The 50,972-nt window shown below is 52.5% G+C and carries 38 protein-coding genes and 3 tRNA genes (1 of these 41 only partly in view); 17 read left to right on the top strand and 24 right to left on the bottom strand.

Going from position 1 to position 50,972, the window contains the following annotated elements; translation table 11 throughout:
• Nucleotides 1-446 precede the first annotated feature (446 nt).
• Genes dptF through G5168_RS12215 form a run of 6 tightly spaced genes read left to right on the top strand, consistent with a single transcriptional unit; the run spans nt 447 to nt 12,010 of the window.
• Nucleotides 447-2,066, top strand: coding sequence for a DNA phosphorothioation-dependent restriction protein DptF (gene dptF, locus G5168_RS12240; protein ID WP_421231551.1), 1,620 nt, complete (start codon nt 447-449; stop codon nt 2,064-2,066).
• A gap of 2 nt (nt 2,067-2,068) precedes the next feature.
• On the top strand, nt 2,069-3,397 hold the full coding sequence (gene dptG, locus G5168_RS12235; protein WP_421252271.1) for a DNA phosphorothioation-dependent restriction protein DptG: 1,329 nt from the start codon (nt 2,069-2,071) through the stop codon (nt 3,395-3,397).
• Nucleotides 3,378-8,480 carry a DNA phosphorothioation-dependent restriction protein DptH gene (gene dptH / locus G5168_RS12230; RefSeq protein ID WP_421231550.1) on the top strand — a complete coding sequence of 1,701 codons (5,103 nt, stop codon included), beginning with the start codon at nt 3,378-3,380 and terminating at the stop codon, nt 8,478-8,480. The genes dptG and dptH overlap by 20 nt, the downstream gene beginning before the upstream one ends.
• Nucleotides 8,480-9,115 (top strand): hypothetical protein, encoded by a 636-nt coding sequence (locus tag G5168_RS12225; RefSeq protein ID WP_421231549.1) that lies wholly within the window; start codon nt 8,480-8,482, stop codon nt 9,113-9,115. The genes dptH and G5168_RS12225 overlap by 1 nt, the downstream gene beginning before the upstream one ends.
• Entirely contained in the window at nt 9,112-9,813 is a 702-nt protein-coding gene (locus G5168_RS12220; protein ID WP_421252270.1) for a hypothetical protein, read from the top strand. Before G5168_RS12225 ends, G5168_RS12220 begins: the two co-directional genes overlap by 4 nt.
• Nucleotide 9,814: 1 nt before the next feature.
• The gene (locus tag G5168_RS12215) at nt 9,815-12,010 is read left to right on the top strand and encodes a hypothetical protein (RefSeq protein WP_421231547.1); all 2,196 of its coding nucleotides are present in this window, start codon (nt 9,815-9,817) and stop codon (nt 12,008-12,010) included.
• Between the two features lie 23 nt (nt 12,011-12,033).
• Here G5168_RS12215 and dndE read toward each other — a convergent pair whose 3' ends face one another.
• The 4 genes from dndE to dndB are packed head-to-tail and all read right to left on the bottom strand — an operon-like array spanning nt 12,034 to nt 17,120.
• On the bottom strand, nt 12,034-12,399 hold the full coding sequence (gene dndE / locus G5168_RS12210; RefSeq protein WP_421231546.1) for a DNA sulfur modification protein DndE: 366 nt from the start codon (nt 12,397-12,399) through the stop codon (nt 12,034-12,036).
• Nucleotides 12,392-14,371: a DNA sulfur modification protein DndD gene (dndD, locus tag G5168_RS12205; protein ID WP_421231545.1), complete on the bottom strand. Its 1,980-nt coding sequence runs from the start codon at nt 14,369-14,371 to the stop codon at nt 12,392-12,394. Before dndD ends, dndE begins: the two co-directional genes overlap by 8 nt.
• Nucleotides 14,368-16,032 (bottom strand): DNA phosphorothioation system sulfurtransferase DndC, encoded by a 1,665-nt coding sequence (gene dndC, locus G5168_RS12200; RefSeq protein ID WP_421231544.1) that lies wholly within the window; start codon nt 16,030-16,032, stop codon nt 14,368-14,370. Before dndC ends, dndD begins: the two co-directional genes overlap by 4 nt.
• A complete protein-coding gene (gene dndB / locus G5168_RS12195) occupies nt 16,029-17,120 on the bottom strand; it encodes a DNA sulfur modification protein DndB (protein WP_421231543.1) in 1,092 nt (363 codons plus the stop codon). Before dndB ends, dndC begins: the two co-directional genes overlap by 4 nt.
• A 35-nt stretch (nt 17,121-17,155) precedes the next feature.
• Between dndB and dndA the strand changes: the two genes are divergently transcribed.
• Both dndA and G5168_RS12185 read left to right on the top strand, forming a co-directional pair.
• On the top strand, nt 17,156-18,343 hold the full coding sequence (gene dndA / locus G5168_RS12190; RefSeq protein WP_421231542.1) for a cysteine desulfurase DndA: 1,188 nt from the start codon (nt 17,156-17,158) through the stop codon (nt 18,341-18,343).
• Nucleotides 18,340-19,161 (top strand): restriction endonuclease, encoded by an 822-nt coding sequence (locus G5168_RS12185; protein WP_211162445.1) that lies wholly within the window; start codon nt 18,340-18,342, stop codon nt 19,159-19,161. Before dndA ends, G5168_RS12185 begins: the two co-directional genes overlap by 4 nt.
• On the opposite strand, the gene G5168_RS12180 is transcribed toward G5168_RS12185, so the two are convergent.
• Entirely contained in the window at nt 19,158-21,185 is a 2,028-nt protein-coding gene (locus G5168_RS12180) for a DNA phosphorothioation-associated putative methyltransferase (RefSeq protein WP_421231541.1), read from the bottom strand. The two genes, G5168_RS12185 and G5168_RS12180, sit on opposite strands and share 4 nt — an antisense overlap.
• 53 nt (nt 21,186-21,238) lie before the next feature.
• On the opposite strand from G5168_RS12180, the gene G5168_RS12175 reads away from it, so the two are divergent.
• The 3 genes from G5168_RS12175 (at nt 21,239) to umuC (ending at nt 23,678) form a co-directional block, all read left to right on the top strand.
• Complete coding sequence (locus G5168_RS12175) at nt 21,239-21,775, top strand: hypothetical protein (protein ID WP_421231540.1); 537 nt, start codon at nt 21,239-21,241, stop codon at nt 21,773-21,775.
• A 219-nt stretch (nt 21,776-21,994) separates the two neighbouring features.
• Nucleotides 21,995-22,438, top strand: coding sequence for a translesion error-prone DNA polymerase V autoproteolytic subunit (gene umuD / locus G5168_RS12170; RefSeq protein ID WP_421231539.1), 444 nt, complete (start codon nt 21,995-21,997; stop codon nt 22,436-22,438).
• On the top strand, nt 22,419-23,678 hold the full coding sequence (gene umuC, locus G5168_RS12165; RefSeq protein WP_421252269.1) for a translesion error-prone DNA polymerase V subunit UmuC: 1,260 nt from the start codon (nt 22,419-22,421) through the stop codon (nt 23,676-23,678). The genes umuD and umuC overlap by 20 nt, the downstream gene beginning before the upstream one ends.
• Nucleotides 23,679-23,884: 206 nt before the next feature.
• Here the strand turns inward: umuC and G5168_RS12160 are convergent.
• Together G5168_RS12160 and G5168_RS12155 are read right to left on the bottom strand one after the other, a co-directional pair.
• A tRNA-Asn gene (locus G5168_RS12160) sits at nt 23,885-23,960 on the bottom strand.
• 2 nt (nt 23,961-23,962) lie between these two features.
• Nucleotides 23,963-24,038: transfer RNA gene (locus tag G5168_RS12155), tRNA-Asn, on the bottom strand.
• Nucleotides 24,039-24,526: 488 nt separating this feature from the next.
• On the opposite strand from G5168_RS12155, the gene dauA reads away from it, so the two are divergent.
• Both dauA and G5168_RS12145 read left to right on the top strand, forming a co-directional pair.
• Nucleotides 24,527-26,263, top strand: a complete 1,737-nt coding sequence (dauA, locus tag G5168_RS12150; protein WP_216953420.1) for a C4-dicarboxylic acid transporter DauA — start codon at nt 24,527-24,529, stop codon at nt 26,261-26,263.
• 183 nt (nt 26,264-26,446) lie between these two features.
• Nucleotides 26,447-26,534 (top strand) — tRNA-Ser (locus tag G5168_RS12145).
• Nucleotides 26,535-26,894: 360 nt separating this feature from the next.
• Here the strand turns inward: G5168_RS12145 and G5168_RS12140 are convergent.
• The 9 genes from G5168_RS12140 to G5168_RS12100 form a co-directional block, all read right to left on the bottom strand.
• The gene (locus G5168_RS12140) at nt 26,895-27,662 is read right to left on the bottom strand and encodes an SDR family NAD(P)-dependent oxidoreductase (RefSeq protein ID WP_216953421.1); all 768 of its coding nucleotides are present in this window, start codon (nt 27,660-27,662) and stop codon (nt 26,895-26,897) included.
• A 42-nt stretch (nt 27,663-27,704) separates the two neighbouring features.
• Entirely contained in the window at nt 27,705-28,394 is a 690-nt protein-coding gene (gene ompL, locus G5168_RS12135; RefSeq protein WP_216953422.1) for a porin OmpL, read from the bottom strand.
• A gap of 95 nt (nt 28,395-28,489) precedes the next feature.
• Nucleotides 28,490-29,356, bottom strand: coding sequence for an NAD(P)-dependent oxidoreductase (locus G5168_RS12130; RefSeq protein WP_216953423.1), 867 nt, complete (start codon nt 29,354-29,356; stop codon nt 28,490-28,492).
• Nucleotides 29,353-30,240, bottom strand: a complete 888-nt coding sequence (locus G5168_RS12125; RefSeq protein WP_421236283.1) for an SMP-30/gluconolactonase/LRE family protein — start codon at nt 30,238-30,240, stop codon at nt 29,353-29,355. Before G5168_RS12125 ends, G5168_RS12130 begins: the two co-directional genes overlap by 4 nt.
• Nucleotides 30,233-31,126 (bottom strand): aldose 1-epimerase, encoded by an 894-nt coding sequence (locus G5168_RS12120; RefSeq protein WP_227342638.1) that lies wholly within the window; start codon nt 31,124-31,126, stop codon nt 30,233-30,235. The genes G5168_RS12125 and G5168_RS12120 overlap by 8 nt, the downstream gene beginning before the upstream one ends.
• A complete protein-coding gene (locus tag G5168_RS12115; protein WP_216978945.1) occupies nt 31,126-31,914 on the bottom strand; it encodes an HpcH/HpaI aldolase family protein in 789 nt (262 codons plus the stop codon). Before G5168_RS12115 ends, G5168_RS12120 begins: the two co-directional genes overlap by 1 nt.
• Before the next feature lie 11 nt (nt 31,915-31,925).
• The gene (araD, locus tag G5168_RS12110; RefSeq protein WP_216978944.1) at nt 31,926-33,680 is read right to left on the bottom strand and encodes an L-arabinonate dehydratase; all 1,755 of its coding nucleotides are present in this window, start codon (nt 33,678-33,680) and stop codon (nt 31,926-31,928) included.
• A gap of 64 nt (nt 33,681-33,744) precedes the next feature.
• On the bottom strand, nt 33,745-35,202 hold the full coding sequence (locus G5168_RS12105) for a glycoside-pentoside-hexuronide (GPH):cation symporter (protein ID WP_421236284.1): 1,458 nt from the start codon (nt 35,200-35,202) through the stop codon (nt 33,745-33,747).
• Nucleotides 35,203-35,264: 62 nt separating this feature from the next.
• Nucleotides 35,265-36,665 carry a glycoside-pentoside-hexuronide (GPH):cation symporter gene (locus tag G5168_RS12100; RefSeq protein WP_421252268.1) on the bottom strand — a complete coding sequence of 467 codons (1,401 nt, stop codon included), beginning with the start codon at nt 36,663-36,665 and terminating at the stop codon, nt 35,265-35,267.
• A gap of 277 nt (nt 36,666-36,942) precedes the next feature.
• On the opposite strand from G5168_RS12100, the gene G5168_RS12095 reads away from it, so the two are divergent.
• Entirely contained in the window at nt 36,943-38,964 is a 2,022-nt protein-coding gene (locus tag G5168_RS12095; protein ID WP_266134805.1) for an alpha-glucosidase, read from the top strand.
• A gap of 96 nt (nt 38,965-39,060) precedes the next feature.
• A complete protein-coding gene (locus tag G5168_RS12090) occupies nt 39,061-39,480 on the top strand; it encodes a GNAT family N-acetyltransferase (RefSeq protein WP_421252267.1) in 420 nt (139 codons plus the stop codon).
• 145 nt (nt 39,481-39,625) lie between these two features.
• On the opposite strand, the gene G5168_RS12085 is transcribed toward G5168_RS12090, so the two are convergent.
• Both G5168_RS12085 and G5168_RS12080 read right to left on the bottom strand, forming a co-directional pair.
• Nucleotides 39,626-40,657: a LacI family DNA-binding transcriptional regulator gene (locus G5168_RS12085; RefSeq protein WP_227342649.1), complete on the bottom strand. Its 1,032-nt coding sequence runs from the start codon at nt 40,655-40,657 to the stop codon at nt 39,626-39,628.
• A gap of 468 nt (nt 40,658-41,125) precedes the next feature.
• Complete coding sequence (locus G5168_RS12080) at nt 41,126-41,848, bottom strand: DUF2982 domain-containing protein (protein ID WP_227342650.1); 723 nt, start codon at nt 41,846-41,848, stop codon at nt 41,126-41,128.
• 214 nt (nt 41,849-42,062) lie between these two features.
• Between G5168_RS12080 and recR the strand changes: the two genes are divergently transcribed.
• Nucleotides 42,063-42,665, top strand: a complete 603-nt coding sequence (gene recR / locus G5168_RS12075; protein ID WP_019444931.1) for a recombination mediator RecR — start codon at nt 42,063-42,065, stop codon at nt 42,663-42,665.
• Between the two features lie 165 nt (nt 42,666-42,830).
• Nucleotides 42,831-44,744, top strand: coding sequence for a molecular chaperone HtpG (gene htpG, locus G5168_RS12070; RefSeq protein ID WP_421252266.1), 1,914 nt, complete (start codon nt 42,831-42,833; stop codon nt 44,742-44,744).
• A 104-nt stretch (nt 44,745-44,848) separates the two neighbouring features.
• Here the strand turns inward: htpG and G5168_RS12065 are convergent, their stop codons facing one another.
• The 6 genes from G5168_RS12065 to pspF all read right to left on the bottom strand — a co-directional run.
• Complete coding sequence (locus G5168_RS12065; RefSeq protein ID WP_005333681.1) at nt 44,849-45,634, bottom strand: ATP-binding cassette domain-containing protein; 786 nt, start codon at nt 45,632-45,634, stop codon at nt 44,849-44,851.
• 34 nt (nt 45,635-45,668) lie between these two features.
• A complete protein-coding gene (locus G5168_RS12060) occupies nt 45,669-46,667 on the bottom strand; it encodes an oligopeptide/dipeptide ABC transporter ATP-binding protein (protein WP_227342654.1) in 999 nt (332 codons plus the stop codon).
• Nucleotides 46,667-47,560 carry an ABC transporter permease subunit gene (locus G5168_RS12055; RefSeq protein ID WP_216953434.1) on the bottom strand — a complete coding sequence of 298 codons (894 nt, stop codon included), beginning with the start codon at nt 47,558-47,560 and terminating at the stop codon, nt 46,667-46,669. Before G5168_RS12055 ends, G5168_RS12060 begins: the two co-directional genes overlap by 1 nt.
• Before the next feature lie 35 nt (nt 47,561-47,595).
• A complete protein-coding gene (locus tag G5168_RS12050; protein WP_421252265.1) occupies nt 47,596-48,555 on the bottom strand; it encodes an ABC transporter permease in 960 nt (319 codons plus the stop codon).
• 2 nt (nt 48,556-48,557) lie between these two features.
• Nucleotides 48,558-50,153: an ABC transporter substrate-binding protein SapA gene (gene sapA, locus G5168_RS12045; protein WP_216980316.1), complete on the bottom strand. Its 1,596-nt coding sequence runs from the start codon at nt 50,151-50,153 to the stop codon at nt 48,558-48,560.
• Nucleotides 50,154-50,261: 108 nt separating this feature from the next.
• Nucleotides 50,262-50,972: the 3' portion of a phage shock protein operon transcriptional activator gene (gene pspF, locus G5168_RS12040; protein WP_005333674.1), read on the bottom strand. Its footprint extends 318 nt past the window's final position; the window shows 711 of its 1,029 coding nt (coding positions 319-1,029); the start codon falls outside the window, past its right edge; its stop codon occupies nt 50,262-50,264.

Below are 50,972 nucleotides of genomic sequence, written 5' to 3'. Positions count from 1 at the left end.
TCGACCAGTGCCAGTTTAAAAGTCAGTGAGTAATCGCGCTGTGTCCGTTTCACACCTTGTCCCATCGGGTTCTCCATTTATTGGGGGGGAAAGGTGTAAACCATATTCAGGACGGGACACTAACCAAGTGTCCGGATTTAGTTGACCACTACAGCCTGCTAGAAAGCACCAAGTGTAGCGTTCATCTGGGGTAGAGAGGAGGTAATGACATACAGGTTGATTTGGGAAAAAACGGCAAGAAAATCTCAAGAGTAATGCTATTTGTGCTGAGGGAAATTTAGACTAATAGCTGAATAAGTGGACTATGTGCCTGTATAAGATAAAAACAAATGTGAGTTCAGATTTGACGAACGTCAAGGATTCATACAAAGACTCATCCTTTCTTGTAGTCTCCCAATGATTCAATCAGTTAGTATCTGTCAGATATGAAATGATAGGGTTATACCGTGAGCACAATCTCCCTTCGCAAGGCCCTCGGGGTTTTGGCTAAATCTTCTTCCTTCTCGGTCAAGACGACAACACAACGTCAGAGAGATCTGTTTGATGACCTCAAGGATTATCTCTACGTTACACCCGAAATCGAGCATGACTTTGAGAAGTGTCTCCGTGCATTGCTGCCTGGTGAATGTGTGTTTTTATGCGGCAGTAGTGGTGATGGCAAATCTGAAATATTGTCACGTAGCTATGACCAATATAAAAACAGATATACCTTCCATCTGGATGCAACCCATAGCTTTTCGCCTCATCAATCAGCAATCGATGCGCTAAACGAACTCTTTGATCGTGCAGGAGACGGGGCTCAACCCCTGGTGGTTGGTATCAATATCGGTATGCTGGCCAACTTTGCCAAAGAAGGGGCTGAGCGGCACAGTGAGTTGCGTGGCGTGATCGAGCGTTTTTTGGATAGTGGCGAGAGAACGCAAGGGGCATATCACTTTCTGGATTTCGAGTCCTATCCAAAATTTCGTTTTAATGATGACGCTGGCAGCTATTCAAGCTTTATGCGTCAACTGCTCAAGCGGTTAACTCAGCCAACCGATGACAATCTGTTTCATGCTATTGCCCTTGCAGATGAGCAACGCCAACGCGACATGCGCCTCATCGCCAATTTCAGGCTGTTGGCCAATGAGCACGTGCAAGAGATTATCATTACCACGCTGTTCAAAACCCGTTTGATCAAGGATCAATTCATTACGACTCGCGCCTTGCTGGATCTGCTCCATCAGCTTCTGGCCGGGGAGCATTACCTCTTTGACAACCTGTTTCTGGCTAAAGACAGCGAGCTAAGCCTGCGTCTTGCTGACTTTGATCCTGCCTTGATTCATACCCAAGCGGTAGACCAGTTTGTGCTGCGTTATGAGCTGAATCTACCGGATGAGGCGCTGGATGCCTTTATGAACGAGCTGGCAAAACTGGGGCTCATATTCAACGAGCCTCGTGATAAAGCGGGTCAAGCCGCATCCCTTCTGCGCCTTTTTTATCTGCTTAAGGACTGTGACCTTGGCAATAACTACCATCACCAATTCAAAGTCGATTTTGAAGAGCAGGTACTTGAACACTATGCCACTGTCTGGCTGCAGCATAGTCAGTATCTTGGGGAGGGTGGAAGCCAGCTGGCCTTGCGCAATTTCTATGTGAAAGCGCTGATCCCGGCCATTTTTGTGTATGCCAACCGCAATGCCCCTGAGTTGTCAAAGCGAGAGCTTTCTCTTGGTCAATTTGGCCAGTGTCATGTCGCGGCACCTGTCGAGCTGAAAGCTGATTACAGCGCAATTCAGCGTCAGCATGTCGAGAAACACGATCATTTCAGCGCCTATCTGAAGGTTGATGATCAGCCCTTGGCACCAATGGCAATCAACCTCAATCTGTTTGAGCTGATCTGCAAGCTCAACAATGGCTATCGACCAAACAAGTACGACAAGAATGCCATCGTGTTGCTTGATGAGATGGTTGAGCAAATCCGCGCTGTCGCTAAAAAGAGCCCTGTTCTTCACTATTACGAAGGTGATCAGCATTACCGTCTTGGTTTGGATGACGGCATGATCACTGTAGAAGGAACCAGATAGCCATGTCTCTGTATCCAATTCCTGTCGGATTAGCTCCGGTTGATAAAAACAAGCTCACCAACTACTGGCCCATTCGCAACAAAAGCAATGAGTTTGACTGGGATACCGTGACAGGTGTCGTGCTCGGGCTTTCCTTGCGCAAGCAGGTGACGGCCTATGAATTCGAGCAGTTTAAGGAGGAGTGCAAAGCCCGGTTTGCAGGCAAGCTCGACGATCCTGATTTTTGGCAGGTGCTTGAGCGAGCCTATTTTTCAAATGATGCACTCTTTCATATTTCACCGCTGTTCCTGTTGTTCAAGGCCAAAGGGAAGAAGAGTGGGCAAGCCGATCTCAGCGCACCAGATACGCGGTTGTGCAAATTGTTTGCAGGTCTGTTGGGGGATTTCTTCCTGGAAGATGCGCTCGATGACAAGCTCAACTTTGTCGAGCAAGAACTGTTGTCCGTTTTGCAAGGCAGGCTGCAAAGCGGCAGCTTGGTAAAAAATGAGGATGAGCAACCTTATCTACCTTTTTTGAATGCCGTATTTCGTGAAGATATTCGCTTTTTGGCTGCGCATCCCCAGTATCTGCTGCAAGCCTTGCCTGGCACGCTCAAGCTGTATGCCTTTGCTTACTGTGCTCAGCTGGCACTGAATGTGACCGATTGGCAACATGAGCCCCAAAGCAAGCCTCTCTACTTTATTCTCGATTCGGAAAAGGCCAGCTCTGAACGTACTTCGGTAAAACGTTCTGGCTACAAGCTGCTGGCTGCTGCCAGCGAGCGGGTTTTCCCGCTGCTTTCCGCCCTTGACGTGCTCCAGTTGCCAGGGGATGCCAAGAAAAGACCGCTTTGGCAGGTTTATCACGATGCCACGCAATATGCTGACCAGACTCAGTTGCTGGAAGATTTGAACAACTATCTGCAGGCCTTTAGAGAGAAGCGTGGGTTACGGCCTGAGCGCCCTCTCACAAACAGCGTGGCAGAAGCCTTTGAGCAGCTCAAAGAGTTGGCTCTGGAGCAATTCCGTGATGCCAATACCTCCCGTGGCGGCGTGAACAAGAAATATGTCAAAGAGCTGGAGGAGAAGCTGCTCAGTGATTTTATTCAGGCACGGGGGGCCGCTGGCCGGACTCTGGTGCTGAATCAGGATCAGCTGTTGCTGTTGACCAATCTCACCATCGGCAAGGCCGACAAGCTGCGCCTGCACGATCTGCGCAAAGGCTTCGAGCAGCGCGGTTTTTATCTTGATAACCAGTCATTGCAGCAACTGGTCAGCTTCTATGAGCGCATGGGCAATGTAGAACGAATGAGTGACAGTGGAGACGCCGTATATGTCCGCAAGACCCTTTGAGCATTTTCTGGCCGAACGTTTCATCGAGTGGGTCAGTGCCGACATTGAACCCGGCTCTCGTTACCAGTTCAAATCCCCCAGTGCAGAAAACGGTCTGGTGCTCTATCAGTCACTGGTGACCTTTGCTGCCACAAATACTCTTGCTACGGCCGATGGCATTGACCTGCCATACGTAGAGTGCAATGGCGTGCGGGTTTTACCTGTGTTGCATGGTGAGGCTCCGGGATTTACCGAAAACTACATTTCCCGTTTGCGTGATCTGGTCGCAGGGCGCAGTGCAGAATTTGAAAAAGCTGCCCTGCTCATTATCCACAACAGCATGCTGGATACTCTGATCAACAGTGCGCTTGATTTGGGGGCGCCCGGTGCTGTCTGGCATCCGGATAGTCTCTCGCAGCAGCTTGGCGCGCTGATTGATGTTGGCAGCAGTAACAAGGAGCTGTCAGCCTGCCTGCTTGAAGAGCAACTGGCCCTCATCACCGAAGAGGGGGCGACTGTATTTGGTTTTGCTCCTCTGTTTAGTGCACTTGATCAAGATGGTGTTCTGGAGTTTGATGAGCTTCAGCTATTCAATGACCCGGTCATTTTGAGCTGGAGTGGCAAGAAGGCCCAGATCAGCAAGCGGCTCCAAGCAAACCGTAAGCTGCGACGCGAGATTGAAGATGCGGTTGAGCATTATGATCTCGATCAGCTCGAGAGTGTCCTGAAAGAGTTCAGCGCCAAGTTTATCCGCCAGCATTTTCAGGATGAGAGCTGGCGTGATCTGGAATTCGAGGCCTACCTCAAAGAGATTGACGCCAACAAAGCGCAAAAGTTGCTATTGGAAGAGGTGGCCGTTGACAGTGGTTCACTGCAACAAAGAGCCAAAAGCCAGAGCAAGGCGGGACAACGTGACCTGAGTCTGCTGATCCAGCTCCCGCCGGGAGAGAAAACCCTCAACCTCTCTTTGACCTTCATCGGTAATGATCTGGACGAGAGCCAGTTCAAACTGATGCACAATGGGCCGCTCAAAAATGCGGTCACTTATTCTGTCAGCCGTGTCGGTGGTAAACGTTGCTGGGCGACGGTGACCTTGCCCGTCACAGGAGAACCCACCTTTTTTAGCCTTGAGCTTAAACGCGATAACCGCTCCGAAGAGTACAAGTTCCGCTGTCTAGTGGTAGAGCAGGGGGATTTCTATTTCGATGAGTTGCTGCACTGCTTCCGAGTTGATGCGGGCAAGAAGTGGCTGACCCTGCTGCTGGAAGAGAACAAGTTCAAGGTCAACCCAGAGCAAGACGCCATCATGCATCTGGTTGACGATGAGGGCGAAGTGGACTGCAGCGCCTGTGGCTGGGTGAACTTTGATGCGCTGGCCGAGCAGAGCGAACAAATCCAGTTTGAGCTGGTCAATGGCGAGCGTCGCTTGCCCATCAATATTGAAGGCCCGGCCGCCGATGAGAGTATTTGCGTTCCGCTGCTGTTTGACCGGGACCGTTTCGCCAAGCTGCTCAGAGATGACCGTAATGCCGAGTATCTGCGGGCCAAAGGCAAGATCATTTTCGATAACAGCGAAAGTGGTGTGGCCGGGATCCGCCAGCAGCTGCTGAACCTCGAAGCTAGGATTGTTGATGAACGGGCCTTGTATATCGGTCTGACTGCCGATCCAATGCCACTTGCGGCGATTAGTGCAAGGTTCCCTGATTTGCATGGCGCTTATGCCGCCCTGTTTGACTATCTGCAACACCATAAAACCTTGCCGAGCCTGGTGGCCTGGGGTGACAGCTATTGCGCCCTGGTGCAGCGGGTGCTGGATGCCTACGAAGCGGCATTAAGCGAGATACCGACCAATGCGGTGTTGGCGCTCGAGCACAAACAGTTGATGCGCATCGGTCTGTGCCGCCAGGATGAGTGGCACCGCCTTAGCCCGCTGCACCCCTTGGTACTTGCCTATCACCTGCAACTGGTGGCCGAGATAAAAGCCGATCGCGATGAAGATGGCGTCAGCTCTTTTGCCGAATTGCCAGAGGTGACCCGCGAGCGCCTGGTGGCATCTGGCTTGCTGCCTTTCGTCTATGACAATGACTCTGGTTACGCCCATTTGCTGCCGGTGCGGGAGAACAGCTTCTGGCTCGATGTAGTGCCACAAAAGCAGGAGAGCTACAGCTACATCAAGCGTTTGGTGCGCGACAAATTGGCCGAGTTTACCCAGGCCTATTCCCGGCTGTTCAGTGCCGGGGCCAAGAGCACCCTGATCGTCAATGCCATCAATCAGGCGAGTGCGGCAGAGCTCTTCCTCGGTTTGATCGAGCACTTCAAGCTGCACAAAGAGCAGGCGATCGCCATTCATGTGAACTTCTACGATGAGCGGTTGCAATTCAATGACTTCGACCGCTTTGCCGAAACGGCCGCTTATGACGAGCTGAAAGCTTGGCTTGGCTTGAACACCACTGCGCTGCGTGCTGAGGCCGATATGCTGATCGACCTTATCCGCAGCCGTCTGACCTACAGCAAGTTCACCCTGCCCAACGAGCGTGAGCAGTTTGCCTATGCCCATCTGGCGTTCTTCCGCAACCAGGAGCCGGTAGAGTGCCATCCCATCAATACCGATGAAGCTCTGAGTGGTGTGCTGTGTGATGGCTTGATCGCCGGGGAAGCGGCCGAAACGAAAGGGGCGGCCTATTTCACCGCCTTTGGTCTGCGTGGCGTGCCCTATCAAGGGATACAGTCGCTGCGGGTGGCCCGCCTGCTGGGCAACCTGTGGCAACCGGCCAGCCAGAGCAATGCCCAGTATCTAGCAACCAGCCTGGGGCTGGCGGTCAGTGCCGATTTCAAGGCACTGCTGACCCGCTCTTATGACAGCGCACTGTGGACCACCATCATCGATCCCAAGGTAACCCTCGATTTCTTCACCAGTCAGCAGGATGTGGTGCTGATCCACTACTCGGATCAATACACCAGTGCGGCCGGTTATGACGCCATCACGGTAACCAAGCAGGTAGACCTCTTTAAACGCTTGCTGCAAAAAGAGGGTCACGGACAAGGTGAGACGTTGCTCTCCGAATTTAATGCCTTCAACGGCGAGTGGCTGCTCAAGCTGCTCACGGCCAACGACAAGGAGCGCAAAGAGAAGAACGGCATCATCGGTGCCTACAAGTTTGTCTCGGCCTTGTTGCGGCAATCCGATATCTGCTGGGTCCCCCTCTCTGTGGCCGAGATGATCCGCGTCTCCGGCAATGTTGGCCTCAAGATGAGCGACAGCGAGTTCTCCCGTCAGGTGCATGGGTATCGCAAAGGGGCCATTTCCGATGACGTGCTCTTTGTCGGCTTCAAGGGCAAGCAACTCTATCTGCTGCCTCTGGAGGTCAAGACCGGTGCCAGACCTGACTTTGCCTATGCCGGGCAACAGGCTCTGGAGCTTAAACGTTACCTGATGGAAGAAGTACTTGGCCCCAATACCCTGGCTGCGCGGCTCTACCGTGGTCTCTTTATTCGCCAGGTGCTGATGCAGGTCGACAAGCTTTGCCTCTATGAAGTGATGCAGCCGGCGCAGCTTGCACCGCTGTTGACCGAGCGGGAGTGGTGGCTCAAAGGGGAATATACCCTGTCCAGCGTGCCCGACTATCCCGAAGGCTTTGTGGTCGCCCATATCGAAAACGACAGCTTCTTTGTGCCTCACTACCAGATGACCGAGCGGGGGGTATTGCAGGTTGAACTGCCCTACGCCTTGCTGGGTAGCCTTATTCAGGCCTGTAGCGCTCCTGCGCTTGATGAGTTGGTGACCCTGTGCCATGTAGACCAACAATATCTGCTGGGGCCCAGAGAAGAGGCGGCTAAGCCTGAATCCGGCTCTCAACCGCAGCCAACAGAAGGGGGCAATCAGGCGGTGGATATGGCGCCAGTGGAAGCAGCCACTGATACCCAAAACACCGACCCGGTTACCCCAGTACCGGTGGAAACGGGACTGACCGGCGAGCCGACAAAACCCATGCGTATCCTGTTTGGCCACGAGGCGCTGCGGCAAACGCCGCTCTATTGGGAGCCGACCAATACCGCCCGCTTTATGAATACCAATACCGGCATCATCGGCACCATGGGCACCGGCAAAACCCAGTTTACCAAATCGCTGATCACCCAGCTGATGCGCCAGCAAGACAACAACGTCGAAGGCGCACGGATCGGTCTGCTGATCTTCGATTACAAATCTGACTATGTGGATGATGCTTTTAGCGAGGCCAACCAGAGCAAGCGGCTGCGGTTGTATCGCCTGCCGTACAATCCGCTCTCGCTCTATGGCGATATGCCGATGTTGCCGGTGCATACCGCGACCGGGTTTGCCGAGACCCTGGCCAAAGCTTTTGGCCTCGGGCCCAAGCAGCAGCTGCGACTGCGCAAGTTGATCCTCGATGCCTATGAGCTGGCGGGGATCAGCAAGTCTGACGCCAGCACCTGGTCAAGGCCTGCGCCTACCTTGGCCCAAGTGTGGGATCTCTATCTTGAGCAGGAGAAGGTGGAGGAGGACTCCCTCTATGCCGCGCTCGACTCACTGGTCACTTACGAGATCTTCGAAACCATGCCGGATAAGGTGAGCTCCCTCTATGAGCTGCTCGATGGTGTGACTGTGATCGAGCTGGCGGGCTACTCACCCCAGATCCAGAACCTGGTGGTAGCTCTGACGCTGGATCTCTTCTATTCGCAGATGCAAAAGCGCGGCAAACCGCAAGTCAACGGCGATTATCGCCAGATCACCAAGATGATCCTGGTCGATGAGGCCGACAACTTCATGTCGCAGGACTTCCCCAGCCTGCGCAAGATCCTGAAAGAGGGACGCGAGTACGGGGTTGGGGTGATCCTCTCAACCCAGGACTTAAGTCACTTTAAAACCGGGGAAAACAACTACGGCTCTTATATTTTGACCTGGGTGGTGCATCGCGTCGCCGAAATCAAGAATGCCGATATCAAGGCCATCTTTAATAAAGATGATAAGACCGAGCAAGAACAATTAATGGAAACCATCCGTAAGCTGGATAAGCACTTTAGTCTCTATATTGATGGAGATAAAAAGGTATCTATGATGCGGGATAGAGCGTTTTGGGAGTTATAATGCGTGAGTTTTTAAGTAGGCTGTTATGCCTGATTGTTTTTGCTCTAATGTCTATAATGCTTCCAGTTATATTTTATTTTATGTCGTTCGGTTACCCGTCCTCAGTTGATGAGATTGAGAAGTTTAGTGGTATTATTTCTGATATATCTGGACCATTGCTTTCATTTGTCGGTGTAATTGGTGTTGTAATGGCTATATGGGTGCAGCTTAATGAATTGAATGAGACCAGAAAGGAAATGCGGTTATCTACAGAGGCGTTGCAAAAACAACAAGAAGAGAAAACACGTGAGGTAGAAATCTCCTTGCGAAACTCTAAAAAAGAAGATTTGTTTAGGATTATTGATTTCTTGAATGCTGACATAAATTTAATTTTAGATAAGGTCATTGGTCACCCTATACATAGTGGTGTCAGCCTGTCGTTAGGAGAGCTAGTTATTTCATCTAAAAATAATATTTCATTGTTACAGAGTATAGATAAATCGACATATAGTGAGTTACAAAGATTAAAAAGACAACTGGATATGGTTGTTGAATATTCAAGTCAATATGATGTTATTAGTAGTGCAAAAATATCTGATATTGAAATGGATAAATTTGGTGAAGTATTAAATGTTTTAAATGAGCTTATTAAATGAAGATAAGTACCCAAGTATTAGAGTATACTGAGCTGCACAAGGCCAAAAATAAACCAGGAATTTACGCATGGTATGCCAAACCAAGTATTGGTGAGATGGATATATCTCATGATGATAACTTTCAGTCATTAATTAATATAATGAGTGGCTATATGACTGCTCATCATCCACCTATTCTTGACGTGAAGATAGAGGCATCATTTTATCACCGGTGGGAACATCAAATTGACGAAAACAGCCACAAAGAATGGCGTTCAAATCTAACAAATAAGATTAGGAAGCTTGATGAATTAGGCTTTTTTAAACATGAAGATGCAAAAAAAATAATAGTCGAAATGTTTAAGGCTACAGTACCATATATAGCATCACCTTTATATATAGGTTCAACTGGAAATTTATATAGGCGTCTAGATGAACATAAAAGAGAGTTAGATGAAGTATTCATGCTTACCAAAGGGGGGGCCAATGATATTGAAACTCACGAATTGGATTCGTTTGCTAAACGAGCTATTCATAGGAAGTTTCGACCAGCAAACCTAATGGTCTGGGTTATTTTTATTGAGTCAGAGTCAGAGTCAGAGTCAGAGTCAGAGTTAGAGTTAGAGTCAGAGTCAGAGGATCCTGGCTTGCGTTTATTATGTTATTTTGTCGAGTGGGTTTTGAACGGTTGTCACGCACCAAAATTAGGAGAGCGATAACATGAGCGATCTATTTAATTATGATAGTGTAAAAAAGAGTGAGTTTGATTGTGTTGCAACCGGTCGACTTGGTACGTTTAATAGTATTGCTGGTACTGTTGAATATATAATGACAACAGCTACACTAAAGGTAAATGCAGATGATGAGTCGTCAAAACTGACTAAGCATTTACTTCCAATCAGGGAAATAGTGGATGCAACTCAATTAGATTTTAATGAAATTCTTCAACGTGATTTAGATGATCATCGTGTTGCAACAAAACTAATTCCTTACTTATTGCAAGAGTCTAAAAATGGTCCATCATATTTTCCTCCGATTGTAGCAGTATTGTTACCATACAAGGATGGACGATTAGATGGAGAATTCCCTCATGGTATAAAATTTACCGATAGTGACTTTGCGTCATGGAGTGGAGAAATCTATGGCGATTATATGTCCCGAGAGGCTCTCGTAAATCCAAATACTCAAAAAAATCTTCCTCTAAACATAGGTCGTTATAAATGGAATTCCGATTTAACAAAATTGGTAGTTATAGATGGGCAACATAGGGCTATGGCATTAATTGCTTTATATAGAACGATTACATCTAAAGGATGGGAAAAGGCACAGCATGGGGGGGCTAAATTCCAATTCTATTATAAACAACGAATTGAGCGGTTATTTGAAACTTTAGGTGATAGAGATAGCTCAATTGAAAAACTAAAAGAAATGGAGTTTCCTGTAACAATTTTAAGATTTCCTGAAACTGAAACAAAACCGTTCAAGATTGCTAGAAAATTGTTTGTTGATGTTAATAAAAATGCAAGGCAGCCTAGTGAGTCTAGGATTAAACTTTTATCAGATAGCTCTCTGGTTGACATATTCACTAGGGAAGTTTTGAATAGATCAAAAGGTGGAGATAATAGCCTTCCTATCTATGCTATTGAATATGATTACCCTGGTGAAGGCAGTAGTTATACTCGTCCAGGGAAATGGAGTGCATTGATTAACTTGAATATGCTCTCATTGGCTGTATTACGGATGACTTTTGGCCCATCTAAGTACCTTGATAATATGAATATATCCTTTGGCGGTAAGGCTAATTGGACGGAAAAAAATGCATTTTTTAGAAAGAAGCTTGATATAGAAAATAACATCCCATATATGATTTCAGATGAAAAAGGAGAATATAATAGGGATGATATAAAAAATGATAGTTTTTCATCTTCAGTTCTACCAAGATTAAAAGACCTTTTCTGGGAGAAAGTTGGAAAACAACTTTCATATATAACTGCCAATATTCATCCATATAAAGTTCATATTGATGCATTAAATAAGCTAAAGCATGATTGGTTGGATGACGATACTGTCGGAGCTTTAGCAAAAGAAGCAATCTATAGTGGTGTTGGTGTGTATTGGACGCTACGAGATACATATCAACACTGGTCTGAGTTTGAGAGTGATACTACGGGTGCATCAGAACTTTCACTAGAAAAACCTGATGTAATAAAAGCTTGGCAATCAGTCTCTCACAGGGAGACGAGTTTCAATGAAACAAGAAACAAGATGTACTATGCAACAAGAGGTAATGAAATTCCTACTAATTCTAAAGCAAGTGTAGAGGTATATAATAAAACCAATACAAATGCATTTTACCTTGGCTTGATGTTAACTTATATGACGTTACGCCAATTTGCTTCGGTAAAACAAGAAGATCTAGAATTCGAAAAATTATTTGTTCAGGTTTTTAATACGGGATTGTTGGAAAAAAATAAAAAAGGGAAAGATCGTCTGGACATTTTTTCAACCAATATAGAAAATCCTATTAATTTAATATCAAAAATGGACACAAAGCATTTTGTATTTTTTAGATATTTCATTCTGGAAATATTGAATGCTTCCCCATTGTTTGAGGTTTTTGAAAAATTCAGTATAACTAAAGTTACGCTTTTAAAACTTGTTTCTGATGCTAGAAAAGCATATTTTTCATATCTAAAAAATGAAGAAATTAAGCGACTGGATAAAGACATTGCTATGCTTGGTAAATCAAAGAGCAATATTGAAAACCTGGCTATAATAAATGTGGCTCATAAGCTCAATGCATCACTATTATATTGGTTTGATTATGAACAGCTAGTGATTACACCTAGTGATTGTAACGAGACATCCACTGAAATTGAAAATATAAATTCATTTGATAATGATGAATCTGAATAATATCGTAATAATTAAAGAGCCGCTTATGCGGCTCTGTTATTAACTATACTATCTATAGATATAGCTTTAGATGAAAGATATGATATGCCTCTATGAATATGTAATTTGAAGAAAACACCAAATGGTATACGGATTATAGAGTTATAGCTATGATAACGCTGTAACAAGATAGATTGTAAAATTTCACTCTGCTCTCCTGTGAAAATCTTCCATGACATTTCAACCGAGCTATCGGTTTGAATATCTTCAAAAGGAGGGATAGATTCTTCTGCTAATGATAAACATAACGCCCAACGACAAAGCACATTCCAGTTCTCTATACCTGTCTTGCGCTTGATAACAATTAGCTGCTGTTTCGCTTTTTCTGACAAACGAATATTATCAATCATGTTTTCTCTCCGGGAAATATCCAGGATTTATCGTAGAGGTAAAATTTTGTTCCTCGAAACAAATATGATACTCCTTGGCTATATAAGGCTTGAGTTCCTTATAGTATTTGCCTTGGATCTCTTCATCGGTCGATAAAAGAATCACTTGAGGTGCAGCCTGTGGGAAATAGTGCTTGATTAAATGGCTTCTATGTTGTCCATCAAGGCGTCCCATGGGGGTATCAATAATCGTTGGTAACTCTTTACCTGACTCGTCGGCGAGCCCCCATAAGACGGCTATGGCCAGCAGTTGTCTTTCACCAGCGGAGAGCCGAGCAGGGGAGATAGGTTTATTATCTTGTGCATATAGAGTTAACACAAATGCATCAGCATCGATTTCAATCTTGGTGATTAGACTGTCTTTACGTTTGACCTGATTAAACTTGGAGATGATCTTGGTTTGTAGCTTATCGATATTATCTTTGATGAGATCTGCTTTAAAGGAATCCACAATATCTTGTAGTCTTCCCATATGAGCAAAGAGTTGCTGCTGCCGCTGCTGCTCAAAATCGATAGCATTACCTTGTACCCGAATTGAGGTAACCTGTATTTCTGCCTGTTCGATATCAGTTACCAATTTTTGTGCAGCTACAAGTAAATCATCTTTTTCTTTTTTAGCCTTGTCAAGTTCACTATCTGCGCTCACTGAGCGTGTAATGATATGTTCTACAGATGCAAATTCAGGAATGGCAGCTAGTTGCTGTTCTACGAATTGCAGCTCTTCGTACAATTGTTCTTTTTTCTGAATCAGATATGACGCTTCCTGCTCTTCGGCAGCTATCCTTTCAGCAAGACCATCGAAAATTGCAGGGCTACTGTTTAAATAGCAGGGTTCAGAGTAGAGCTGATCAGAAGCCTCTCTCTCTTTAGATAACTCGGTTTGCAGAGACTGGATGATACTATGATCCGTTCCTCGTTCATTTAATAATCCAAATATTTTATTCTCTTGGTTAATAAGTAAAGAGCGAGCGGTATGATAGCGTTTTATCTCATCTTCTTTATAAAGCTGAGACTTGGTCTGTTCTATTAATGAAGAGACAAGCTTCAAAGGTAAGACCCCAGCAGCAAGTTTGATCAACTCGCTATTGATGCCATCTATCTTTGTTGTAATTTCAACTTGTTGACGAGAGATCTCATCTTTTTTATGTAAAAGATGAGCTCCATTATCTTTCAGTTGTTGTCGCCAATAGGCGACTTCTGCTTCTTTATCTAGAATCTGTTCATCTATATCAATTAGGTTATTCTGTAATATCTTTTGAGCTTCCCGAAAGGCTTCAAGCCGAGCTTCAGCTTCTTCCAGTTTCACCTTTTGCTTGGGATCCAGCAGCTGGTTTTGACCGCGTTTTTTAAGCACGTCAAGGTCAATATTGAGCTGTGACAGCAATTCAAGACCGAGAAGGCTTTCGATACCCGTCTTTACCAGACTAGCGGAACGAGCGGGATCTGCAAGATGTTCAATTTTTTCACCGTCAAAAAAGAACAGTTCAGATAGTGATTGCGGGATAAATTCATTGATAAATTCTCCCCAATGCTCACTCAATAGTGCATCTGGATGACCGTTATGGCTAACAACAACAACTTCTTTGCACTCTTTGTCAGCCTCTTTCTCCCAAGCTCGATTTATTTCATAAGTATGATCTTTCCCGAGAATGGTATGTCTGAAGCGCAGTGAGAGAGAGGCTTTTTTTTCCGTTGCATAACGATTTATCGCCTGCTCCAGATATGCTGGATAGCTAAGGCGACCACGATTGGAGCATTTGGCATGCTTGCCATAGAGAGCCAACTGCAAGGCATCTAAAAAGGTTGTTTTACCACCACCATTGAGTGCACCAAAGAGGATTATCGGTCTTTTATGATCGGGGCTATCAAGGTCAACCTCATGGCGTCCTTTATAAATACCAAAATTTTCTAACACGAGTTGTTCAAAAATCATGCTGATAGCTCTTCAATATCAATTTGTTCATCTTCCAAGAAATGACTATTGTTCGTCAAAGCAAGTTGCAGCTTCTCATTTTCCCACAATAGTTGTTCTTTATCCTGCTCAGGTAAATTGGGCTGTAATAGCTTTATCTTGTTTTCATTGAGTTTTCTTTTCAGTGCAAAGTCTCTGGCCTCTTGAATATTGTTGAAGGCCATGGTCTGCAAGCTTGTATCCAGCTCTTTATATAGATTTGCACGACGCAGCATATTGCTATGCTTATCTTCAATTGAGATCAGTGTTCTAATTTGTTCGTATAGTAACCCATCCGGATCATTGTACGTGGAGCATTTATACCTCAGTTTGCTCATCACATTGCTATTCAATAAGCTATGGTGTGAGCGTTTGGTACCGGGATACTTTTTTCCCAGCGCACGTTCATAAATATGAGGGACGCTATCTTCGACTTCGTGTTTATCTTCCACCCATATATGACGAATTGCTTCCAAATCTTCCAAAGAGAGTAGTTCTAGGTTGCGAACTTCATCTGGACCTATCTCTTGTACGAGTTTTTGTGCTTCAAGCACTTTTTTGAGCATATGCTCTCTAAATGGCTGCCGATAAGGACCACGCACCAGATCTGCTCCATATTCATTGATATGAACGGTTAAGGAACCATTCATTCGACGAAAATCACGACGCTCCTTGTCAGCCTCTATTTTTTTACCTTTACGCTCTTTATTTGAATCATTAATGTCGATTTCGTTGCGGAGCTGCAGTAGAGGCAACATCCACTCTTTTTCAGTGTCATTTTGAATCATGGCTGCCATAGATTTATCTTCACCTACCATGGTACAGACATAACAGCCAAAACGACTATCTCCACAACTAGGTGTTGACTTATCAACGACCAGAGGACATTCACCATCCGCAGTTGCACCTTGATACATACCAAGTAGCTCTTGATTTTTAAAACCCCATGGATTTTTAACTTGCATCAGGTATTGCCAGACATCGTCATTACTCCAGTCGGCGATAGGAGTATATATCCAGACACGATCAAGCTGTTTGTTAACAGTTAATCCAACAGCGCTACGAGTATTATCTTCTCTGTTCTCGTAACTTTCCATTGTTGCTGCTCTTGTCGCGCTCTCCGCTTTTCGCGTACCAAGAACAAGAATCGCCTCACCGTTATTTTTAACGACTTTCTTAATAAAGTTATTAGATGGACTGATTTTTAGTCGATCGGTACACCAGCGAAACTTATAGCGAGGAGCAGGGTAACCACGACCAATCAAATTGACCCAGAAGCGATCTTTTACTTCTGGTGTCAGGCGATGTGGAATAATATTTAAGTGTTGCTCAGCTACCGCTTGTCGCATCTGTTCCAATGAGCGTCCTACCCACATGGCAACAATCGGATTTTCAACAAGCGTATCAGTACTGATCACATGGACAGGCTTATTGGCTTTACCTTCGGCATGCAGTTCTTGCATGGCATACCACACTAGTTGGAGTATAGCGGTGGAGTCTTTACCACCACTGTAACCAATTACCCAGGGGATCTGATCACTAAGATAAAGTGATTTGGTGCGGTCAACCAAGAACCGAATTGTCTCTGTAAACCCGGCCGCATCAAATGCGGAGCGGGAAGGGGTATGTATTTCGGTACTCATGCCTTACCTTTTCTAAATAGATATTCAGCTTGTTCCTCTCCTTCAGAGAGGGGGAGGCCAAGGTGTTGTTTGATCAGTGTTGCAGTTAATAACGTCGTATTTGATGTCTTTTGAATACGGCCAGCGATTAGAGCCCGACCTTCCCATATTTCTGCATTTTGACGTAGCCAATCTAGTGTCAATAGCCCAGATAGGGATTGCTTCAGGTCATAATTCTTTTCAAGAAGAGCCTTACCAACCAAACCTAATGCGTGCAGTGTTACGGCATGGCTATGGATAAAGTCTTCACGAACTTCCCCAGCAGTCAGTTTGGATAGCCTGACGAGTTTCCATTCTGGTATGACATTATCTACTTCATTCCAAAAACGGCATGCCTCACGGGTCGCTTTAGTTATGTCAATACTTTCCCAATTGCTAAACAAGGCATGAGTTGCCTGATGAATAGCGCTAAGAGTAAAGAGTTTGCGGGAGCGTTTACCAAGTTTGTTTTGCTCCATATCGACAATCCCTTTAAAGGCTTTGGATTTGGATGCAACAGCCCGAGCGACAGCAGCACTCTTATCTCGTTGGTCGTATGCGATGGCCAGAGATTTGCTGGCTTTGACCTGATTCTGATTGAGGTCTGTAAACATCTGCTGTGAACGCGCTAATCCCTGATCGAGGAAAAAAACCACAGAGATGCTTTCATCTGCCAAGGATGGATCTTCTTTTAGGGCTGCTTCAATCGCAGCTCTGCGATGTTGTCCATCATTGATGATAAATTGTGCGTCCAACCCAATTCTGAGGGCCCCGATACGGCTCGCTTCACCACTGGTTCCCATTGGTTCAAATCTCACATCTCCGTCAATCGAGGCGGTGATGGCAGAAAACACGTAGGAATCTCTATTGCGAACTATATAGTCAGCCATCACCGGGATCCGCCCTACGTTGAGGGTTCTCTGTGCGCGCAGTTCAGGCGAGAGATCCTCATCATCAAACCTGAAGATGCGTGGCAATAGCTTGAGAGGACACATTGACACGTAGTACTCAGAGCCCGCCTGGATACCACGAATTGCTGGAAAAACGAACTCAAAGGAGGGTTCAAACATGGTAACCTCTTGCGCTCCACACTGTATGTGACACCATGTCGATGGGTTCGAACAAAAGTCGTGTGTACGTACGAACATTGAAAGAGGTGGCAAGGATAATGGCAGTTTACTTGGATTGCAATGCGACAACCCCGGTTTCTTCAGGGGTCGCAGAGGTTGTCATGCGCTATATGACTGAGGAATATGGTAATTCTGGGAGCCGTACTCATGAGTTCGGGGTTGTAGCAAAGCAAGCTGTTGAGAGGGCGAGAGGGCAGGTTGCAGCTGTTGTTGGTGCTGACAAGTCTGATGTCTATTTCACCAGCGGTGCAACCGAAAGCAACAATTTAGCTATTTTGGGACTGGCTCAATATGCGGAACAGCAGGGACGCAAACATATCATCACAACGCCTATTGAGCATAAGGCTGTATTGGAGCCAATTGCTCAACTTGAGGCTAAAGGATTTGAGGTCACGTATTTGCCGATGGATTCTTCAGGCATGGTGGATCCTGCGCATCTTCGTGATGCATTGCGCCCCGACACCGCGCTGGTTTCGATCATGCACATTAATAACGAAACTGGGTCTATTCAGCCAATCAGCGAGTTGTGCGAAGTGCTTACTTCCCATGATGCTTTTTTCCATGTAGATGCGGCTCAGAGCTATGGAAAATATTCTGAGGTTCTTGAAGATCCACGTATCGACATGATCAGTGTCAGTGGTCATAAAATGTATGCTCCAAAAGGTGTGGGTGCTTTGTTACTGAAGCGGCGCAATTTTAAAAGGGCACCTCTTACCCCGCTGATGTTTGGTGGTGGGCAGGAGAGGGGCTTGCGCCCAGGCACTCTTCCTGTTGCCTTGATTGCAGGTTTAGGTCAAGCCTGTGAAGAAGCCAAACGCGATAGCGAGCAGCGTCGTCGTTATTGCGAGCAGATCAAGGAGCAATTACGTTCTGCCCTTCGCCCGCTCGGGTGTATTGAAAATGGCCAGAACACGGCTAGTCATGTTTTGAATGTCTCAATTCCTGGGATCAACTCTGAAGCGGCACTCGTTGTGCTTAAAGGTATCGTTGCGTTATCGAATGGTTCTGCATGCACCTCTCAAAGCTATGTGCCCAGCCATGTCTTGGTGGCTATGGGTCTAGATGAAGAAAGAATTGAAGGTGCGATACGGATCTCTTGGTGCCACATGACAAAAGACATACCATTGGCAGAACTTGTTGATCGGATTAAGAAATTACAGTGACTAATCGAACCATCGTTGAAGCAGCTAAGCAGGCTTTGTTATTGATTGGGCATTCTGCCTCGGTAGATGAGGTGTATGACGTAATCGTGACACATCAGCTATATGAGTTTGGGGCCAAATCACCTCACTCGGTGATTCGTGTCACCATGGATCGTCACTGTGCCAACAAGTCACTAGGCTCCATGCATAAGCAGCGTTTTTTCCAAAAGAACGATGATGGGTCATATGAGCTGCTGTCAGATGTGAAAGAAGTCCTACAGCCTGAACAGAATACCTCTTCTTCGGAACAGCAACGCTCTGCTCAGGAAGTTGAGAACTATATAGAGCAGATTCTTGATTTGGCTGCTGTCCAGCGTGAGAAAGTAAAAGCTGAAATTTTAAGCAGCCTGCGGAGCTTTTCTCCTGAGCAGTTTGAATCGTTTTGTCGCTTATTTTTATCAAAATATGGATTTACTCGTATGGAGTTAACATCTCGTGGTCGAGATGGCGGCATTGATGTAAGAGGATTGTTGAAAATGGGGCTTGCTGAAATGCGCGTAGCAGTGCAGTGCAAGCGATATGCAGAAGATAATAAGGTCGGGCGTCCATCAGTATCTGCATTTCGGGGTGATATTACCGGCGATTTTGAGCAGGGAATATTCATGACGACCAGCGGATTTACCAAAGAAGCTGAGGAAATTTCATTCAAGCCTGGCTGTGTTCCTATTATTCTGATTGATGGTGAGCAACTGGCAGATATTATGATAGATAAAGGAATTGGTGTTCAGCGCCAGCTCATTGATGTATTTGATTTTGATGCCTCATTGTTTATCAATTAACGTTTTTTGCCTCGATGTATTCGGTAACCAATGATTTTCATATCAGCATGATCTAGTGCACTGCTAAATTGAGAGCGGCTCAGGTTGAGGTCCTGAGCCAAGTCTATTGCTAGTAACTTGCTCAATCTTTGCTCCAGCGCTCGTTGTGCCTTGAAGCTCGGATCATCCGGTGCCATCAGATAGCTTTTGTTGAGCAGTGGTGGCCGGGTCTGCTCATTGATGTAGTCAAAGAAGTCGACCTCCTGCTCGGCCATCTTGATCTTGACCCGCTCCACCAGATGGGGGATGGGCTTGCTGAAGTCGTCATACCCCATCAGGCTCACCTTGCCGGAGCGGATGTGCAGCTTGATCACGTCGATATCGGTCAAGTCACCGTAGAGCTGGCAGGCCGCCCCGAGGTAGACACGCAGCAGCGGCGGTAATTGCGGAATAAAGCATTTGTGCAGCAGCAGTGAATGGCTGGGATAGAGCAGGCTGTTGGGGAGCTGTTGATGGGCCAGCTCGCAGGCCTGGTTGATGAGGGCGATATCCGCAATCTGGTAGAGCAGTGCTCTGGCTGCCTGCTGTGCCTGCGGGTTGCTACCGAAAAAGGCTTTGATATCCCGCTGCAGCTCGCTGGGGTACTGGGTATAGGCTTGGCGTTTGCCAAACAGGTTGAGTGCCAGGTAGACCAGCAAATCTTGCTGCCGCTCCAGCTCGGCCTGCTTTAACTGGGCAAGGTCAAAATGCTGGCCAAGCAGGGTCATGGCTTTGCGATGACTGCCTGCTATATCTCTTAACTCGTCGCTTTGTTCAAATTCGTCATTGGCCGGGATTCGGCCAAGGGTCAGCGCCCGCTGCCAGAAGGCTTCAAACAGCGTTTGATGACGAGTGATCAGTAGTGCTGCTGCGGCCTGATTGTTGGGGGTGGGCGAGGTCAGCTGCTGCCAGCTGTGGCTTCGGCGTTGACGCTGTGCCAAAAAGCGTTGCTCTTCGAGCTTGTCTTTGAACACGTAAAAGATGCCGGGCCCAACGGCGATGGCATTTTCATCCAGTGTTTTGTCTATGTAGTGCTTGAGCTCGCTTTGGTTGTAGTAGCGCTGAAAGGTGTTGCGCGAGGTGATAACGCCATCTTTATAAGGGGTGAACTGGGCAATAAAGCTGTCGTTGGCCAGCATGGCCGAGACGACCAGCAGGGTTTGGGTCAGCTCCCAGGCGCCGAGCAGCGCCTCCATTCGCTCATCTTGATCCTCAATCACGTTGATCACAAAACCGAGATTGACCAGATGGGAGATCACCTTCTCGCCATCCGGGCGAAAGTTCGGGTCCCAGCCCAGCGCGTCAATACCGTGTGCTTCGAATTCCCGCAGGTCATCCCCTCGGCCGCAACCGTAATCAAACAGCGCATAGTCGCCGTTGAGATAACCATGGCGTGCCAGCATCTTCATGGGGGCCGAGAGTTCATGACGAACCAGCGCGGTTTTATGGCGATCAATTTGTGGGCCACCCTCTTTGGGCGGCAGGGCGGAGATGCGAAACAGGCGCCCATCAACCAGTTGGTAGCCGTGTCTTGCGATAAGCCGTTCCCACGAGGCTTTGAAGCCAATCATGCGGGGATGATCGTAAAGTCCCGCCAACTCCCCCTCTTCGGTGATCTGGCGACAGCTCTCTGCCTGTGGGTGATCGGGGGTCAGCATGCACTCTTTGCGATGCAGAATGGGGGGATTGTCCTGGCTGTCGTAGCGGGTAACGGTATGGCTTAGTTTGGCCAGGTCAACGGTCACGCTCTGCTTGAGGCTGGGGTAGGCCTCTTCGAAGAAGGTGGGGTAGCTGAGCAGGGACAGCCTAAAGTCCTGCTTTGCCAACTTCACCAGATCCCATTCACACTCCGGCAGTTTGAGCGCTTGTGCCACCGCACAGACAAAGCGGTAGAGCTGTGGGCTGGTTGTGGCCAGGGTCTCTTTGTGCAGATAGACCGCGTCGGGCAGCACTTTTTTGTATGGCAGGGCAGCGACCAGTTGCGTGAAGCGCTCGGGGGTCAGCATCAGCACATTCCTTTGAGTTGGGTGAGTGTCAGCCGCTTGGGCATTCGTCTTCCATGGTGAGTGGTGAGTTTGACCAAGGCGCGGTTTTGTTCGGGCCCATAGCTGATATGCAGTGGCCGGTCTGGGCCATAGAGATAGAGACGATCAAACGGGGTGTGCTGCGCCAACCAAAGGGCTACCTGATAGCTGTTCTTCCCTGGGTATATCAGATCAACCGCGGCCCCTTGCCGAGGACAGACAACTCTTCCTCGCTGATTGAGTTCACAGGCCGCATGTTGATCCAGTGTGGGGGCTATACCGGGCGAGGCGTTGGAAAGAATAGCTTTGCGCAGTGTTACCCCGCAAAACCCATAGGTCAGCAATGGGTGACCAAATTCTTCTACCAGAGGGTCGAGAATATACGTTGCCAGTTCACGGTAGGCCAGCCAGCTCTCGGCTTGTTCAGGCAAGTTTGGGCATTGGATGCGTTGCCAGGTTTCACCACAGTGAAACAGCATCTCGAAGGTGAAATGTTGGCTGCAGGATTCCTTTATATCTATGGAGATGCCCCCAAACAGCTATCACAAATGGAAATGAACATGCCACGTTAGGCTGGGAAACCACATTCTGCCTTTACGGTATTATCTGCGGGGTTCCTAGCCAGAAAGCAAAAATTAGCACGCGGTGAGCTTTTCCTGCCATGCCCTTTTGTTGGTGGAAGCATTGGAACTGTGAGTGTGCGTGTGATTCATGCATCTGTGGATGAGGACTTGCGCTGGTTCAAAGGTGGTGCGCTATAATGTCTGTATATAAATACAGGTGTTGTTGCCATGAAGCTGTTAACCCCAGACCCATCACCCGCCGATGTGACCATCCCGCTGTTCTTGCACCGCGCCTCTTGCGGCTTTCCCAGCCCAGCCAGCGACTATCTGGAAGGGAAGTTGGACCTCAACACCCACTGCGTGCCGCACCCTGCAGCCACCTTCTATCTGCGTGCCGAGGGGGAGAGCATGACCGGGGTCGGTATCTTTCCCGGTGACTTGCTGGTGGTCGATAAGAGCCTCACCCCGCGCCATGGTGATGTGGTGATTGCACTACTCGATGGCGGCTTCACGGTAAAGACCTTGCAGCTCAAGCCGAGGTTGCGGCTGTTGCCAGCCAATCCGGCGTTCGCGCCTATCGACCCTTGTATGAGCCTCTCCCTGGAGTTGTTCGGAGTGGTCACCCATGTGATTGGCAATCTGAGGCAGCGTGATGGCTATAGCGCTCGTTGATGTAAATAACTTCTACGCCAGCTGTGAGCGGCTGTTTCGCCCTGAGCTGCGTGGCCGCCCGATCGTGGTGCTCTCCAACAACGATGGATGCGTGGTGTCGCACAGCCCCGAAGCCAAGGCGATGGGTATCAAGATGGCCGGTCCCTACTTCAAGATCCGCGAGCAGTTCGAAGCGCATGGTGGTGTGGTGTTCAGCTCCAACTACGCGCTCTATGGCGATATGTCTGGCCGAGTGATGAGCACGTTGGAGACCATGGCCCCCGAGCTGGAGGTCTACTCCATTGATGAAGCATTCCTGTCACTGTCGGAGTCGTTTGCCGGGGACCTGACAGCCTATGGGCAACAGATCCGGCAGCGAGTGTGGCAGTGGACCGGCCTCACGGTAGGGGTCGGGATTGGCCCCACCAAGACCCTCGCCAAGCTGGCCAACTATGCAGCCAAGAAGTGGCCTGCCACTGGCGGCGTCGTGGACTTGCGTGACGAGCTGCGCCGTGCCCGGCTGATGGCTATCACCCCGGTGGACGAGGTGTGGGGCATAGGACGGCGCTTGGGAACCAAGTTGGTGGCACAAGGCATCAACACCGTGGCTGACCTGGTGGCTAGCGACGCCAAAGGGCTACGCGCCCAATACGGCGTGGTGGTCGCGCGGATCGTACAGGAACTGCGTGGCCTGCCTTGCGCAGAGCTGACCGTTGAACCGGCGGCGAAGCTGCAGATCCTCTCGAGCCGTTCCTTTGGTGAGCGCGTGACTGACCGTGGAGAAATGGCCCAGGCGTTGTCAGGCTTTATGGCTCGCGCAGCCGAGAAGCTGCGGGCCGAGGGGATGTGTTGCCAGCGGGTGCACCTGTTCGTGCGAACCAGCCCCTTTGATGAACGAGCCCCTTACTACAGTGAGCAGGCTGGCGTCCGGCTGGTCTGCCCTAGCGATGATACCCGGTTGTTGCTGCAGCAAGTGAACGTGCTGCTAGCGCAGATTTGGCGCGACGGTTACCGTTATCAGAAGGGGGGCGTCATGCTGAGTGAGTTCACCCCCAAGGGGCAACAACAGGCAGATCTCTTTGCCCCGTCCTTCGCTCAATCAGATGCGCTGATGGCAGTGATGGACCAGATCAAAGCCAAGGGATTGGGGCGCGTAGGCTTTGCCAGCCAAGGCACGGGGTCGCCTGAGTGGATGATGAGACAAGAGCACCTGAGCCCCTGTTACACCACACGCTGGGAGGACCTGCCGGTGGCGAGGTAACCAACTAAGGCACAAGGAGCCTGCTACTTGGCTGTAGTAGGACGTTTTGGAAGTTAGTCGAATTTGAGTTGAGAGAAAACAGGGAGAGTGGATCGTTCACTGCGAGGGGAATGCGGCAGAGCAAGCGGTGAGGGGGAGCTGGCTCAGCTTGAAACAATGGAGAGATGGATATGAAAAAGCCCAGCTCGAAAACTGGGCTTCAAATGTGGCTCCCTCGACAGGACTTGAACCTGTGACATACGGATTAACAGTCCGCCGTTCTACCGACTGAACTACGAGGGAATTGGCTCCTCCTACTGGACTTGAACCAGTGACATACGGATTAACAGTCCGCCGTTCTACCGACTGAACTAAGGAGGAATTGCCTGTCTCGTTAAGACGGGGCGAATATTAATGACCAGGGCGGCGGGTGTCAACCCGCGAATTTCTCGAAAACCGGATTTTCGGATTGTTTGCCCAAAAGTTGCGCTTTGCGGTTTATTTTCAGCACAATCAGTCCCTTGCCATCGCTCCCCCCAACCGGCCCAAGGGGGCATTGGTTCGGTTCGCATCAACCTGATGATGACAGCATGATGTCGCGAACGTGCTGGTAACACAGTGAGGCTCAAATGGTAATCTTTGTGGCTAAAAGGGGGAGAGCTGGAGTCAAGATCGGCGATTTGGCGGTAAATGGGCCAAATCATGGGGCAGAGTGCTTTTCATTGATCCTGCCCATCGAAAAAATGGCCCGTCTGGAGTAAGGTTACGCAGGATACCATCGCCGCGTCGACAGCCCTGCCGGCCCTTGATGATGATCGGGCGCCGGATCTCTCCGGCCTTTATCTCCCTCTTCTGGTATTACGATATACATGCACAAGCAAGCCTCTTTAAATAGCGTGAAGCTCGCCATAGCCTTACGCCAGTCCTGTATTGATGAACCCTATAGCATGGCCCGCTTCGGCCGTGATCTTATCGCCGGTGTGACGGTGGGCATCATCGCCATCCCGCTCGCCATGGCACTGGCCATCGCCAGCGGTGTGCCGCCGCAACACGGTCTCTATACCGCCATCATTGCTGGAATCGTGATCGCCGTGACCGGTGGCTCCCGCTACTCCATCTCCGGCCCGACCGCTGCCTTTGTAGTGATCCTCTATCCGGTCGCCCAGCAGTTCGGGGTCGGTGGTCTGTTGATGGCGACGCTCATCTCAGGCCTCTTTCTGGTGGCGATGGGGATGGCCCGTCTTGGCCGCCTTATCGAGTACATTCCCCCGTCAGTGACGCTGGGTTTTACCGGTGGTATCGCCATCGTGATTGCCACCTTGCAGATCAAGGACTTCTTCGGCCTGAGCGTGCCCGAGATGCCGGAAACCTATCTGGGCAAAGTCGAGGCGCTGACCGCCGCCCTGCCAAGCTGGCAGTGGGGCGATACCCTGGTGGGGGTCGCAACGCTGGCCGTGCTGCTGCTCTGGCCGCGCCTGCGTCTGCCGGTGCCCGGCCACCTGCCCGCGGTGTTGGTCGGGGTAGGTCTGGGTTTTGGCCTCCATTACTTTGGGGTGGATGTGGCCACCATCGGCAGCAAGTTCAGCTATACCCTGGCCGATGGCAGCCAGGGGATGGGGATCCCGCCCATCGCGCCAACTCTGGTGATGCCCTGGGCCTTGCCCGGACCGGATGGCTTGCCGGTTGAATGGAACCTGGCGGCTGTTGAGCGGCTGCTGCCTGCCGCCTTCTCCATGGCAATGTTGGGGGCGATCGAATCGCTGCTCTGCGCCGTGGTGCTCGATGGCATGACCGGTCGCAAACACAGCTCCAACGCCGAGCTGGTGGGGCAGGGGCTTGGCAACATCTTCGCCCCCTTCTTTGGCGGCATTACCGCTACTGCTGCCATCGCCCGCTCTGCCGCCAACGTGCGTGCAGGCGCTACGTCCCCCGTCTCGGGGATCGTCCATGCGCTGGTGGTGCTGGCAGCCATTCTGGTGCTGGCCCCCTGGCTCTCCTGGTTGCCGCTCTCGGCCATGGCTGCCTTACTGCTCATCGTGGCCTGGAATATGAGTGAAGCGCACAAGGTGGTGGAGCTGATCCGTCGTGCCCCCAAATCCGATGTGCTGGTGCTGCTGGTCTGCCTGTCACTCACCGTCATTTTCGACATGGTTATCGCCATCACCTTCGGGGTGATTCTGGCCTCCCTGCTCTTTATGCGCGAAATCGCCAAGATGACCAAACTGCACGATTTGGCCGAGCACAAGCGCTATGCCCACGAGGTGCCGGACAATGGCCTGCTCTACAAGATCAACGGCCCGCTCTTCTTCGCCGCGGCCGAACGGGTCTTTGCCGAGCTGGAAGCGCAAGTGAAAGGGCACAAGGTGCTGGTGTTGCAGATGGAAGCGGTTTCCATCCTCGATGCGGGCGGCCTGTCTGCCTTCCTCCACTTTGGCAAGCAGATGGCCAAAGCCGGTGTCGAGTTGCGGGTGGCCGAGTTGCAGTTCCAACCGCTCAAGACCCTGGCTCGCGCCAAGGTGCGACCGCAGCCCGGCAAGCTGGAATTCTACGGTTCGCTGGAAGAGGCGCTCAAAGGTGAACATTTGCACGAAGCGGCAGTAAATTGATTGAAAGGGATACGAAACGGCATATTTTTAGTCACTTGGTTCGGATATTGAGCAAATGAACGCAAAAAGTAAAAAATTGCATTGACCAAAAGCCATCGTATCCCTTACATTACGCCCCGTCGCCGCGGCATGGTCCGCCAGCGAATGTGCAGCTCAAGCACATAAAGCAGTGAGCAAAAATTTGGTGAGGTGTCCGAGTGGCTGAAGGAGCACGCCTGGAAAGTGTGTATACGGCAACGTATCGAGGGTTCGAATCCCTCCCTCACCGCCAAACAGTAAACCCCTGCTTTAGAGCAGGGGTTTTTCTTTATGCATGATTTATTATGCGCCCCGACTATCTCAACTGTTGATGGTTTGCATATCAGTTGATCGCATCATTCTGAAGATGGTGGGATCTTCTTCCGGTACCCTCAGATGTAAGAGAGGGTCATGGAGACCACTCTTGCTCGGATTAATGGCGTTTTCCCCATTTGCATCGAGACCTGTCCCATCTAGCCAAGCGCGTATCTATAAAAACAAGCAATATCTGCAGCATTTGCCTCTTCTGGATTGCCCGGCATGGTTGAATGCCATGCCAGCCAGATATTGCTCAAACCTCATCATTTCAAGCAGACAGCCTTGGGACAGAGCCTTAGTTCAGAGTAAGCCCCGCATCAACAATGAAATCTTGGCCGGTACAGCCATTGGATTCGTCAGAACCCAGGAAGAGGGCCATGCGAGCACAATGTGAGCCATCGAGACGGAATTTGAGTGCTTGCAGTTCGACAAACTGGTTCACCGCGGCAGGGTCGAGTTGCGCCCACATCGCATCCTGTTTGGGGGTACGGATTGCGCCTGGGACCAGGCTGTTAACCCGAATGCCTCTTGCGCCCAACTCCTGCGCCAGGGTACGGGTAAAACCATGGATAGCGGCTTTTGACAGGGAGTAGCAGACTCTCCCGGGGCGGCCCCGCATCCAGTTGATGGATCCCATATTGATGATGCTGCCGCTCCCTTTTTGCTCCATGCCTGGCAACACGGCTTGGATCGCAAACAACTGGTGACGCAGATTGATATTGATGCGGTTTTCGAAATACTCCTCGGTCAGATCCTCAATTTTATGGTGATCATCGCTGCCCGCGTTGTTGATCAGGATATCGACACTGCCCAGCTGTTGTTCAATGGTCGTAAAACACGCTTTGAGCAGAGTCAGGTCGGTGACATCGCAAAACAGAAACAGGCAGTCGAGCTCATGCGCGAGTGCTTCGCCTGCAGATTTATCAAAATCGAGGAAGGCGACTTTGGCACCTTGGCTGACAAAGGCGCGCACCAACTCTTCGCCAATGCCACTGGCGCCACCTGTGATAACGGCGACCTTGCCGGCAATAGAGTGATATTGTACTTGCTGGGAATAGTTCATAACTGCTCTCCGTGAGTCATAGATTGAATTCATCTGGCAACATTAGAAAAAGTATTTAACACCAATACGGATCCGGTATGCCTCTGCATCATAGGCAATATTTCTATCGTACCACTGTAATTCCAGATAAGGCATCCATTGTGGATTGATTCGATAGCGGGTTTGACTGGTTAGCTCCCAGTGATGATCTTTCCCATTAGCACTGTTGAAATTATTGACGCGAGAAAAATAGTGCGATTCAAAAGTATGGGTCAAAGCTGGTGTTATTTTATTGACAATATACAGTGCGTATTCATTGGTATCGTTATTATCGCCATAACCATCAAGATCCGTAGTTAGATAATTTTGATGATTGTAACGGTATCGTGCAATAACGGAAAAGTTATCGGTAAAGTTGTACTTTCCATCCAGATACGCAGAGCCACCAGAGCCAGAGCTAGAGGAGTTAACCAAACCACCGGCATTGACCGAGAGTTTGGTGGTTAAATTTAATAGCGGATACCACCCTTCAATTTCGTTATAACTGTGCTTTAGCTTGTCTAGTTTATCGGTATTATACGCATTGCTGGCCATAATACCCGCACCAGATTCCCAGTTATAGCCGAGTCGCAACAATAACTCATGTTGGTCGGTAGCAAAGTTAAATGCCTCACGGCTTTCAAAATAACCGCCTGCGAAAGCTGCGTTGCAGCATATAAGAGGGATTAAGCATATTTTGGGGTGGATACGCATAGTGATTGACTCGCCAATGGTAAGTTGATATTAAATCGTACAGCGATTGGCATGAGGTAAATTAATTACCTCATGCGATGGTTTTTATCAGCCAGCTATTGAATGTTTTGCTTTACCAACTTATAAGTGGCACAGAAATCCTCATGGCCCAAACCGTTATTCAGGCCTTGCTGGTAAATGTTATTCACCAATTCGACTCCGGGCAGGGTCAGCGCTTCTTCGCCCATGAGGTTCTTCATAATGCCGATATCTTTGGCCATGTTCTCCAGCGAGAAGACAGTGTTGTAGTTCTCGGCGATCAGGGCACCTATCTTGCTGGTCAGATAGAAGTTGCTGCCGCCACCGTAAGAGACGGCGGTGTTGAAGCTCTCTTTATCGATGCCGAAATGATCGGCGGTGGCCAGCATTTCGTTGACACTGTTCTGAATTTGGGCGACCAAGGTGTTGTGCAGCACCTTCATGATCAAACCACGGCCGTTGCCCCCCAGGTGGATCTGGTTGCTGCCCATCATGGCTAGCAATGGCTTGACCTTTTTGTAGGCGGACAGGTCGCCACCTATGTAGATCCCGAGCTCGGCAGCCACGGCGGCAGGGACCGATTTGACCACGGGCGCATCGAGCATCACGGCACCGGTTTCTGCTACCTGGCGGGATAAGGCGATTGACACTGCCGGGTCAATGGTGGACATGTCGATGGTGATCTTGCCGGGGCCAAGGTGTGGCAGCAGTTCGGTATAGACCGCTTTGACGTGTTCGGAGCGCGGTACCATGGAGATGATCACATCCGCATCGGCTGCCAACCTGGCAATGGAAGGGGAGGCGATGGCGCCTGCATCGACCACCCGGGCGACAGCCTCCTGATTGATATCGAATACCAACACATTGCCATCAAATTTTTTGACGATGTTCTTTGACATCGCTTCGCCCATCAGACCAAGACCGATAAAGCCGATAGTTTTCATCCGTTGTTTTCCTTAAATGTGGGTTTAGCAAGACCGGCGATGTCAACACGCATGCTGAACAGCGCACCTGAGAGCGGACGTGCTGCCAGTTCGGCGGCGTCCATATTTTCGCGAGTGGTGGTGATGAAGAGGGTCTTCATGTCTTCACCACCAAAACAGACCATGGTGGGGCAACGTACCGGCAAGGGATATTCGGCCAGCAATACCCCCTCTGCAGAGAAGCGGGCGATACGATGGCCATCAAACAGGGCGCTCCAGTAGCATCCTTCGACATCGATTGCAGCCCCATCCGGGCGCCCTTCGTCGGCGCGGGCTGCAAACTCGCGCAGCAGTTGCCGTTGACCGAGTGAACCGTCGCGGGCCAACGGAGTGCGATAAAGGCGGCGGTTGGGGGTATCAGTGGTGTACATCCAGCGCATGTCTGGGCTGAATGCCAAGCCATTGGCTCCCAGAATGTCGCACTGGATCACCGACATCTGCAGCTCGGCATCAACCCGGCATAGCAGGGCGCCGTTGTAATCTCGTGGGCTCCAGTAAGTGCCCGCATAGAAACGACCCGCCTGATCGGTACCGCCATCATTAAAACGGGCCAGCGCTGGGTTATTGGGGTTATCGGCGACTTTACGCTCAATTTGCCCGTGTTGATCACACAGATAGATCCCGGTGCGCATCGCTGCGATAAAGCCACCCTGTTCGCGCAGGGCAAAACAGCCCACTTCTTCGGGGAAGGGGATTGTCGTCATGGCGCCGCTTTCGGGGTGATAGCGGTGCAGGCAACGCTCGAGAATATCGGTCCAGTAGAGCGCCTGTTCATCAGTGCTCCAGGTCGGGCACTCGGGCAGATGGCCGCGGTAGTCGGCAAGTAGCAGAGCAGGATTAGGCATAGTGAGAAACCTCAAGCAGCATGGAGATCTGCAACTGCCCATTGGCTGGCACAGTGGCCATGGCCAGCGCAGGGTCACCAAAGCCACCGTTGTTGATGGCATCATTGATATGAGAGACCGGCTCGATGGCGATGAAGTCACGATCGGCGGGCGGCAGAAACAGGATGGCGTGAGGCGCATCGGGTGAGCTCAGGGTCACCATCAGCTTCTCATCTGGCCAGCGCACCCGTGCACAGCCACTCCAGTGATGGAAGCAGTTATCGACACTGGCGGGTTCAGGTTTGCGCCAAGTGCGATAGTTCCATTGGGTCGGTAGTGGCGCGAGACCAGTGGGCAGGGACTTGTGGTCGTTGAGTACCACACCGCCTGCGTCGAACTGGATCTCGGCGTGCGCCGCACGGGGAAAATAGGGGTGAAAGCCCAGCCCAGCCGGGACAGCGTGATCGGCCAGATTGTGGTAAGTGAGTATGATATGCAGCGCATTCTCTTGCAGGGTGAAGCGCTGAGTTGCCCGATAAGGCCAGGGCCATTGCGCCGCGGATGCTCCCTGTGCGTCATGGTGCAGGGTCAGCACGACAGAGTCATCATCTGCATCCCCTTCTTGCCATGGCTGCTGCCAGCCGTTGCCATGAATTGAGTGGGGATGATCGCCAAAGTTACGCAGCAGGGCGTAATCATATCCGGCGAAGTGAAACCGTCCATGAGCAATACGGTTGGAGTAAGGTACCAGGGGAAAACAGCCCCCCTGGTTGACTGTGACGTTCTGACCATCGGGCAGGGAGCGCAAGATCTCCCTGCCATGCCAGGTCAGTTTGCCGACAGCGCCACCAAGCTCGGGGATGAGCTCCAGATCAAGCGGGCCGCTTTGGCGGTGAAGCCTCTTCATCAGTAAACCTCGCCACCGGATATGCTCAGACGTTCCCCCCGGATCGCGGCGAGCTGTTCACGGGCGCGAGCCAGCAGGTAACTCATGTCGGAGCCGAGCGCCACGAAGCTAAAACCCATCTCTTGATATTTGTTCACCAGCTCGGGGTTGCCACCGACGATCCCGCAAGGCAATCCCAAGCGCTGGCACTTCTCCAGCCCTTCACGGATCTTGGCTTGCACCTCGGGGTGAGAGGGATTGCCAATATGGCCCATGGCTGCGCTCATATCGCCGGGGCCGATAAAGAAGCCGGTCACTCCTTCAATGGCCATCTCTTCCATGGCATCAATGGCGTCAGGGGTCTCAATTTGCAGGATAAGGCAGAGCTCTTCCCGGGCTTTACGCACGAATTCGGGTTCGGCACCGTAACCGGACGCACGATGCACCGCGGCAAAGCCGCGTTTGCCTAGGGGAGGGTAGTAGGCCGCCTCTACCGCTTTGCGGGCTTCTGCTGCACTGTTGACAAACGGCACCATCAGCGACGTTGCACCGCCATCAAGCGCCCGTTTGATCAACACAGTGTCGTTCCAGGCCAGGCGGTAGAGTGGGGTGGTGGCCGGGTTGCTGGCACGAATGGCGCGATCGATACGGATCGCATCCAGGCTATCGACCGGCACATGTTCCTGGTCCAGCACCAAGAAATCGAAACCGACAGTCGCCATGGCTTCCGCCACCGTATCGCTGCCAGTCATCATCCAGGTGCCCAGTGGGCGTGGACCTTGAGTAATCGCAAGTTTGAACGGATTCATTGTTTGCTCCTTTAGAAAATCGGGGGCTCGGGCACTTTGCTGCCAGCCTGGAGGAAATCGAAGTCACAGCCCTGATCGGCCTGGGTCACATGTTGTTGATAGAGTGCGGCATAAGAGCGTTCATAAACTTTGTGTACCGGTTTGAGCGTGCGGCGGCGCTCGGCCAGCTCTTCATCACTGACCAGCATGTTGAGGCGGCCATTGGCGATATCGAGCTCGATGAGGTCACCGGTACGTACCAGTGCCAGTGGGCCACCAATGGCCGCTTCAGGGGCAACGTGCAGGATACAGGTGCCATAGTGAGTACCGGACATGCGGGCATCACTAATCCGCACCATGTCGGTGACGCCTTGTTGCAGCAGCTTTTTCGGGATCGGCAGGTTGCCCCACTCCGGCATGCCCGGCGCGCCGACCGGGCCGGCATTGCGCAGGATAATCACTGATTCCTTGGTTACCTCCAGGGCGGGGTCATCGATGCGATCCGAGAGCTCTTGATGGCTGTCGAAGACGATGGCAGGGCCCTTGTGGTGGCGCAGTTCGGGTTTGGCGGCAGATGATTTCATCACAGCCCCGTTGGGACACAGATTGCCGCGCAATACTGTCAATGCACATCCACGGGAGAGCGGTACCACAGGGTTATCTAGCGAGCGGATCACGTTGTCGTCATAACAGGTCGCGTTGGCAATCCACTGTGCAACGGGACGATTGGTGACCCCGATCGCATCGAGGTGGAGGAATGACTCCACCTTTTTCAGCTGGGCCATCAGACCGCCGGCGAAGAAGAACTCCTCCATCAACTGATCACCAGAGGGAAACAGATTGGCCAGCACAGGGACTTCCCGTGCCACCGACTCCATGTCTTCCAGAGTGAGGTTGATGCCCGCCCGGTTGGCCATCGCAATCATGTGGATCGCGGCATTGGTGGAGCCGCCGAGCGCCATGTAGGCCACTACGCCATTGAGGAAGTTGGCTCGGGTCAGCCAGCGGGAAGGTTTGTGATCATGCCACACCATGTCGACGATGATTTGGCCGCATTGGGCTGCCATCTGGACGTGTCGCGAGTCAGCGGCGGGGATGGAGCTGGCCCCCGGCAACATAAAGCCCATGGCATCGGCGATGGAGGTCATGGTGGATGCTGTGCCCATGGTATTGCAGGTGCCGATGGAGCGAGTCATCGCCCCCTCCAGCTCGATCCAGTCATGCTGGGTAATGGCCCCCAAGCGCAATTGGTCCCAGAACTTCTTGGTATGGGTACCGGCACCGGTGACATGGCCGCGCCATTTGCCGCTCGACATGGGGCCGGCGGGGCAGAAGATCACCGGCAAGTCCATCGAAATGGCACCCATCAGCAGGGCTGGCGTGGATTTGTCGCAACCGCCGAGCAGCACAGCCCCATCGATCGGATGCTGGCGCAGCAGCTCTTCTGCCTCCATCGCCAGAAAGTTGCGATAGAGCATGGTGGTCGGCTTGACCAATACTTCCCCGACCGACAGCGCGGGCAATTCAACGGGGTAGCCTCCCGCGGCCCAGACGGCTCGCTTGACGGCCTCGGCGCGCTCACGCAGGTGGCTATGGCAGGGGCTCATTTCACTCCAGGTATTGATGATCCCGATCACTGGCTTGCCCATGAATTCGTCGCGGTTCAAGCCACTTTGCTGACTGCGTTGACGATGGGCGAAGGCTCGGATGGTGTCGGGGGCATACCAGCGTTGGCTACGCAGCGCCGAGATATCGAGCTTGGCCAGGTTTTCACTGTTGAATGACATAGGAATAGCGCTCTCTTTGTCTGATTTGGTCAAGGATTAATTCAATAAAAACAGCATGTTAAATTCAGCCATTCTGACCCGCACGAAGAGGGGGGGGGGCAGGCGATGGAGTAGATTGTTCACTCATTCGGTGATGGGGTTTCCGGGGAGAAGCAAGGGCATGGCGTTGTGCCAGCTCCCGGACGATCTGTTGATAGCGAGCATCAGTGAGCGGGTAGAACAGCAACATCAAGGCAGCAGCGCAAATCAGGGCACAGATCGGGTAGAGAAACATCAGATTGGCGATGCTGCTTTGGGTCTCGGTGCTTTGCGTCGCGTTGGGAACATAGTCTGACCATGCCAGCACCAGCCCGGGGATGAGGCCCGCAAGCGCGGCCGAACATTTGCGGCAGAAGGTCAGACTGCAGTAGACCAGCCCTTCTGTGCGGATGCCGGTTTTCCATTCCCCATACTCGACGGTGTCAGAGATGAACGCCCAGTTGAGACTGTTGACGAAAGCGGATCCCCACAGGGCCAGGGAGGTGAAGAGGATGTAATCGAGAGCACTCTCGCTGTAGAGGTAGTTGAGCAGGTCACCGCATATCCACACGCCAATGCCGGCCAGATAGACAGGCAGTTTGCCAAAACGGTGCACGGCAAAGGGGACCAGCAATACACCCAGGTAGATACACCCTATGCTGATGAAGCTCATGTAGGCGATCATCGATACGTCGCCAATCACATATTGGGCGTAAAAAACCTGAACAATCAGCTTGGTGTTGAACGCTGCCAGCGTCAGCAGATTGGCCAGCGCCAGGATGCCCAGCGGACGGTTTGCCAGCACGGCCCGTGCGTTGGTTTGTACTGCCGAAAACCCCGATTCGTTGACAACCGATGGCAGCACATGGCGTTCACGAACTCTGCTGTAGCAAAAGAGTACTGCTGCAGCCCCCATGACCGAATAAATCAGTACCGCAACGCTATAGCCGACCTGTGGTTTGTCAAACAGCAATACCAGCGGCATGAACCCCACCGAGCAGAGCAGTAATCCGGTATTGGCTCCCCCCTGGCGCCAGGCGGCGAGCTCGGCTCGGTCCTGGAGTCGCTTGGTGAGGGCCGGGACCATGGCGCCATAGGAGGCATTGCCAAAACTGTAAAAGGCACCAAACATCATGAACAGCAGGGTAAACAGCACTGTTTTAGCGATGACCGGGAGCTCAACGCTGGTAAACAGGGCGGTGTTGATAAGAGCCAGTGGCACTATGGTCCAGAGCAGGAAGGGGCGAAATTTACCTCTGGGGCCGAGCTCGGAACGATTATCCAGCACGCTGCCGGTCACCAGATCGGTGCAGGCGGTAAAGAACTTCGAAACCAGAAAGATTGCTCCGGCCCATGCTGCCGGAATGGCTGCCACATCGGTCAGGAAGATCAGCAAATAGAGCGTTGTGCAGTTGAGCAGGAAGTTATAGCCGAGATCACCCACTCCGTAGGCCATCTTTTCCTGCCATGCCAGACGGTCACTTGCCACATTGCGATATGTCATGGGATCACATCCTTGAAGAGAGCAACAGCGTGGCCAGCATGCCGCTGCCAGTTGAATGAGAGTCAGCTTTGGGTGGTCGCCACACGGCGGGCACCAAGGCTGGCAATGATCTCTTGATAGCGCTGCTCGTTGAGGGTGTAGAAGAGGGCCATCACCAGTGCCGTTACGATGGCCAGGCTTGCCGGGTAGATGAAAATCAGTCCGGTGATCCCGGTTTTGGCGGCATCGGTTTGCTCCACATTGGGCATGTAGCCAACCAGTGCCAGAGCAAACCCGGGGACGAACCCTGCGATAGCTTGCGAACACTTTCTAAAGAAGGTCATGCCGCAGTAGACCAAGCCTTCGGTACGGGTACCGGTTTTCCACTCACCGTACTCAACGGTATCTGAGACAAACGCCCAGTTAAGGCTGTTGACGAAAGAGGTGCCAAAGAACGCCAGCGAGGTGAACAGCACGTAACTCATGACGGTGCCACCGAACAGGTAGTTGGCAATGTCGCCGGAGATCCACAGGCACAATCCGGCCAGATAGACAGGTTTTTTGCCAAAGCGGCGTACCAGCGCAGGCACAGACAACACCCCGAGGTAGATGCACCCCATGCTGACAAAGCTCATGTAAGAGACCATGGAGACATCACCCAGAATGTACTGGGCGTAGAAGACCTGCACGGTGAGTTTGACGTTGAATGCGGAGAGGGTCAGCAGGTTGGCTACTGCCAGCACCAGCAACTGGTTGTTCTTGAGTACCGCCTTGAGCCCCTCCTTGATGGTGGGCTTCTCGACTATCTGGTCAGGGTCATTACCTATGATGGTGTGGTGTTCTTTGACGTTGAGGTAGCAAAAGAGCACCGCCGCCAAGCCGACCGAGGTGTAGGCCAGGGCTGCCACCATGTAGCCGGTCTCCTGGGATTCAAACAACATGGCGATGGGCATGAAACCGACGGTGGCTAACAACAGGCCGGTGTTGGCTCCGCCCTGACGCCATGCTGCCAGCTCTGCGCGATCCTGAACATTTTTGGTCATAGAGGGCACCATGGCGCCATAGCTGGCATTGCCCAAGCTAAAGAACAGGCCAAAGGCCATAAAGCAGACGATGAACAGGGTGGTCTTGGTCTCGCTGTCGAGCTCAAAATTACAAAACAGCAACATATTGCAGACAAACAGGGGCACTATGGTCCAGAGCAGCATCGGACGAAACTTGCCGCGAGGTCCGAAGCTCTTGCGGGTGTCGAGGAAAATGCCGGTGCCCAGGTCGGTGAAGCCGGTGAACACTTTCGCCACCAAAAAGATGACGCCTGCCCACGCCGCATTGATACCTGCTACATCGGTCAGAAATTTAAGCAGGTAGAGGGTGGTGATATTCAATACAAAGTTGTAACCAAAATCGCCGACGCCATAGGCAAGTTTTTCCCTAAAAGGCAGTCTGCTTTCGATATGCGCCTGAACAACCATTTTATTCTCCATAGTGTGGAATCCATCCGGCAGCCCAATAATCGTAGCGATGCGATTATTGGCGCAAGTGTGATTGTTGAAAAGTGGGATCCAGATCGAGAGATTGCGCTGGTGGTTAAGGATTCTCTTACAAATAGTGCTTGCAAGCGAGCTAAACGTTTTCATGTGGCGGGTGTTGATTGGTGATCGAGATCGCTGTTTGGGTTTTACGCGATTGAAATGAAATCGTAGCGCTATTATTGTGTTTGCGAGCAAGCGGGGATGGCCCGACTAAACAGGAGCTTATGCAATGCAACTCGAATTTTCGTCACAGGCGTTAACGATTCAGCACCAGCAGCAGTTGTTATTTTCTCATCAAGCGGATGCCCCAGCGTTTTATATAGGCAAGGGCCGGGAAAAAATGGAAATTTATCGCGGCAACTTTGACATCGAAGACTACATCGAGTCTCGCGTCGCATTGACTCATATCGAACAGGTTGACAACAACCTGTTCGTTTTTGCCCCGAATGCCTTGACCCCGGCTTTGCTACAGGTGGCTGTGGTGTGTGATGGCGATGATGTGATGCTTTATCCGACCATACTGGACGAGGCATATAACCGCTTTTGGGTCAGATTGCCGGCCGAACGTAAAGAGCATGTCTGGGGTTGTGGCGAGCAGATGTCCTATTTTGATTTGCGTGGCCGTCACTTTCCGTTGTGGACCTCAGAGCCCGGTGTTGGTCGCCATCCCCACAGCGAGATCAAATGGAAAGCCGATGTGATGGGCAAAGCCGGTGGGGATTACTACCACACCAACTATCCGCAACCCACGTTTGTCTCCTCTCGTAAATACAGCTGCCATATCGACACCACCGCTTATGCCGATTTCGATTTTCGTCACGAAGGGTTTCATGAGCTGCAAGTGTGGGCGATCCCGCAGGCCATCGAGTTGCGCACCGCAGAGAGCTATCTGGGCATTATTGAAAAACTGTCCGCCCGGTTTGGCCGCCAGCCCAGGTTGCCTGAGTGGGTTTACAAGGGGGCGATCCTTGGTCTGAAGGGGGGAGAGGTCAATACCTTCAGTCGTCTGGAAAACGCCCTTGACCATGGTATCAAGGTTTCGGGTTTGTGGAGTGAAGACTGGTGCGGCTTGCGGGTCACCTCGTTTGGCAAGCGCCTGTTCTGGGACTGGGATTGGCAGCACCATCAGGATCGCTACCCCAATCTGCCCGCCAGGATCAAGGAGCTCAATGACCAGGGCATCGAGTTCATGGCCTACGTCAACCCCTACCTGTGTGAAGATGGCAAGCTGTTTCCGATCGCCAAAGAGCTCGGCTATATGGCGCTGGACAAGGATGGTCAAGTTGCGCTGGTCGACTTTGGCGAATTCTATTGCGGCTGTATCGACTTTACCAATCCAGACGCCATGGCCTGGTTCCGTGATACCGTGCTGCGTAAAAACATGCTGGACATGGGGATCAAGGGGTGGATGGCTGACTTTGGCGAGTACCTGCCGACCGATAACATCTACCTGCACAACGGTGTCGATGCCAAGCTGATGCACAATGCCTGGCCGACTCTGTGGGCCCAGTGCAACGCAGAAGCGATCGCGATGAACGGCCAAACCGGTGATGCCCTTTTCTTTATGCGAGCCGGTTACACTGGGGTGCAGCAATACTGCCCGCTACTGTGGGCAGGCGATCAATGTGTCGATTTCAGCCGTCACGACGGTCTGGTCACGGTGATCTCGGGGGCGCTCTCCTCCGGTATGTTGGGGAACGCGTATCACCACTCGGATATCGGTGGCTACACCTCACTGTTTGGCAACCGTCGAACCAAGGAGCTGTTTGACCGCTGGGTTGAAATGGCTGCCTTTACCCCAGTCATGCGTACCCACGAAGGTAACCGCCCTGATGAGAACTTCCAGTTTGACCAGGATGGCAGCACGTTGGCGCATTTTGCCCGGATGACCCGAGTTTATTGCCACCTGACTCCTTACTTACGTAGCCTGGTGGATGAAGCGGCTGAGAAAGGGTATCCGGTTCAACGTGCCATGATGCTGCATTTTGAACATGATCCCGAGGTCTACGTCATACAGGATCAATACCTCTATGGGTCAGAGTTGCTGGTGGCACCGGTTCACCAAGGGGATGTGCGTGAGTGGACAACTTACCTGCCTGCAGGTGAGCAGTGGACGCATGTCTGGAGCGGCCAGCGCTTTACAGGGGGCCAGCGGGTCACTCTGCCTGCACCGATTGGCCAGCCCCCGGTGTTCTATCGTGCCAAAAGTCCCTGGGCTTCGCTGTTTGCCGAGCTAAAGGATCTGGCGTAAATCGCACCGGCGTTCGCTATAGAGGATGCGACCCGGATAACCCATGGCCGTGACAATGTTCACGGCCATTATGTTTCAACAGAGGAGCAGAGCAGCATGATTGACACTCTTGACGTTGTGCAAAACCCCAGCCAGGACGACATAGATTTTTTACGAGACAACCTGATCAAAACCAATCGTGAGTTTGTCGGTGAACAGATACGTCGCCCACTTGCCATCTTCTATCAGGATGAGCAGCAACGTCGTGCCGGAGGATGCAGCGGCCATACCTACGGCAACTGGCTCTATATCGAGTATCTGTGGGTGGCCCGCAGTCTGCGGGGGCGCGGTGTAAGAGGCCGGTTATTGGCAGCAATGGAGCAGGCTGCCCTAGAGCGCGGCTGCCGTTTTTCACAGCTCGATACTTTTAGTTTTCAAGCAAAGCCTTTTTACCAAGCGAGGGGTTATTCCGTCGTGATGACGTTGGAAAAGTGCCCGGTGTTTCATCAGCGATATTACTTAACCAAAACCTTGTAGCGCTGGCAGTGACTGGTGCCCTGCTTAAAAATATCTGACGCAATGGATAGTGTTCTGGTAGATACATGGGGGGCATTTATCTTTATGGGCTATTTATCAAGGCCATGGTTTTGTGATGGTTCATGGTGTGACTATATTGGCTTGGTCACAAAACAAACCGGGTACTCTGTCTGGGGATCAAGTCAAATCCTGCATCAATGATCTCGCCTTTATAATCGGGATCGCGAGCCATCCGCAACATCATAGATGCAGCTTGGCTGGCAACAGAGTGAATATTGATATTGATACTGGACAAGGTCACGGGGGCCAGATAGCCGCTGCCTGGAAAATCGCCAAACCCGATGATAGATAGTTGCTCTGGTACCGGGATATTGCGTGCAATCGCCTCCATCAGCAATGCAGTACCAATGGTATCGTTTGATGCAAAAATGCCGTCGAGTTTGCGCTCTTTGAGCAGTGTCTTGATGAGTAGTTCGCGTGCGGCGGGGTAAATATTGTCGCTGTAAGGGATTTCGACCAACAAGGGATCCATACCCGCCGTCTCAAGTGCCTGGCAAAAGCCGCTGTAGCGGCTCTGCGCACGCACGTCATCGTTAAAACGGGTCGTGAAATAGGCAATTTTATGGCAGCCGGAGCGTATCAGGTAAGATGCGGCATCGTAACCCACCTGAAAATGATCTATACCGACCTGCGCGACAAACGGACTGGCTTCACCGATTTGCCATGCTTGAACCACAGGCACCGCACTGTGCTCCAGCATACGAATCGTAGTATCACTGTGCTTCGCGCCAGTGAGGGTTATGGCGGCAGGAGACCATTGTAAAATGGAGCGGATCTGCTGCTCCTCTTTTTCCATTGAGTGATCATGAGATGCGATATAGAGCTGAAAACCTGCATCACTCACGATATGTTCAATCTGCTGGACAAAGGTACTAAAGGTAATATTGGAAATGGAAGGAACGATAATTGCCATTGCCGAACTTCGCCCGGCAGTAAACTGACTGGCAATTTTGTTGTGCACATAACCCAATTCATCAATGGCACGCTGAATTTTATGGCCGGTATTGGCTTTTACCTTGTCTGGATGACGTACATAAAGTGAGACTGTCGAGGGGGACACCTTGGCCAGGGCCGCGACATTATCAAGCTTGACGGTTTGTTTGCTTCTCGAGGACACGTGTTCTGCTTCCTGATTGGTTTTACTCGGCTCGACATCCTTCGTTATCTGAGGGAAAAGCCATCCAATAATCTCCCGACATGTATTTAAGTGTATAAAAAATAGGGCTTAAATAAAAGTGATGATTCGCTGTAGGAGGTGCGTCGGCAATTCGGGTTACTTGTATGGTAATTAGATTTTGGTTAGCCATTACAAATAAAAACGTGTTGCCAAGAGCGCTTGAGCGTTTTGGCATCCAATGTCGAAAAATGAGCCTCTTTAACTGCAATGACCCATGGCAGTTAACTGTTCAAATAAACACCGCACCACATGGTGAAGGGTGGTTACTTCAGGGTATGAGTATTTAGTGTTATGGGAATCGGTAGTTCTCATCAGCACTCTCTGCAATCGTCTAATGGGTGTTACAACCGCGTTGGATAGCTCACCGTTTAGTGCCTGGGACGTAGCGACAACCACTTGGCAGGGGGGTTATTGAGCGTGTGGCTCTGATGAAGGTAGTGGAGAGACGATCGCCTCCTGCCTGTATTGGCGCAGCAGTTTGAGGAAATCATCCGGTTCCCGATCCAGGCTGCCTACCGGGATCAACAGGTCATAACCGAGCAAGTGGCGCATGCGAATCATCCGTTGAGCCAGCATGGCCAATGCTCCATCGTAGTGCAGCCCTTGCGGGGAGCAAAAGTGACTCTCTTCCAGCCAGTCGATGCCTTGTAAGGGGTCATTGGTATGCACTGGCTGCCCATGGAGCTGCTCATTATGCAGGGCATGCAGCAACACAGGGCGCTGCTCTGTCAACAGATGCACGGCCAGTCTGGGAGTGATCAGTGTCAGAAACTCGTCATACTGTTTTATCTTGAAACCGATATAGGGCAGGGGCTGGAGATCCCAACCAACATGGATTCTGGGTTGATCGATACGCTGGATGTTGTGCCACTTCAGTGCCCAGCCGCCATATTTGTGGTGATAGTGGAGGGAGTGCTGGCATAGGGAGAGGCTGATCGGGGGTTCATTGAGCTTGAACCAGCCTATCAAGGTCATCATCATGCCACTCAGTAGCAATATATAGGCCGGGAGCACCGGGCCTTCCACAAGCAACCAGAGCAGTAATAGCATCAGGCTGGTGATGAGCCCCCCGGCCCAGATCAGGGTCAGCCCGTTTCGGCGGACCAGAGGCTTTATATGTTGTGTCTCCATTTAACCTCCTTGTCCTGATGAGGGGGGCGATCTTTTATGACACCACCCGTTTGTCTTTGACCAAGTATAAGCGCCGCGTTTTTGCGCTGGCCAGCAAAGCAAATGGCAGTCATGGGCCGGCTCGGGTATAGTCCTGCGCCAATGGCGTTATCCTGTTTTGCTGACCCGTCGTGGCCCTAGTGGTGGCGAGGGGCAGGCCTGTGTAAGGAGTGTTATGAAGTTCAGTCCCCTGCTCGATGAGATGATGAAAGCCCTGCAGGTATTGCCGGGGGTGGGGCCTAAGTCTGCCCAGCGGATGGCCTTTACCCTGCTCGAGCGTGAGCGCAGCGGCGGCTTGCGGTTGGCCCAACTGCTCTCTCGCGCCCTGACCGAGATTGGCCACTGCAGCCACTGCCGCACCTTTACCGAGAACGATCGCTGCGATATTTGCGCCAATCCCAAGCGGGAAGAGAACGGTCTGCTCTGCGTGGTGGAGAGCCCGGCGGACGTGGCCGCCATCGAGCAGACCGGCCAGTTCTCCGGCCGCTACTTCGTGCTGATGGGCCACCTCTCGCCGCTGGACGGCATAGGCCCGGAGGAGCTGGGACTCGATATTCTCGAGCGCCGCCTGAAGGAAGAGCACATCAGCGAACTGATCCTCGCCACCAATCCCACCATCGAGGGGGATGCTACCGCCTGGTATATCGCTGATATGGCCCGTGCTGCCGGGGTAGAGGTGAGCCGCATCGCCCACGGTGTGCCGGTGGGCGGAGAGCTGGAGCTGGTGGATGGCACCACGCTCTCCCACTCCCTGATGGGGCGTCAGCGCCTCAAATAAGGGGCGGGATAGGGCTGTATCATTGCGGCTTGATCAGAAAATCGGCAGTTGAATGGAAAAAGGGGGCGAATGAGCAGGATTGCACATTCGCCCCCTTGATATTTGATTGGCCGTCCCCATCTAGGTTGGGCATATGTTCAACCCGATGTTTCTGAGGATTGGTCCATGACCCAAAGTGTTCATGCCGAAACCCACGGCTTTCAGACTGAAGTCAAACAACTGCTGAGCCTGATGGCTCACAGCCTCTACTCCAACAAAGAAGTATTCCTGCGCGAGCTGATCTCCAACGCATCCGATGCGGCGGACAAGCTGCGCTTCAAGGCGCTTTCCGATGCCTCTTTGTTTGAAAACGACGGCCAGTTGCGTGTGCGCCTGGTGGTGGACAAAGAGAAGCGTACCCTGACCATCTCCGATAACGGGATCGGTATGACCCGTGATCAGGTGATCGAGCATCTGGGTACCATCGCCAAGTCCGGCACCGCCGAATTCTTCAAAAACCTCTCCGGCGATCAGGGCAAGGATTCCCAGCTGATCGGTCAGTTCGGGGTCGGTTTCTACTCTGCCTTTATCGTGGCCGACAAGGTGACCGTGGTTTCCCGCGCCGCCGGTACTGCTCCGGAGCAGGGCGTACAGTGGGAATCGGAAGGGGAAGGCTCCTTCACCGTGGCTGACGTGACTAAAGCCGGTCGCGGTACCGACGTCATCCTGCACCTGCGTGCCGAAGAGGACGAGTTCCTCGACGACTGGCGTCTGCGCTCCGTGGTGGGCAAATATTCCGATCACATCAGCGTACCGGTCGAGATGTTCAAAGAGGGTACCCCGGATCGTGAAGAGGATGGTGAAACCATCGTCGGCACCCCGGGCGAGTGGGAGCAGGTCAACCGCGCGACTGCACTGTGGACCCGCAACCCGAAAGATATCAAGGACGAGGAGTATCAGGAGTTCTACAAGCACGTCGCCCACGACTTTGAAGATCCGCTGCTCTGGGGTCACAACCGGGTGGAAGGGGCGCAAGAGTACACCAGCCTGCTCTACGTACCGGCCCGCGCACCGTTCGACCTCTACAACCGCGAGCAGAAGCACGGTCTGAAGCTCTACGTACAGCGCGTCTTCATCATGGATGACGCCGAGCAGTTTATGCCGACCTACCTGCGTTTCGTCAAAGGGGTGCTGGACTCCAACGATCTGCCGCTCAACGTCAGCCGTGAAATTCTGCAGGACAACAAGGTGACCGCTTCCCTGCGCAAAGCTTGCTCCAAGCGCGTCCTGACCATGCTCTCCAAGCTGGCGAAAGACGATGCCGAGAAGTACGCCAAGTTCTGGAAAGAGTTCGGTAACGTGCTCAAAGAGGGCCCGGCCGAGGATTACGCCAACCGCGAAGAGATCGCGAAGCTCCTGCGCTTTGCCAGCACCGCTGGCGAGGGCGAAGCCCAGACAGTCTCTCTCGAGGATTACGTTGGCCGCATGAAGGAAGGTCAGCAGAAGATTTACTACATCACCGCCGACTCCTATGCCGCTGCCAAGAACAGCCCGCATCTCGAGATCTTCCGCAAGAAGGGTGTCGAAGTGCTGCTGATGTGGGAGCGAGTGGACGAGTGGCTGATGAGCCACCTGACCGAGTTCGACGGCAAGCAGCTCATCTCCGTCACCCGTGGCGAACTGGATCTCGGCGATCTGGAAGATGAAGCCTCCAAGCAGGCGCAGGAAGAGGCCGAAAAAGCTAACGCCGGTCTGGTGGCGCGGGTCAAGAAGAGCCTGGGCGATGCAGTGAAAGAGGTGCGTGTCACTCACCGTCTGACCGATTCACCCTCTTGCATCGTCACTGACGCCTACGGTATGAGCACCCAGATGATCAAGCTCATGCGTGCGGCTGGCCAGCCGGTACCGGAGCAGAAGTACATTCTGGAGCTCAACCCTGACCATGCGCTGGTGAAGAAACTCGACACCATTGAAGACGAGGCTCTGTTCGGTGAGTGGGTCACCCTGCTGCACGAACAGGCCCAGCTGGCCGAGCAGGGCGGGCTGAACGATCCGGCGAGCTTCGTCTCCCGTATCAACCGTCTGCTGCTGCAAGCCTAAGCAGCAACGCCGGTAACAGAAAGCCCACTGCATGCAGTGGGCTTTTTTGATCTCGCCGAGTGAGCTCGGCGAAACACAGCGGCAAGGGAGCGGCCAGCGCCTCTCTATTTGCGGTATTCGTTGTTGTAGTTCTGGATGAGACGGCGAGTCACCTCATGCTGGGGATCGGCAAACACCTTGAGAGTCTTGCCGCGCTCCACCACCCGACCTTCGTGCATTACCAGCACCTCGTCGCTGATATGGCTGACGATGCCCAGATCGTTGGCTACCAGCACATAACTCAGTCCCATGGTCTCCTGCATCTCCAGCAGCAGATTGATGATCTGGGAGCGTACCGAGATATCCAGGGTGGAGAGCGCCTCATCGGCCACCACTATCTTGGGGTTGAGGATCAGCGCGCGTGCCAGCGCCACCCGCTGTTGCTGACCGGAGGAGAGCATCTGCGGATAAAACAGGGCGTGGTCCGGCAGCATCCCCACCATGCGCAGGGTTTGCACCACCTTCTCACGGCGCTCCTCCTCGGTCATCTCGGTGTTGAGACGCAGCGGGGTTTCCAGGATCTGGCCGACCCGGATCTTGCGGTTCAGCGAGGTGTTGGGATCCTGAAAAATCATCCGCAGCAGTTTGCAGCGAGTCTGGTAATCGCCATGCACCATCAGTTGGCCGTCGATGGCGATGTCGCCGCTGGTGGGTTCGATCATGCCGGCCAGAATGCGGGCGAGGGTACTCTTGCCGGAGCCAGCTTCGCCGACGATGGCGAGGGTCTGGCCCACTTCAAGATCGAACGAGAGGGGCTTGATCGCCTCTACTGCCTGACGACGAAACAGACCGGTACGGTTCTGGTAGGTTTTGCTAAGGCCTCTGACCTGCAACAGGGATGGCTCGATCACAAGCGAGGCTCCTTCATGGGGGCATTAACGGTCATCATTTTTTGGGCTCCTCCATGTTCAGCGGGAAGTGACAGCTGAACTGATGGCCCTTGATCTTGTTCATCAAAGGAGTCTGCACGCACTGCTTCTGGGCGTAGGGGCAGCGCGGCCCCAGACGGCAGCCGATGGGCAGGTGTTGCAGTGGCGGGATGACGCCGGGCAGGGTCTCGAGGCGCGACTTGTGGCGCACCAGCTTGTCAAAGTCGGGGATCGATTTGAGCAGGGCATCGGTATAGGGGTGATGCGGGGTCTCAAGGATCTGCTCCCGGGTGCCCACTTCCACCATCTGGCCGCAGTACATCACGTTGATGGTATCGGTCAGGTTGGCGATGGCGGCGATGTCGTTACTGATGATCAGGATGGTGGTATTGCCCAGCTTGTTCATCTTGTCCAGGAGTCGCAGGATCTGGGAGTGGGTGGTGGACTCCATGGCGCTGGTGGGCTCGTCGGCTACCAGCAGACGCGGCTGGTTGGCAATGGCCATGGCGATCATCACCTTCTGGCACATGCCATCCGACAGCTCATGGGGATAGGCGCGCATCACCTTGCGGTGATCCTTGACGCCGACCCGGTGCAGCAGGGCGATGGCCTTCTTCTTGCGCCACTGGAAGCGTTGCCAGAATTGCCCCTCGAACGAATCGGTCGGGATTGCCTCTTCCAGCTGGGTGCCGATCTCCTCGGAGGGGTCGAGACAGCTGATGGGGTCCTGGAAGATCATGGCGATCTCGCGACCCATGATGCGACGACGCTCCTTGGGAGGCATGCTCAGCAGATCCATGTCGTTGAAGCGCATCCGGTCGGCACGTACCGTCCAGTTGTCCTTCTCGATGCCGACGATCACCTTGGCGATCAGACTTTTACCTGAGCCGGATTCACCCACCAGACCGCGGATCTCCCCCTCGGTCAGGGTCAGGCTCACCTTGTCCACCGCCTTGACCTTGCCTTGCGGTGTGTCGATCTCGATGGTGAGATTGCGAATATCGAGCAGCGGCATCAGTCATTCCCCTCTTTGAGTGCTTCGCGGATGCCTTCACCAACCAGGTTGGTGGCCAGCACGCTGAACAGGATAGCCATGCCCGGCAAAGTGACGGTCCAGGGTGCGAGATAGATGAGGTCACTCGAATCGGCCAGCATGGTGCCCCACTCCGGTTGAGGGGATTGTGCGCCGAGGCCGAGAAAACCGACTGCCGAGATATCGAGAATGGCCGCAGACAAGGTGCGGGTGGTCTGGGCCACCAGGGTCTCGACGATATTGGGCAAAATAGCCAGCCGCATGATCCTGAAGGGGGGCGAGCCATCGAGCCGACTGGCAATGATGTACTCCTTCTGCATCTCGGCATGCACCGCGTTGTAAGTGGCCCGGATAAAGGGGGGGATCAATGCCAGGGTAATGGCGATCAGGGTATTGCCAAGGCCCGGCCCCAGAATGGCAACCATGATGATGGCCATCAGCAGGGAGGGGATGGAGAGCAGGGTATCGAGCAGGTGGTGCAGCACGCTCGATTTCAGCCCCTTGCTCATGCCGCCGAGTATGCCGATGGCGGAGCCCACCACCATGGCGATCACCACCACGACAAGGGCACAGCCGAAGGTGAGACGTGCTCCCACCACCAGCCGGGAGAGCATGTCGCGCCCCAAATCATCGGTGCCGAGGAAGTAGTCGATGTTGCCGGTCGCCGCCCACGAGGGGGCGAGCAGCAGCTTGTCGGTGTGCTGTTCATCGATGCCGTAGGGGACGACCAGCGGCCCCACCAGCGTGATGAGCAGCAACAGCAAAAAGCACCAGAGCCCCGCCATGGCGAGCGGATTGCGGCTGTAGGAGGCCCACGTCTGCTCAAGGGGCGAGAGGATCTTGAGCTCGGGATAGATGTTCGATTTATCTTGCATAGGATACCTGGCTCCTGGTCACGCCATGAGCGCGTTCAATCTTGTTTGGCATACAACTCTTTGCGCCGTGCCGGATAGATAAGGGTGGTCAGCAACTCGGTGCTGACGCTGGTCAGGATCACGAAACTGGCCACCACCAGAGTCGCGCCGCGAATGGCGGCGTAATCCTGCAGGGCGATGCTGCTGATGAGCCAGCGGCCGATCCCGTGCCACTCGAACACCACCTCGGTGATCATGGCGGAGGTGAGCACGCTACCCAGTTGCAGACCCAGCAGCGGCAGTACCGGCGGCAGGGCGTTCTTCAGACCATGGCGCCAGACGATCTGCGCCTTGGAAAGGCCCCGGCTCGCCGCCGCCTTGATGTAGTTCTGCTTCATCACGTCGATGAGGGAACTGCGCACATGGCGGATCACCTCGGTGGTGGGCACCACCGCCAGCACCAGTGACGGGAGAATGAGGTGGCGCAGGGCATCGTGCAGCGCCGCTTGCCGCCAGGGCTCGTTGCTGAGCAGCACATCGATCACCGCGATGCCGGTAATGGGGGGCACGTCGTAGAGCAGGCTGATCTGGCCCGACGCCGGCAACCAGCCGAGATCCAGCGAAAAGAGCATTACCACCAGCAGTGCCAACCAGAATACCGGTACCGCATAGCCGATAAGACCTGCGGTCATGATGGAGAGATCCAGCGTCTTGCCTTGTGACAGGGCAGCCAGAGTGCCGAGGGGAATACCCACCAGCAGCGAGATGGCAAATGCCGCCAGGCAGAGGATCAGGGTGGCGGGAAAATAGTGGCGGATCTCGTCCAGCACCGGCAGCCCGGAGACGCTGGAGATCCCCAGGTCGCCTGCAAAAATACGGCGCAGAAAGTCGGGATAACCGCGCCAGAAACTCAGTTCGTGACCGAGCAACCGATACTCCAGCAGATAGGCGACCAGCGTCAGCGCCAGCAGGGTGATGAGCAGCAGGTTGATGCGGCGCAAGATGTATAGAAGCATGCTTACTCCCTGTAGGCCTGATTGAAGGAGGTGCCGCCAAAGGGCATCAGTGTCAGCCCCTCGATATCGCTGCGAGTGACCTGGGTACGCAGGGCATGGGCCAGCGGAATGAGCGGCAACTGTTCATTGAGCAGGGTTTGCGCGTAATAGTAGTTGCGCAGCCGGAATGAGAGCTGGGGTGTGGTGACCGCATCATCCAGCAACTGGTCGAAGGCCGGACTGCACCAGCGGCTGTAGTTGTTGCCCCGCTCCACCGCAGAGCAGCTCAGCAACTGGCGAAAGAAGTTGTCCGGGTCGGCATTGTCGGCGATCCAGCCGGAGAGCAGACTGTCGTATTGCCCATTGAGCAGGCGTCTCTCAATGACGGGCCACTCTTGCTGCACAATCTTGAGTTTGATCCCCACCTTGGCCAGGTCACTGCGGATCAGTTGGGCTGTCTTGACCGCATCCGGGTTGTAGGGGCGCGCGTCCGGTTGCACCAGTACCTGCATTTCCAGTCCCTGTTCGAGCCCGGCCTCCTTGAGCAGTTGGCGTGCCCGTTTCAGGTCGGGCTTGCGCTCGGGCAGGCTGGGGTTGTAGCCCCAGGAGAGGGGGGGCAGCAGACTGTTGGCTGGCAGGCCGGTATCGAAATAGACCGCCTGTAGCAGGTTGTCGACATTGATGGCGCTGGCAATGGCCTGGCGAACCTTGACGTTGTTGAACGGTGGTTTACGGGTATTGAGGGCTAAAAACGCGACATTCATTCCTGACTGGACCGAGAGGCTCAAGTCGGGGTGCTCTTTGATCACCGAGAGCTGGCTGGCAGCCGGCGTGCTCATTACGTCACACTCGCCGGTCAGCAGCTTGGCCAGCCGTTTGGCGGATTTTGGGGTGATGTCGTAAACCAGTTGTTCAATTTTTGCTGGCCCGTTCCAGTAAGCGGGATGGCGCTGATAGCGAATGAACTCGTTGTGACGATACTCCTTGAAGCTGAACGGGCCGGTACCGATGGGGCGGCTATCCAGCAGGGTCGGTGTGCCCGCGTTGAGCAACTGGTCGGCATATTCGGCCGAGAGGATCACTGCATAGTCGCTCGCTAGGGTAGCAAGGAAAGAGGCGTTGGGCTGATTCAACTCAAAGACGACGGTGTGTGGCCCTTTTTTGTAGACCTTCTTGATCAGCTGATCCTGCCCCAGACTGAAGAAGTAGGGGTAGTCGCCGCCGGAAACCAGATGATAGGGGTGCTGCTCGTCAAGCTGGCGGGCATAGGTGAAAACCACATCGTCGGCATTGAAGGGACGGCTAGGTGTGAACCAGGCGGTATGGTGAAAGCTTACCCCTTCGCGCAGGGTCAGGGTGTAGGTGAGGCCATCCTCACTGATCTGCCAGTTGGTGGCGAGCGCCGGCTCCAGCGCCAGGGTGTTGGGGTTAACTTCCAGCAAGCGGTCGTAGAGCGGACGGGCACTGGCATCCAGCGTCACCCCTGAGTTGGAAACATGGGGATTGAAGGAGAGGGGGGAGCCCTCAGCGCAATAGATAAGCCCGGTTTTGGAGGCCTCGGGTTGCTTCTGGCAGCCGGTGACCAGCACCAGCAGACCCAGCAGCAAGGGGGTGAGCATTCTCATTGTTGAACCATGTTCTTATAAGGGGTTTGTACGCACGCTTTGATACAAATGTGCCAGCGCGGAGGCTGGCGTGTTGCTGGCGTCGGCATCAACCGCGCTCCTTCACTCTTGTTCTGCATCGTTATCGCCATCCAGCAGCTGATATTTGCGTAGCATGCCACGGAACTGGTGATAGCTTAAGGCCAGCAGTTGAGCGGCTTTGCGCTGATTATACTGGGATTGCTGCATCGCTTGCTTGAGTAAATTAATCTCGTATTCCGCCACCGCCTGCTTGAGATCGAGTGGCAAGGCAAGGGGGGATGCAGATTGTACCTCGCTTCGGGCCTCTTGCGCAGGTTGCGTGACCTGTGGTCGCCAGGGGGAATCAAACGGGTTGAGCACCAGGGTCGAGAGCGGCAGTTGGGGATTGCCCTGACGATAGATACTGCGCTCCACCACGTTCTTCAGCTCCCGCACATTGCCCGGCCAGTGGTAATCCAGCAGTAGCTGGGTTGCCTTGCGCGAGAAACCGGCAAAGAGCGGATACCCAAGCTCCCGGGTCATGCTGTGGGCGAAGTGCTCCGCCAGCATCAGAATATCTTCCCGCCGCTCCCGCAAGGGGGGGAGGGTGATCACATCAAACGCGAGCCGGTCGAGCAGATCGTGGCGAAACTGCCCCTTGTCGGCCAGCGCAGGGAGATCCTCGTTGGTGGCGCAGACCAGCCGCACATCCACCTTGAGGGGCTTGGCCCCGCCCACCCGCTCGAACTCGCCATACTCGATGACCCGCAGCAGCTTCTCCTGCACCCGGGCGCTGGTGGTGGCCAGCTCGTC

It is taken from the genome of Aeromonas sp. 600724 (genome assembly GCF_049175135.1).
GTDB lineage: Bacteria > Pseudomonadota > Gammaproteobacteria > Enterobacterales > Aeromonadaceae > Aeromonas > Aeromonas veronii_A.
This window is presented reverse-complemented; position numbering and strand designations above follow the sequence as displayed.

Coding starts and splice junctions, on each gene's coding strand:
- umuD (WP_421231539.1), top strand. CDS start 21,995: ATGAAGCTGTTAACCCCAGACCCATCACCCGCCGATGTGACCATCCCG.
- G5168_RS12050 (WP_421252265.1), bottom strand. CDS start 48,555: ATGCTTCTATACATCTTGCGCCGCATCAACCTGCTGCTCATCACCCTG.
- G5168_RS12115 (WP_216978945.1), bottom strand. CDS start 31,914: ATGAATCCGTTCAAACTTGCGATTACTCAAGGTCCACGCCCACTGGGC.
- araD (WP_216978944.1), bottom strand. CDS start 33,680: ATGTCATTCAACAGTGAAAACCTGGCCAAGCTCGATATCTCGGCGCTG.
- G5168_RS12060 (WP_227342654.1), bottom strand. CDS start 46,667: ATGCCGCTGCTCGATATTCGCAATCTCACCATCGAGATCGACACACCG.
- G5168_RS12100 (WP_421252268.1), bottom strand. CDS start 36,665: ATGGAGAATAAAATGGTTGTTCAGGCGCATATCGAAAGCAGACTGCCT.
- umuC (WP_421252269.1), top strand. CDS start 22,419: ATGGCTATAGCGCTCGTTGATGTAAATAACTTCTACGCCAGCTGTGAG.
- G5168_RS12130 (WP_216953423.1), bottom strand. CDS start 29,356: ATGAAAACTATCGGCTTTATCGGTCTTGGTCTGATGGGCGAAGCGATG.
- dndA (WP_421231542.1), top strand. CDS start 17,156: ATGTCGATGGGTTCGAACAAAAGTCGTGTGTACGTACGAACATTGAAA.
- G5168_RS12120 (WP_227342638.1), bottom strand. CDS start 31,126: ATGAAGAGGCTTCACCGCCAAAGCGGCCCGCTTGATCTGGAGCTCATC.
- G5168_RS12105 (WP_421236284.1), bottom strand. CDS start 35,202: ATGACATATCGCAATGTGGCAAGTGACCGTCTGGCATGGCAGGAAAAG.
- G5168_RS12095 (WP_266134805.1), top strand. CDS start 36,943: ATGCAACTCGAATTTTCGTCACAGGCGTTAACGATTCAGCACCAGCAG.
- sapA (WP_216980316.1), bottom strand. CDS start 50,153: ATGCTCACCCCCTTGCTGCTGGGTCTGCTGGTGCTGGTCACCGGCTGC.
- G5168_RS12055 (WP_216953434.1), bottom strand. CDS start 47,560: ATGCAAGATAAATCGAACATCTATCCCGAGCTCAAGATCCTCTCGCCC.
- recR (WP_019444931.1), top strand. CDS start 42,063: ATGAAGTTCAGTCCCCTGCTCGATGAGATGATGAAAGCCCTGCAGGTA.
- G5168_RS12125 (WP_421236283.1), bottom strand. CDS start 30,240: ATGCCTAATCCTGCTCTGCTACTTGCCGACTACCGCGGCCATCTGCCC.
- dndB (WP_421231543.1), bottom strand. CDS start 17,120: ATGTTTGAACCCTCCTTTGAGTTCGTTTTTCCAGCAATTCGTGGTATC.
- dptG (WP_421252271.1), top strand. CDS start 2,069: ATGTCTCTGTATCCAATTCCTGTCGGATTAGCTCCGGTTGATAAAAAC.
- dndE (WP_421231546.1), bottom strand. CDS start 12,399: ATGATTGATAATATTCGTTTGTCAGAAAAAGCGAAACAGCAGCTAATT.
- G5168_RS12140 (WP_216953421.1), bottom strand. CDS start 27,662: ATGAACTATTCCCAGCAAGTACAATATCACTCTATTGCCGGCAAGGTC.
- G5168_RS12180 (WP_421231541.1), bottom strand. CDS start 21,185: ATGCTGACCCCCGAGCGCTTCACGCAACTGGTCGCTGCCCTGCCATAC.
- G5168_RS12215 (WP_421231547.1), top strand. CDS start 9,815: ATGAGCGATCTATTTAATTATGATAGTGTAAAAAAGAGTGAGTTTGAT.
- dptH (WP_421231550.1), top strand. CDS start 3,378: ATGTCCGCAAGACCCTTTGAGCATTTTCTGGCCGAACGTTTCATCGAG.
- G5168_RS12225 (WP_421231549.1), top strand. CDS start 8,480: ATGCGTGAGTTTTTAAGTAGGCTGTTATGCCTGATTGTTTTTGCTCTA.
- G5168_RS12220 (WP_421252270.1), top strand. CDS start 9,112: ATGAAGATAAGTACCCAAGTATTAGAGTATACTGAGCTGCACAAGGCC.
- G5168_RS12080 (WP_227342650.1), bottom strand. CDS start 41,848: ATGGAGACACAACATATAAAGCCTCTGGTCCGCCGAAACGGGCTGACC.
- ompL (WP_216953422.1), bottom strand. CDS start 28,394: ATGCGTATCCACCCCAAAATATGCTTAATCCCTCTTATATGCTGCAAC.
- G5168_RS12175 (WP_421231540.1), top strand. CDS start 21,239: ATGGTGAGTGGTGAGTTTGACCAAGGCGCGGTTTTGTTCGGGCCCATA.
- htpG (WP_421252266.1), top strand. CDS start 42,831: ATGACCCAAAGTGTTCATGCCGAAACCCACGGCTTTCAGACTGAAGTC.
- dauA (WP_216953420.1), top strand. CDS start 24,527: ATGCACAAGCAAGCCTCTTTAAATAGCGTGAAGCTCGCCATAGCCTTA.
- dndD (WP_421231545.1), bottom strand. CDS start 14,371: ATGATTTTTGAACAACTCGTGTTAGAAAATTTTGGTATTTATAAAGGA.
- G5168_RS12090 (WP_421252267.1), top strand. CDS start 39,061: ATGATTGACACTCTTGACGTTGTGCAAAACCCCAGCCAGGACGACATA.
- dndC (WP_421231544.1), bottom strand. CDS start 16,032: ATGAGTACCGAAATACATACCCCTTCCCGCTCCGCATTTGATGCGGCC.